At 67.2% G+C, this 44789-nt stretch carries 37 protein-coding genes and 1 tRNA gene (1 of these 38 only partly in view); 12 read left to right on the forward strand and 26 right to left on the reverse strand.

From position 1 onward, the window contains the following. Together ABD53_RS11500 and ABD53_RS11505 are read right to left on the reverse strand one after the other, a co-directional pair. Positions 1 to 110, reverse strand: the beginning of a protein-coding gene (locus ABD53_RS11500) for a metallophosphoesterase family protein (protein ID WP_047865934.1). Its footprint begins 367 nt before the window's first position; the window shows 110 of its 477 coding nt (coding positions 1–110); its start codon is at positions 108 to 110; its stop codon lies off the left edge, out of view. Then, positions 111 to 935 (reverse strand): DNA-methyltransferase, encoded by an 825-nt coding sequence (locus ABD53_RS11505; RefSeq protein WP_053057996.1) that lies wholly within the window; start codon positions 933 to 935, stop codon positions 111 to 113. It abuts the gene before it with no gap. A gap of 72 nt (positions 936 to 1007) precedes the next feature. On the opposite strand from ABD53_RS11505, the gene ABD53_RS11510 reads away from it, so the two are divergent. Then, complete coding sequence (locus ABD53_RS11510) at positions 1008 to 1931, forward strand: ribokinase (protein ID WP_047865935.1); 924 nt, start codon at positions 1008 to 1010, stop codon at positions 1929 to 1931. Between the two features lie 17 nt (positions 1932 to 1948). Here the strand turns inward: ABD53_RS11510 and ABD53_RS11515 are convergent, their stop codons facing one another. Then, positions 1949 to 2419: an acyl-CoA thioesterase gene (locus tag ABD53_RS11515; protein WP_047865936.1), complete on the reverse strand. Its 471-nt coding sequence runs from the start codon at positions 2417 to 2419 to the stop codon at positions 1949 to 1951. Between the two features lie 211 nt (positions 2420 to 2630). Here ABD53_RS11515 and ABD53_RS11520 point away from each other — a divergent pair, with 211 nt between their 5' ends. After that, positions 2631 to 3971, forward strand: a complete 1341-nt coding sequence (locus tag ABD53_RS11520; RefSeq protein ID WP_047865937.1) for a tetratricopeptide repeat protein — start codon at positions 2631 to 2633, stop codon at positions 3969 to 3971. Between the two features lie 14 nt (positions 3972 to 3985). Then, entirely contained in the window at positions 3986 to 4225 is a 240-nt protein-coding gene (locus ABD53_RS11525; RefSeq protein ID WP_047865938.1) for a hypothetical protein, read from the forward strand. A 20-nt stretch (positions 4226 to 4245) separates the two neighbouring features. On the opposite strand, the gene ABD53_RS11530 is transcribed toward ABD53_RS11525, so the two are convergent. From ABD53_RS11530 to ABD53_RS11545, 4 genes are read right to left on the reverse strand one after another with little or no spacing between them, the layout of a single operon-like run. Further along, a complete protein-coding gene (locus ABD53_RS11530; protein WP_047865939.1) occupies positions 4246 to 4545 on the reverse strand; it encodes a hypothetical protein in 300 nt (99 codons plus the stop codon). A gap of 17 nt (positions 4546 to 4562) precedes the next feature. Beyond that, positions 4563 to 5066, reverse strand: coding sequence for a GFA family protein (locus ABD53_RS11535; protein ID WP_047865940.1), 504 nt, complete (start codon positions 5064 to 5066; stop codon positions 4563 to 4565). Between the two features lie 35 nt (positions 5067 to 5101). Further along, entirely contained in the window at positions 5102 to 6073 is a 972-nt protein-coding gene (locus tag ABD53_RS11540; protein WP_047865941.1) for a cobalamin-binding protein, read from the reverse strand. A gap of 41 nt (positions 6074 to 6114) precedes the next feature. Further along, a complete protein-coding gene (locus ABD53_RS11545) occupies positions 6115 to 7215 on the reverse strand; it encodes a site-2 protease family protein (protein ID WP_047865942.1) in 1101 nt (366 codons plus the stop codon). Positions 7216 to 7301: 86 nt separating this feature from the next. Between ABD53_RS11545 and ABD53_RS11550 the strand changes: the two genes are divergently transcribed. Next, positions 7302 to 9092, forward strand: coding sequence for a bifunctional 3'-5' exonuclease/DNA polymerase (locus ABD53_RS11550; RefSeq protein ID WP_047865943.1), 1791 nt, complete (start codon positions 7302 to 7304; stop codon positions 9090 to 9092). Between the two features lie 24 nt (positions 9093 to 9116). Beyond that, positions 9117 to 9530: an ACT domain-containing protein gene (locus ABD53_RS11555; RefSeq protein ID WP_047865944.1), complete on the forward strand. Its 414-nt coding sequence runs from the start codon at positions 9117 to 9119 to the stop codon at positions 9528 to 9530. Here the strand turns inward: ABD53_RS11555 and ABD53_RS11560 are convergent. After that, the gene (locus ABD53_RS11560) at positions 9527 to 10693 is read right to left on the reverse strand and encodes an MFS transporter (RefSeq protein WP_047865945.1); all 1167 of its coding nucleotides are present in this window, start codon (positions 10691 to 10693) and stop codon (positions 9527 to 9529) included. The genes ABD53_RS11555 and ABD53_RS11560 overlap by 4 nt on opposite strands. A 41-nt stretch (positions 10694 to 10734) precedes the next feature. After that, the gene (locus tag ABD53_RS17325) at positions 10735 to 10905 is read right to left on the reverse strand and encodes a hypothetical protein (protein WP_160309682.1); all 171 of its coding nucleotides are present in this window, start codon (positions 10903 to 10905) and stop codon (positions 10735 to 10737) included. 130 nt (positions 10906 to 11035) lie between these two features. Between ABD53_RS17325 and ABD53_RS11570 the strand changes: the two genes are divergently transcribed. Then, entirely contained in the window at positions 11036 to 12136 is a 1101-nt protein-coding gene (locus ABD53_RS11570) for a LacI family DNA-binding transcriptional regulator (RefSeq protein WP_047865947.1), read from the forward strand. Between the two features lie 264 nt (positions 12137 to 12400). Next, positions 12401 to 14032 (forward strand): BCCT family transporter, encoded by a 1632-nt coding sequence (locus tag ABD53_RS11575; protein ID WP_053057997.1) that lies wholly within the window; start codon positions 12401 to 12403, stop codon positions 14030 to 14032. A 104-nt stretch (positions 14033 to 14136) separates the two neighbouring features. Here ABD53_RS11575 and treY read toward each other — a convergent pair whose 3' ends face one another. The 8 genes from treY to ABD53_RS11615 form a co-directional block, all read right to left on the reverse strand. After that, on the reverse strand, positions 14137 to 16986 hold the full coding sequence (treY, locus tag ABD53_RS11580; RefSeq protein ID WP_047865948.1) for a malto-oligosyltrehalose synthase: 2850 nt from the start codon (positions 16984 to 16986) through the stop codon (positions 14137 to 14139). Between the two features lie 2 nt (positions 16987 to 16988). Beyond that, positions 16989 to 18812, reverse strand: coding sequence for a malto-oligosyltrehalose trehalohydrolase (gene treZ, locus ABD53_RS11585; RefSeq protein ID WP_047865949.1), 1824 nt, complete (start codon positions 18810 to 18812; stop codon positions 16989 to 16991). Beyond that, entirely contained in the window at positions 18809 to 20959 is a 2151-nt protein-coding gene (glgX, locus tag ABD53_RS11590) for a glycogen debranching protein GlgX (protein ID WP_047865950.1), read from the reverse strand. Before glgX ends, treZ begins: the two co-directional genes overlap by 4 nt. Before the next feature lie 117 nt (positions 20960 to 21076). After that, positions 21077 to 23020 (reverse strand): 1,4-alpha-glucan branching protein GlgB, encoded by a 1944-nt coding sequence (gene glgB, locus ABD53_RS11595; protein WP_053057998.1) that lies wholly within the window; start codon positions 23018 to 23020, stop codon positions 21077 to 21079. Continuing rightward, positions 23017 to 26397, reverse strand: a complete 3381-nt coding sequence (gene treS, locus ABD53_RS11600) for a maltose alpha-D-glucosyltransferase (RefSeq protein ID WP_235401566.1) — start codon at positions 26395 to 26397, stop codon at positions 23017 to 23019. Before treS ends, glgB begins: the two co-directional genes overlap by 4 nt. Positions 26398 to 26467: 70 nt before the next feature. Beyond that, a complete protein-coding gene (locus tag ABD53_RS11605; protein WP_084709578.1) occupies positions 26468 to 28402 on the reverse strand; it encodes an alpha-1,4-glucan--maltose-1-phosphate maltosyltransferase in 1935 nt (644 codons plus the stop codon). Between the two features lie 109 nt (positions 28403 to 28511). Then, a complete protein-coding gene (locus tag ABD53_RS11610; protein WP_053057999.1) occupies positions 28512 to 29288 on the reverse strand; it encodes an alpha/beta fold hydrolase in 777 nt (258 codons plus the stop codon). Positions 29289 to 29446: 158 nt separating this feature from the next. Next, positions 29447 to 30604: an alpha-hydroxy-acid oxidizing protein gene (locus tag ABD53_RS11615; protein WP_047865952.1), complete on the reverse strand. Its 1158-nt coding sequence runs from the start codon at positions 30602 to 30604 to the stop codon at positions 29447 to 29449. A gap of 105 nt (positions 30605 to 30709) precedes the next feature. Here ABD53_RS11615 and ABD53_RS17010 point away from each other — a divergent pair, with 105 nt between their 5' ends. The 3 genes from ABD53_RS17010 to cydC all read left to right on the forward strand — a co-directional run bounded on the left by ABD53_RS17010 (position 30710) and on the right by cydC (position 35577). Next, positions 30710 to 32020: an HAD-IA family hydrolase gene (locus ABD53_RS17010; protein ID WP_152670746.1), complete on the forward strand. Its 1311-nt coding sequence runs from the start codon at positions 30710 to 30712 to the stop codon at positions 32018 to 32020. Positions 32021 to 32086: 66 nt separating this feature from the next. Beyond that, a complete protein-coding gene (cydD, locus tag ABD53_RS11625; RefSeq protein WP_047865953.1) occupies positions 32087 to 33814 on the forward strand; it encodes a thiol reductant ABC exporter subunit CydD in 1728 nt (575 codons plus the stop codon). Beyond that, positions 33811 to 35577: a thiol reductant ABC exporter subunit CydC gene (gene cydC, locus ABD53_RS11630; RefSeq protein ID WP_047865954.1), complete on the forward strand. Its 1767-nt coding sequence runs from the start codon at positions 33811 to 33813 to the stop codon at positions 35575 to 35577. The genes cydD and cydC overlap by 4 nt, the downstream gene beginning before the upstream one ends. 40 nt (positions 35578 to 35617) lie before the next feature. On the opposite strand, the gene ABD53_RS16060 is transcribed toward cydC, so the two are convergent. Genes ABD53_RS16060 through ABD53_RS11645 form a run of 3 tightly spaced genes read right to left on the reverse strand, consistent with a single transcriptional unit; the run spans position 35618 to position 38735 of the window. Beyond that, on the reverse strand, positions 35618 to 36283 hold the full coding sequence (locus tag ABD53_RS16060) for a hypothetical protein (protein ID WP_152670747.1): 666 nt from the start codon (positions 36281 to 36283) through the stop codon (positions 35618 to 35620). A 16-nt stretch (positions 36284 to 36299) separates the two neighbouring features. After that, positions 36300 to 37349, reverse strand: a complete 1050-nt coding sequence (locus tag ABD53_RS11640) for a cytochrome d ubiquinol oxidase subunit II (protein WP_047865955.1) — start codon at positions 37347 to 37349, stop codon at positions 36300 to 36302. Continuing rightward, positions 37350 to 38735, reverse strand: a complete 1386-nt coding sequence (locus tag ABD53_RS11645) for a cytochrome ubiquinol oxidase subunit I (RefSeq protein ID WP_053058001.1) — start codon at positions 38733 to 38735, stop codon at positions 37350 to 37352. It lies immediately after the preceding gene. A 519-nt stretch (positions 38736 to 39254) separates the two neighbouring features. On the opposite strand from ABD53_RS11645, the gene ABD53_RS17870 reads away from it, so the two are divergent. Then, entirely contained in the window at positions 39255 to 39665 is a 411-nt protein-coding gene (locus ABD53_RS17870; RefSeq protein ID WP_053058002.1) for a type II secretion system protein, read from the forward strand. 171 nt (positions 39666 to 39836) lie between these two features. Here the strand turns inward: ABD53_RS17870 and ABD53_RS11655 are convergent. The 3 genes from ABD53_RS11655 to ABD53_RS11665 all read right to left on the reverse strand — a co-directional run bounded on the left by ABD53_RS11655 (position 39837) and on the right by ABD53_RS11665 (position 41523). Beyond that, a tRNA-Gln gene (locus ABD53_RS11655) sits at positions 39837 to 39907 on the reverse strand. A gap of 55 nt (positions 39908 to 39962) precedes the next feature. Beyond that, positions 39963 to 40946, reverse strand: coding sequence for a M48 family metallopeptidase (locus ABD53_RS11660; protein WP_047865956.1), 984 nt, complete (start codon positions 40944 to 40946; stop codon positions 39963 to 39965). 16 nt (positions 40947 to 40962) lie between these two features. Further along, entirely contained in the window at positions 40963 to 41523 is a 561-nt protein-coding gene (locus ABD53_RS11665) for a LemA family protein (RefSeq protein WP_047865957.1), read from the reverse strand. A 78-nt stretch (positions 41524 to 41601) separates the two neighbouring features. Here ABD53_RS11665 and ABD53_RS16065 point away from each other — a divergent pair, with 78 nt between their 5' ends. Next, positions 41602 to 42345, forward strand: a complete 744-nt coding sequence (locus ABD53_RS16065) for a class I SAM-dependent methyltransferase (RefSeq protein ID WP_053058003.1) — start codon at positions 41602 to 41604, stop codon at positions 42343 to 42345. Between the two features lie 6 nt (positions 42346 to 42351). Here ABD53_RS16065 and ABD53_RS11675 read toward each other — a convergent pair whose 3' ends face one another. The 3 genes from ABD53_RS11675 to ABD53_RS11685 form a co-directional block, all read right to left on the reverse strand. After that, a complete protein-coding gene (locus ABD53_RS11675; RefSeq protein WP_053058004.1) occupies positions 42352 to 43098 on the reverse strand; it encodes a methyltransferase family protein in 747 nt (248 codons plus the stop codon). Between the two features lie 43 nt (positions 43099 to 43141). Further along, complete coding sequence (locus tag ABD53_RS11680; protein WP_200900372.1) at positions 43142 to 43717, reverse strand: Uma2 family endonuclease; 576 nt, start codon at positions 43715 to 43717, stop codon at positions 43142 to 43144. A 79-nt stretch (positions 43718 to 43796) separates the two neighbouring features. Beyond that, positions 43797 to 44789 (reverse strand): glutamate synthase subunit beta (locus ABD53_RS11685; RefSeq protein ID WP_047865991.1); only part of this gene is annotated, 993 nt, incomplete at its 5' end.

Genomic DNA, 44789 nt, shown 5'->3' on the forward strand with positions numbered 1-44789 from the left:
TCTCCGGCGTGCAGGATCGCGTCCGCCCGCTCCAGATAGGGCCGCAGCGCCTCCGGCAACGCTTTCGCCCGGCGTGGGATGTGGGTGTCGGCGAGCACGAGAGCGAGCATCTAACCGGTATCCGAGGGCCCGCGCAGGGCTTCCAGTCTCTCCAGTGTCGAGCCCCGGCGGGCGGCTGCGATGCGCCGGGCGGCGAGCTCCGCGAACTCCTCTTCTAGCTCCGCGCCGACGAAGGCCCGGCCGAGCTCCTTGGCGGCGACGGCGGTGGTGCCGGAGCCGGCGAAAGGGTCGAGCACGAGGTCTCCCTCGCGGGTGGAGGCCAGGAGCGCCCGGCGCACCAGGCGTAGCGGCTTCTGGGTCGGGTGGCCGCCGTGGCGTTTCTCGGCACGCGAGACCGGCCTCATGCGCCACACGCTGGAGAGCTGGTCAGAAGGGTCGGGGCTGTTCACGAGGTTCACGAGATCGTGGTTGAAGGTGTGGCGGGAGGCGCGGCTCTTTGAGGCCCAGATCAGGGACTCGTGCGCGTGTTTGAAGCTCGTGCGGGACGCGTTTGGCGGCGGGTCTGGCTTCTCCCACACCACGTGGTTAAGGACCCTGAAGCCGAGGCTTTGTAGCGCGTATCCGAGACTGAATATGATGTGATGCGTCCCCGTCACCCACAGCGTGCCGTCCGGTTTCAGTACCCGTTGCGCTTCGGAGAGCCACCGGACGTTGAAATCGTGATCCTCCGTGAAACCTCGGGGCCGGTCCCACTCGCCCTTGTCCACGGACCGGAGCCTCCCGCCCTTCACGGTGACGCCGCCGCCCGAAAGCCGGTACGGCGGGTCGGCGAAGACGGCGTCCACGCAGCCGGCGGGCATCATGCGCATCAGGCGCACGCAGTCGGCCCGGTACACGACCGCCCCCGGCTCGCCGTGGCTCGGTAGTTGGCTCAAGCTCTCCACGACGCCTCATTGTGTAGCATTCTGTAGAATGCCGCGAGGTTCGTATAAACGAGGAGGCACAGCGTGGCCGGAATCTTCGTAGTTGGCTCCATAAACCAGGACTACGTGTTGCGGCTGGATCGCCGCCCCGGGCCGGGCGAGACGGTTACGGACGCGGAGCTTGAGCTATTCCCCGGAGGCAAGGGGGCAAACCAGGCGGTCGCCGCCGCCCGGCTGCTCGAACCAGACGGCTCGAACAGGGTCTCGATGCTCGGTCGTGTCGGAGGAGACGCGGCCGGACCACGTCTGGTACAGAACCTCGCGGACAACGGCGTGGACACCGCCCACGTAGAGACCATCAGGGGAGAGACCTCGGGCTCGGCCTTCATAACCGTCACGCCGGATGGGGAGAACGCTATCGCGGTCTCCCCCGGGGCGAACCGCCGCTTCGGGCCGGATGAGATAGACGCCGCCAGCGGGGCCCTGCGGGAGGCGTCGGTGCTCGTGGCCCAGATGGAGGTCGAGGCCGGGGCCATACGGCGGGCGGCGGAGATAGTCACCGGGGCCGGAGGCCGGGTGATGCTGAACCTGGCCCCGGCGCGCGAGCTCCCCTCCTCCCTGCTGGCGCTGCTCGACCCGCTGGTGGTCAACGAGCACGAGGCCGCCTTTCTGCTAGGAGACGAGAATGCTCGTACCCCGGAAGGCACGGCGGAGGCACTGCTGGAGCTCGGGCCCCGCTCGGCCGTGATCACGCTCGGCGCGGTGGGCGCGGCGCTCACCTCACCGCACGGCACCGCTGTGTACGCCGCGTCCCGGACGAAACCCGTAGACACCACGGGCGCGGGCGACGCCTTCGCCGGGGCGCTGGCCGCCAGGCTGGCGCAAGGGTATGACCTTCCGGATGCGGTGCCCTACGCCGTAAAGGCCGGGACCGCGGCGGTCGCCAAACCGGGGGCACAGGGGGCGTTGCCCTACCCCGAGGAGCTAGAGGAGCTGGAGACGGGCTAACGGGAGGAAGCTAGCCCTCAACCCTTGCGGTTGAAGTCCTCTTCGGAGCGGCCCTCGAAATCCGCGACGGCGGAGAGGAACCAGTCGGGGCGGGGGCGTATCTCTTCCTCGTCGGGATCGTAGAAGACGAGGGCGGTCGAGGCCTGGGCTGCTACGCGCCCGGTCTCGTAGCTCTCTCCGACCCGGAGCTCGTACTCCATGCCGCACGAGCGGTTCGAGACGTAGGTGATCCGGGCCGCGCCGTGGACCGTGTCGTCCAGGAAGATCGGGGCCTTGTAACGGAGGCTCGCCTCGGCGACCAGGTAACGCACGCCGGGTATGTCGCCGGCTTCGAGGTCCCCGAGGCCCATACCACGTGCAAGCCCCCGCATGTATGCGACCCTGACCGACTCACACAGGGCCAGGTGGACCGCGTTGTTGACGTGACCGTAAGGGTCGAGATCCTGATAGCGAATCGCAAGCCTCTCGGTAATCGGCGGGTTCTCCAAATTCTCACCTGTCTCTAAACGTCTGTAAATGTCTCTGAATCTCGAATGGACCGGACGATTGTATCGTAGGCCTATTCTCGCCGCCTCGCTTCATTGCACTTCACTTCGTTGCGTTTCATTTCATTACGTTCACCGGCATACCGGGCGTGCGCTATGGGCGCAATGAGGCGGGGTGGGCGCGGGTTCCCCATCTGATTTAATCTATGGGGTGATGGAGTACGAGAACCTTCTGGAGCAGGGCGAGACGCTGGCCGGCGAGGGCCTCGTCGAGGATGCCCTCTCCCGCTTCGAGCAGGCTCTGGCGCTGGCCCCGGAGGAGCCGGAGGTCATAGAGGCGGTCGGTCGCGCCTTGCTGGAGCTCGGGCGGCTGGAGGAGGCCGAGGCGAGCTTCGTGGATGCTCTGGATCTCGACCCCGCCTGGCCCGCGCCCCGGCTCGGGCTGGCCGCGGTCTGTACCCGCCGGGAGGAGCCCTTCAAGGTCGTCCACCACCTGGAGCGCGCCATAGAGGCCGACCCGGATGCGGCGGAGACCTACGCCGAGCTCGGCCGCTACTACGGGAATCTGGGTGAGGTGGATCTCGCGCGGGCCACCTTCGAGCGTTGGACGGACTCCCACTCCGAGGACCCGGACATGTTCATAAACGCCGGCCTGACCCTCTTCGACGCCGGGGACTACCCGAACGCCCTGGGATTTTTCGAGGCGGCGCTGGAGACGGCGGCAGACCCGCAGCAGGTCAGCGGTGCCCGCACCTTCCGGGCCAACGCCCTGGACATGCTCGGTAGATACCCCGAGGCCGTCGAGGCCTACGAGGAGGTTATCGAGGCAACCCCGGACTGGTGGGAGGCCCACGCCAACCTCGGCATCTGTCACGCCCGCAACGCGCGCTCGGAGGCCGCCGAATCGGCTCTGAGACGCGGCCTCGCGGAGTGTCCGGGATCGCCCGAGATCCGGGACGAGCTCGCCGCGCATCTGCTATCAGAAAGCCGCAGCGGCGCGGCGCTCCAGGAGGCCCTCTCGCTGGCCGAAGAGGCGGTGGCGCTCGGTAGAGACGAGCCCCGGCACCTGCACACCCTGGCCGAGTCCCGGCTGGCAAACGGCGATACCGACGGGGCCGCCTCCTCCTACCAGAGTGTGCTGGAGCTGGATCCCGCCGACCCCGCAGCCCATCTGGAGCTCGGCCTGATCCAGGAGAGCCTGGGCGCGACGCCGGAGGCCGAGCGGCACTTCATGGAGTCGCTGAAGGGCGACCCGGCCAACCCGCGCGCCCTGTACTCCTACGCCAGCCTCTACTACGCCTCCGAGAACTTCGAGGCCGCCGAGGAGCTACTGATGCGCTCGCTCGCCGCCGAGCCCGGCTACTCGCCCGCCCTCTCCGCGCTCGCCAGCATCCGGGCCCGGGGCGGCGACTACGAGAGCGCCCTGGAGTACATCGAGCGCGCCGTCGAGGCCGGCGAACGCGACGTGGAGCACTTCAAGAGCTCCCAGGAGTTCCTCCCGCTACACGACGACCCCGAGTTCCGGGCGCTGCTGCTGCGCATGGTCGAGGACTAGAAAGGATACAGACGGTGGTTACCGGGGCTGCCATCCTGCTTGGCCTCGTAGGTCTCGCCGTGATCCTCTTCGGCGTGTACGCCATGATCCGGGGCGGCCGTGACGGCAACAACGACAGCGGCGGAGCCTCGGGAGACAGAGGCGGTCTCGGCCCGATCCCCGAGCGCGGCATCCACGTGCTGGCCGGCATCCGGCTCGTTATCTTCGGCCTGGTGTGTCTGGCAGCCGCGGCGTTCGCCCTGTTCCGGTTCTAGCAGAGGCAAACCCCGGCGCGTCAGGGAGCCAGGAAATACTCTATGGCCTGGATCGCCACCGTAGCGAAGGCCACGAAGATGAGCACGCCGGTCACCGCCCTGTCCCCGGAGCCGAGATAGCCCCGGATGGCGAGCAGCACGACGCCGAGGGCGAGGATTATGCTCCCGAAGAATATCTCGTATAGCGCGCCGACCGTGAGCCCGACCGCGAACAGGATCACGATAGCCACGTTCAAGACGAGCTTGGTACCGGGCTTCCCGGGGCTGCCGGGTTCTCTGGAATTCCTGGTGCGCTCGCCTCTGTCCTGGATGCGGCTCACGGCTCCACCCCGAGAACTTACGCGTCGTATAGCCCGTGGCGGCGGTGCCACTCCTCTAGGGACTCATCGGGGAAGCCCTGGAAGTGCCGCTCGCCGCGGGCGGCCTCGCCCTCCGGCACCTCGGCCCACGAGGCGCGGTTCGCGAGCATCATCCTGACCATCTCCGGCGGCTCGGGGAGCGGGGTATCCACCGCCGAGGCAAAGGGGTGCACGAGCTCGGGCCAGCGAGGATCATAGACCCACAGCGCGGTCGCGCACAGCGAGCAGAAGCTCCGGCGCCCCGGGCTAGCTTCGGCGTCACCAGGGTCATCCTCATCGCGCATCAGCGCGTTGTAGACGCCGATATTCTCCCCGCCTTCTACCTCTAGCGTCGAGGAGTCCGCGCCGAGGTTTATGGCGTAGCCGCCCCCTCCATCGGTCTTGCGACAGATGCTGCAGTAGCAGAGCAGATATGGATGGGGCATGGCGCTCTCGACGCTGAACCGAACCGCTCCGCAGTGACACGAGCCCTCTAACAGCATTTGCACCTCCGGCCTGTAAGACTGCTAGAGACTGCTTACCCGGTACGCACGCCGGAAAACCGGGTTACCTGGATCGCCGCCCGCTCGTTTGGCCCCTCGGGTCCTTCCGGGAAAGCCTCCGGGTGCAGGATGCGGGCCAGCGTCTCTACCCCGTCGACGAGCCGGGGCGCGGGCCGGGAGAAGTACGAGCTCGCGTCCACGGCCCACACCTTATTTTCCCTGACCGCCGGTACCCTGCTCCAGCCGGCCGCCTCCTCCAGAATGCGGGCCTCCGTGGCGGCGCGCCCGGCGTCGAAGCCGCAGGGCATCAGCACGACCACCCCCGGCTCGGTCTGCGCGAAGTGCTCCCACGAGATGCGCGCGGATGGCTCTCCGGGGGCCGCGAGCGCGTCCTCGCCACCGGCGGCGCGGACCATCTCCGGGACCCAGTGTCCGCCGGAGAACAGCGGGTCGAGCCACTCCAGGCAGGCCACGCGGGGCCGGGGGAGGCCACGGACACGGTCCTCGACGTCGGCGAGCCTCTGGCGCAGGGAGTCCCGCTCGCGGCGGGCATCGTCTCCGCGTCCGACCGCCTCACCGACGGTAACGACGTCGTCGAGCACCTCGGAGAGCGAGGAGGGGTTCAGGGATATCAGGCGCGGCACCGGGTCCAGGTCGGAGACGCCCCGCTCGACCACGCTCATGGAGACGGCGCACACGTCGCAGACGCCCTGGGTGAGCACGAGGTCCGGTGCGAGCTCGGCGAGCAGGTCGGTCTGCAGCCCGTAGATGCTGCCCTCGTCGGTAAGGGCGCCCGAAGCTCCGGCGGACGATCCGAGACTCGTTACGGCGGCGTCTATCTCGGCGCTCGTCATGCGGGAGGGGTCTATGGGGGTGGTGGTAAGCTTCGGCAGACGCTCCACGCCGGGCGGGTGGTCGCACTCGTGGGTGACCCCGACCAGGTCGTCCCCGGCCCCGACGAGGGCCGCGATCTCTGTGGCTCCGGGCAGAAGCGAAGCTATGCGCACGGCGCTCTCCTTTGTACCTCTACGGTACCTCTACTGTACTTCTACTTCGACGCCTCTCTCAGGAGGCTCGCCTGTCCGACGTCCTCGGTGGTCAGCATCCCGACGAGCTCGCCGTCCCGGAGCACCGGCAGGGCGCGCATCCCGCTCTCCTGTAGCAGGCGCTGGCCGTCCTGGAAGAGGTCGGCCTCGGGCGAGACGGTCGGGTACTCGGTCTTCATCAGGTCGCGGACGGTCAGGAACTTGTCCGAGGAGTGGGCGGCGGACATGATCTCGTTCCGGGTCACTATTCCGACCAGGTTCCCCGACTCGTCCACCACCGGGAAGTCCTCCTGGTAGCCGTGTATGACGGCGTCGAGCACCTGGCCGAAGTTGTGGTACGGCGTGATCGTCTCGGTGCGGCGCTTGGTGCCCATCACGTCGGCGACGGACAGGCCGCGCATCGTCTCGCGCTGGCGCACCATCTGGGCCTCGCCCGAGGCCCCGAAAAAGACGAAGACCGCGATCAGGATCAGCACCGGGTTGAAGAAGATTCCGAGCACGAAGCCGGCCGCGGCGAGCATCTGCCCTACGGTGGCCGAGATGTTCGTCGCCCGGACCGGCCCAAAGCGTATCGCCAGGATTCCCCGCAGCACGCGTCCGCCGTCCATCGGGAACGCCGGTAGCATATTGAAGACCGCGAGAAAGACGTTCAGGGCGCCGAGGTAGAAGAGGATGTGGGATACGGAGCCCACCTGCCCGAAGAGCGGGTTCACGAAGCTCGTGAGATCCAGCCCGAGCAGCACCGCGGGCACCAGAAACAGGGGCGCGAGCACGACGTTTACCAGGGGCCCCGCGACGGCTATCTTTATCTCGTCGCCCGGCTTCTCGGGTATGCTCTTCATGCGCGCCAGCCCGCCTATGGGCAGCAGCGTGATGTCCTGCACGTCTATGCCGAGCCGCTGCGCCACCACGGAGTGACCGAGCTCGTGCAGCAAGACGCACACGAACAGCGCGACGACGATGCCGATAGAGAGCGCGGTGGCCGCCAGGCTCTGTGTGCCCCGGTAGGCCAGGAAGCCTACTATGGCGGGCAGTAGAAAGAACGCCCAGTGGACCTTGAGGTCTATGCCGAAAGCCCGACCTATCTTGAAAGCGTTACCCATACGCCCTGAGTGTACCCCATGCGGCGGGGCCGAAAGTACGCCCGCTCACGCCGGCCACCAGCCCCGGCCCTGCTAGAATCCGGCCCGTGGAGAGCGACACTCAAAATACGCAAGATACACAAAGCGCGCGGGAGACCGGGCCCACGGCCTATACCCTCATAACCGACGCCGCGGGCCTCGAACGTGCGGCGGAAGCCCTGCGCGACGAGGAGTACGTCGGGCTCGACACGGAGACCACGGGCCTCTCACCGCGTGAGGGCCGCGTGCGGCTCCTGCAGCTCGCCTCTCCGCGGCAGACCTTCGTGGCGGATCTCTTCGAGATCGGGGACCTGTCTCCGCTCCGGGAGCTTCTGGAGGGCGGACCGACGAAGGTGTTGCAGAATGCCAAGTTCGACTACGCCTTTCTCTACGCCGAGCACGGCGTCAGGCTCGGCCCGATCTTCGACACCATGCTCGCCGCGCAGCTACTCGGCGGCGGCGACCAGTCGCCGGCGTACTCTCTGGGCGCGCTCGCGGAGCGGTACCTGGGGCGCCAAATCGGCAAGGCCGGACAGACCAGTAACTGGGAGGGTGCCCTCTCGGACGAGCAGCTGGAGTACGCCGCCGCGGACGCCGCCATCCTGCTGCCGCTCGCCGAGCGGCTACGCCGGGACCTCGCGTCCGAGAAGCTCGGCACCGTCTCGAAGATAGAGTTCCAGGCCGTGCCCGCAATCGCCGAGATGGAGCTGGCCGGTATAAAGCTCGATCTCGCCCGCTGGCGCGCCCTCGAAGAGACGGTCCGCGAGCGCCGCGACGAGGCCGCGCTGGCGCTGGACGCCCAGTTCCCCGAGCCGGAGGGCGTGCTGCCGCTGGAGGGGCTCGGCCCCCGGCTGAACCTGAACAGCCCGCAGCAGATCTCGGACGCCTTCAAGTCACTCGGTCTCGACCTGCCGGACACGAACCACTGGACGCTCCTGAAAGTGGATCATCCGGCGGCGAAGCTCCTGCTGGAGTACCGCGAGCTGCAGAAGAAGCTCGGCACCTACCTCCAGACCTACGCCGACTACATCCACCCCGCCACGGGCCGCATCCACCCGAGCTTCCTGCAGTGCCGGGTCCCCACGGGACGGCTGGCCTGCTCGAACCCGAACGTGCAGCAGATCCCGAACGAGGACGAGTTCCGCCGCTGCTTCGTCGCGGAAGACGGCTACACGCTGGTCATCGCGGACTACTCGCAGATAGAGCTCAGGATACTCGCAGAGGTCTCGGAGGACCCCGGCTTCGTAACGGCCTTCCAGAACGGAGACGACCTGCACGGCGTTACGGCGGCGACGATGTTCGGAGTGGATAAGGTAGAGGTTACCAAGGAGCAGCGCACGGCGGCGAAGAGGATCAACTTCGGCCTCGCCTACGGCCGCGGGGCCCGCAGCCTCTCGGCCCAGCTCGGCACGGATGAAGAGAGGGCCCGCACCCTGATAAACGAGTACTTCGCCACCTACGAGCGGGTTCAGCACTACCTCCAGGGCACGGCAAGCCGGGCGCTCAAGGAGCGCACGCTGCGCACGCTCTCCGGGAGGGTGCGAAAGTTCGGGGACGTGTCGAGCCTGGACCGGGAGCGCAAGTCGGCCCTGCGGCGGGAGGCGATGAACTTCCCGATTCAAGGGGCGAGCGCCGACATCGCGAAGCTGGCCCTGATCTACATCAGCCGCGAGCTCGAGGACCTGGACGCCCGCCTCATAAACTCCATCCACGACGAGTTCGTCGTCGAGTGCCGCGAGGACCTCGCCGAAGATGTCTCCCGGAGGATGCGCGACGCGATGACCCGCGCCGGGGCGGTGCTCCTCAAGAAGGTCCCCTCCGAGGTCGAGGTGACCGTCTCGTCCGAGTGGCGCAAGTAGAAGCAAGTAGAAGCGGGTAGGACGGTGAAATCCGGTCCGGGACTTACACTCTCCGCGCTGGATGAAGGCTTCGCGGTCTGCCGGCTGGACGGGGCGTCACGGGTGCCGGAGTGGGTACTCTCCCTGGACTTCTTCTCCGTTACCCGCACGCCGCAGGAGCTCTCCATCGTCGCGCCGGAGGAGGCTTTCGAGCGGGCTCGTCTGCCCGCCGGGGCGAAGGTCGAGGGTGGATGGGCCTGCCTGGCGGTCGCGGGGCCGCTGGACTTCTCGCTCGTCGGGGTCCTCGCCGGGCTCACGGACGCGCTGGCGGCGGCCGGTGTCTCGGTGTTCGCGATCTCGACCTACGACACGGATTATCTGCTGGTCAAAGAGCAAGAGTTGGCGCGGGCCATGGAGGCGCTTTCGGCGGTGGGACACCGCATCACGGCGGAGGGCTAGGTTTTCTTGCCGGTCCGGGCCGCGTTACCCGCGAGGAGGAATATGATAACTCCGGCGGCGACTATGAGGACCAGGGCCCCGCGCAGCCCGAGGAGCTCTGCGACGAAGCCTATGGTGGGCGGTCCGATGAGGAACCCGAAGTAGCCGGTCGAGGACATGGCGGCTATGCCGGCTCCGGCGGACATGCCCGGGGCGCGGGCGGCGGCGGAGAGGGTTATGGGAAAGAGCGTGGCGAGCCCGAGACCGATGCCCACGAAGCCAAAGAGAGCGGGTACCGTGCTGCCCACTAGCAGCACGACCGTGAGACCCGAGGCCGCGAGCGCCCCGCCCAGCCGGAGCATGTTGGAGGCTCCGAGAAGCTCTATGAACCGGTCGCCGGTGAGCCTGCCGACGGCCATCGCGAGCGAGAAGGCGGCGAACCCGGCCGCCGCGAGCCCCGGTCCGCTCCCGATCACGTCCTGCAGGTAGATGGCGCTCCAGTCAGCCATCGCGCCCTCGCTCACGAGTGCACAGAACGCCACCGCGCCGAGCGCCAGGAGCGCCCGGTCCGGCAGCGCGAAGGACGGCCCAGAGCCCTGGGCGTCCGCCCCGGCGGGCAGCAGCCAGCGGGAGGCGACCAGAGCCACTACCCCGAACACAGCCGTCGCTGAGAGAAAGTGCTGGGTCACCCCCACGCCGAGGGCGGCCAGCCCGCCGCCGAGGGCGGCCCCGGCGAGCCCGCCGAAGCTGAACAGGGCGTGGAAAGAGGCCATGATCGAACGCCCGTACCTCATCTCTATGGCGGCGGCCTGGGAGTTCATCGAGACGTCGGTGGAGCCGTTGAAGACGCCGAACAGGAACAGGCTCAGGCCCAGCATCACGGCCCCCGGCGCTATAGCCATCAAGGGCAGTATCAGACAGAACACGAGCGCCGAGAGGAGCGTGGGCGTGCGGCTGCCGTAGCGGGACACGGCCCAGCCGGTGGCCGGCATCGCCACCAGGGCCCCGATAGCCATCGCGAGCAGGGCGAGCCCCAGCACGCCTTCGCCGATGCCGAGCCGGTCCTGCACCTCCGGGATGCGCGAGACCCAGCTACCAAAGACCGCCCCGTTGACGAAGAAGATCGTGGCGACGGAGAGCCTGGCCGCGACGGGCGCCGGGTTTTCAGGTATCGAATAGCTCACTTCAGCCTACTTAGCTCGCTTTCCCGCCTCCTCGGCCCAGGCTACGTCAGATCGCTCCGGGCCGCGAGAGCCACCGAAAGCGCCACGGCCCTATCCCCGAAAAGAGATCCCCCGCCCCCGCCTCCCGGGCCGAGAGCACGATAGCCTCGTATCAGAACGTAGCTCGGTACCAACGCCACCACGGTCTCCACGAATACCGCGAATACCGCCATCACCCCACCTCCCGAACCGCCGTTCTCGTAGTTCCGCAATTCCGCAGCCCGCCCGCGCCTCGTACCCGGCCCCTCCGGGTTGACTGAATCGTTCTAGTCTGTAACGGTTCAGCAGTGTATCATTACGGACATGGGAGTCAATGGTGAGTCCGGCGGCGGGCGGGCGACATTAAAGAAGGTTGCGGGTGTTCTCGGGGTCTCGCCTTCGACGGTATCCAACGCCTATAACAGGCCGGATCAGCTTTCCCCGGAGCTCAGGGAGCGGGTCTTCGAGACGGCGCGGCGGCTGGGATATTCGGGTCCCGATCCGCTCGGCCGGAGTCTGAGGCGGCAGCGGGCGGGTACGATAGGGGTGCTGTACACGGACCGGCTCTCGTACGCGTTCCGGGATCCGGCGGCCGTATTGTTTCTCGAAGGGGTCTCCGAAGCGACCGAGGAGGCGGGGCTGGGACTCCTCCTGATACCCGGCGCGCCCCGGGAGAAGCGCGATACCGAGGCGGTGCGCGAGGCGGCGGTAGACGGCATGATCGTCTTCTGCATGGCAGAGGAGGACCCGCTGCTGGCCGCCGCGCTTGAGCGCCGGCTGCCGGTGGTGCTGGTGGAGCAGCCGCCGGTAGAAGGGCTGCCCGCCGTGGTAATAGACGACGAAGGCGCCTCGAGGGAGGCGGCGGAGCACCTGATCTCACTCGGCCACGAGCGGCTCGCCGTCGCCTCGATGGAGCTCTCCTACCAGCCCGAGGGCGGCCTTGCGGGCGTCGAGCGCCAGCGGGCCGCGACCTACCGGCCCTCCCTGGCGCGCCTGACCGGCTACGAGACGGCGGTAGCGGCGGCTGGGCTCTCCTGGGAGCAGACCCCCGTCTACGAGTGCGTCGGAAACAGCCCGGAGCAAGGCCGCGCCGCCGCGCGGGAGATCCTCGGCCAAACACCACGCCCGACCGCGGTGCTCTGCATGAGCGACCTTTTGGCCGCCGGGGTCATGCAAGAGGCCCGGTCTCAAGGGCTCTCGGTCCCGGAGGAGCTATCGGTGGTCGGCTTCGACGACGTGCCCGAGGCGGCGAGAGCGGAGCCGCCGCTCACGACCGTGAATCAGCCTCACGTCGAGAAAGGCCGTCAGGCCGGACGCGGGCTCGTCTCGCTCCTCGGAGGCGAGCCCGCACCCCGGACGGCCTCCTTGCCGACCCGGCTGGTGGTGCGCTCCTCCACGGCGTCCCCGCCGGGAGGCAACGGCTAGCCTGTAGAGGGCCTGCCCCCGCGATTCGCATAGAGTTACATGGCGGGCGCGGGCAGCATCCGCATTTGCCCCCGCATTTGACATGCGAGCATTAGCCTGTATATTTCTAAAAATGTTTGTGGGTTGCCAGGCTCGCCCCTCCAGGCTGTAGACCGTCCTGTAGAGGCGAAGTGGCCAAGGCGAGATCGCCGTATCCTGATACTGGGAGCATGATAGTCTTCGGCGTTTTCATCCGCAGCCCATGTCGGCTAGGAAAGGATTTTAGTGCGAGAACATTTCAGGCAACACACCAACCCGCCGGTGTTTTTCATCTCGGCGGCGATAGTTCTGGCCTTCGTCTTGTGGGGCGTGTTCGCCGCCGGTAGCCTGGGCTCGGTCGCGGACACCGTGTTCGCCTGGATCGGTGAGTACGCCGGCTGGTGGTACATACTCGCCGCGAGCTTCTTCGTTATCGTCGTATTTACCATAATGCTGAGCCGCTGGGGCAGGATCAAGCTCGGCCCCGACGACGCCCGGCCGGAGTTCGGTACGCTGGCGTGGTTCTCGATGCTGTTTACCGCCGGGATGGGCATAGGTCTCGTGTTCTACAGCGTCAACGAGCCCGCCACCCACTTCCAGTCGCCCTCGATCCTGCAGAGCCAGACCGGCAGCGCCGACGCCTCCATAGAGGCGCTCAAGTACACCTTCTTCCACTGGGGCATCCATCCCTGGGCGATCTACGTGATACTGGGAGCGGCGCTCGGCTACTTCGCCTTCAGACGAGGCCTGCCGCTTAGGCCCGCCTCGGCGCTGTATCCCCTGATCGGGGACAGGATCTACGGTCCCATAGGCAACGTCATAGACATCGTGGCCGTCTTCGGGACCCTGTTCGGCATCGCTACCTCGCTCGGGTTCGGCTCGGGCCAGATCGCCACCGGGCTCAACCTGACCTTCGGGACCCCGGACACCGCCTGGATGCAGATCCTGGTGATCGGGATACTGACCCTGATCGCCGTCACCTCCGTGATGCTCGGCATAGACAAGGGCATCCGCAGACTGAGCCTGTTCAACCTCGGCGGGGCGGTGCTCATGGCCCTCGTGGTCCTGGTGGTCGGCCCGACGCTGGTCATAATGCAGTACTTCGCCGGCGGTATCGGTAACTACCTCCAGACCCTGCCCCAGACCAGCTTCCAGATGTTCTTCGGCAACGAGGCGGCCCAGACCTGGCAGCAGGGCTGGACCATCTTCTACTGGGGCTGGTGGATCTCCTGGTCCCCGTTCGTCGGGATGTTCATGGCCCGCATCTCCTACGGCATCACTCTGCGCAAGTTCATTGGCGGCGCGATACTGGCCCCGACGCTGGCCTCGATGTTCTGGTTCTCCATCTTCGGTGGCGGCGGCCTGTACTACATCCTGCAGGGCAACGAGGCTATCGCAAACGCCGACAGCACCTCCGCGCTGTTCACGTTCATAGAGGCCCTGCCGATAGCCGGGGTCCTTGCGACCCTGCTCTCGCTGCTCTCTATCGTCGTCGTGGCCGTGTTCTTCGCGACCTCCTCGGACTCCGGCTCACTGGTCGTGGACATACTGACCAACGGCGGAGACCCGAACCCGGACTGGAAGCAGCGGCTGTTCTGGGCCGTTACCGAGGGCGCCATCGCCGCGATACTGCTCGTCGCCGGCAACGCCGCCGGGGGCGACCCGCTCGGCGCGCTACAGACCACCGCCGTGGCCGCGGGCCTGCCGTTCTCGTTCGTGCTCGTGTTCGTGTGCTGGGGACTGCTGAAGGCCCTCAGCGAGGAGCCCGCATCCGGCTCCGCCGCCCGGACGCCGGAGCCGAGCCAGCCCGCCACCCGCCCGAGCGACGGCTACGTAAGCCAGCCGGACTCCGCCTCCCCCCAGAAGGTATACAGATAAGGAAGATAGGGGCCGGAACCGGTTAGCCGGCTCTCACGTAGCGCACGCAGCTCACGTAGCGAGGGGTGATCCATCCACGGGTCGCCCCTCGCTGCTTATGTGGATCAGGCCTTACCGGAGTAGAGCAGGGCCACCGGGAAGCTCGCGAAGGTCTCCACCAGATCCAGACGCCCTTCTTCCGGGCTCCGGAGAGTCTCGTCCGTCAGCACGTTGCGGACCGGCGCGGGGAGGCCAGAGGGCATCTCGACGCCGGTTCCTCTCCACAGTGTCGGATCGGGCAGCAGTCCGGACTCCGGCGCGAGCGGCGCGTAGAGTCTCGGGACGACCGTGATCGCCGCCTCGTCGCCGAGTCTGCGGGCGTAGGCGAATACGTGATCCGCCATCGGTCCGGTAACCTCCAGCGGCAGGTACTCGCTGTCCTGGAAAAGCTCCTCCCGCTCCCGGCGCAGCGTAAGCGCGCAACGCGTCAGATGGAGCTTGGGCGAGCCGTCACGCCAGCCTCCGGTCCCGGCCAGCGAGCGCGCCGTGCCGGGTCCGTCCGCCGCGAATCGCTCCCGAAGGTCCTCCAGCATCCGGGCTCGCAGCGCGTAGTCCACCGGGCGGCGGTTGTCGGGATCAACGAGCGAGAGGTCCCAGAGGTCGTTGCCCTGGTACACGTCCGGCACGCCGGGCGCGGTTAGCTTGACGAGCGTCTGAGACAGGCTGTTTAGCGCGCCGACCCGCGACACCCTCCCGGCGAACGGCAGGAACTCGGACATGAAGGCGCTATCCGGCTGCAGCAGGGCGCCTACGAATCCGGAAAGAGCCTCTTCGTACTCCTCGTCCGCGTTGGTCCAGCTCGTGCGGACCCCGGCCTCGCGCACCGCCTTTAGCATGTAGCCCTCGATGCGCTCCCGGAACGACTCCAGATCCTCGCCCTCCGGGTTCTCGAACGGCCAGGCGCCGAGCAGGGTCTGGTACAGGAGGTACTCGTCGTTGCGACTCGGGGCGACGCCGCGCTCCGTCCGGCGGCGGTGGGCCCTGTTTGTCCGGCCCCACCGCCCCAGCATCCCGCGCCACTCCCCGGGCATCTCCGAGAGCGCGTCTATCCGTACCCGCACGTCCTCTCCGCGCTTGGTGTCGTGGGTGGACGTCGAGAGCATAGCGTGGGGCCACTCCCGCGCCCTGTAGGAGTTCTCCTGGTGCATCTCGCCTATCGACACCCCGAACCGCTCGGGCTCGCCGCCGACCTCGTTCAGGGACGAGAGCCGGTTGAAGACGTACAGAGCCGTGTCCTCCATGCCCTTTGCCATGACCGGCCCGGTATACTGCTGCAACCGCATCACGAAGCCCGGGGCCGCGGGAGACTCTTCCTCGCCCAGCAGCACGCCCCGGATAAAGCCGAAGGAGCTCTTGTCGGCGGCTTGGCTCCGTCTCTCGGCGGCCCCGACCGCCCACTCCACGTGCCGCCGGTCGTCCTCGGAGATCCTACCCTCCCGGATGTACGTCCGGTACACCGGGAAGGCCGCCACGACCTCTGCGAGCGCCTCGCGCAGCGCGTCTATGGTGAAGTCGTAGCGGCGGCCGGGCGTCTCAGAAGCCTCCTCCACCCCTTCGGAGATGGTAAGCAGCCGCCGGGAGAGGACGTTGAGCTCGCTGGCGAGCTCCGTGCGCATGGCCTCGCGCTTGCTCCGGTACAGCACCTCCTCGAAAGAGAGGCCGTCCGGGTAATCTTCCCCGAGGAAGCGGCGGTAGGCGCGGTCCAGCCCGTCCCCGCCCGCCGGGTCCACAAAGAGCCCGTTCAGCCGCTCGGCGAACTCGTAGCCCGTGGTGCCGGCCACCGTCCAGTCCTCCGGCAGCCGCTCGTGGCCGGCCAGGATCTTCTCCACCAAAAGGTAAACGGGCTGCTCTCCGCTTTCTCCCAGCGCCTCCCCCGCCGCTTTTTGCAGCCGCTCCAAATACCCTTCCGGATCGTAGAGCCCGTCTATGTGATCTATGCGCAGACCGTGTATCTCACCCCGGCGCACCAGATCCAGGGCGAGTTTGTGTATCGCGTCAAAGACACGCTCGTCCTCGACCCGGACGCCGGCGAGGTCGTCTATGCTGAAGAACCTCCGGTAGTTGATCTCATCCGACGAGACGCGCCAGTACGAGAGCCGATAGGCCTGCTCCTCCAGTAGCTCGTGTAGCGACTCTTTCTCCGTGTTCAGTAGCTCGACCCGATCCCGCACGTGGCGCGCCGCCTCGTGGGACTCCGCGTACAGGCGGGCCAGGCGCTCACGGTGGATGCGGGCGTCGCGGGCGCGCTCCTCTACGGCTTCGGGGCTCGTGTCCTCGCGGGGAGGCAGGTTTCCGAAGGCGGTCGCGAGGCTCGCGAGCTCGCCGCCGGCCTCACCCTCCATCTCCGAGACGTCTCCGAGCAAGAGCGGGTAGGTCCCCGGGTCGAGCGGGCAGCGGTGCTCGTAGTACCGGACGGAGAACGAGCCCGATTCGGGGTCGAGCTCCAGGACGAGCTCGCCGCCTTCCAGGATGCTCCGGTAGTGGTCCCCGAGCACCGGCAACAGCACCCGGCCGTACAGCCCTCGGCGGTTGGCCGGGTACCAGTCTATGTCGAAGAAGTGGGCGTAGGGCGAGGCCGGGCCGTTTTCGAGCACGTCGAGCCAGCGGTGATTGTCCGGGCCGATGCCCATGTGGTTCGGGACGAAGTCCAGGATCTGGCCCATCCCGCGCTCCGAAAGCGCGTCCACGAGCCGCGCATAGCCCTCCACGCCGCCGACCTCGGGGTCCAGCTCGTTGTGGTCCACCACGTCGTAGCCGTGGCTGCTGCCCTCCCGCGAGCGGGTGTACGGCGAGGAGTAGAGGTGGCTCACGCCCAAGGAGTCCAGATACGGCACGATCCCGGCCGCATCCGAGAAGGTGAAGTCGCCGTTTAGCTGTACTCGATAGGTGGCGCGCGGTATACGCAGACTCCGCAAGGCTAGCCCTCCTCCAGACGCCAGCCGGCGTACCAGGCGGGCAACTCATCCTCCGTCGCCTCCGGGTGCGTGGAGAACACGGCCCGCCCCAGGGACTCGGGCTCGGCCAGCCGCAGCGGCTCGTCCGAGAGGTTGGCGACGAGCGCGAGGCGGGAGCCATCACCCAGGGTCCGGCGCACCGCGAGGCCGCGCTCCCCGAGTAGCCGGTACTCTCCGCCGCCGGAGGTGCCCGCTAGCCGGGGGACTATGACCTCCTTGCGGAGCCTCAACAGACCCCGGTAGAGGTTCAGCCACCCTCGGTGCTTGTCCTCTTCTAGCTCGCTCCAGTCAAGCTTGGAGCGCAAGAAGGTCTCCTCTGCGGCCGGGTCGGGGATGCGCTCGCGGATGGCGGGGTCGGCGAACTCGGGGAAGGTAGAGAACTCCCCGCGGCGGCCCTCGGTAACCAGCGGGGCCAGGCCGGGCTCGAAGTCGCAGAAAAACAGGAACGGGGATGATGCGGCCCACTCCTCGCCCATGTACAACATGGGTATCTGGGGAGCGAGGAGGTAGATGGCCGCTACAGCCCGCGCCGCCTCAGGCTTCGCCAGGTGCGCCAGACGCTCGCCGAAGGCGCGGTTGCCGATCTGGTCGTGGTTCTGGGAGAAGGCGACGAACGAGGTCGGCGCGAGGCCGGCGCTCGGCTCTCCGCGAGGCGCTCCACCCCGGAACGAGGACGGCTCGCCCTGGAAGGCGAAGCCCTCGGCTAGACAACGCCCGAGGCTGTTTATCGGGTTCGGGTACTCGGCGTAGTAGCCGCCGCTCTCGCCGGTCGCGGCACGGTGCAGCGAGTGGTGCAGGTCGTCGTTCCACTGTGCGTCGTGGCCGGGGCCGCCGCCGTCCACCCCGTGGCCGCGCAGGAGGGAGGCGGCGTTGTCGTCGTTCTCCAATACGAGGTGCACGTGACGCCCGCGGCCCGGACCCTGCTTTACCCGCTCGGCCAGCTCGCGCGGGAAGTGTTTATCGGAGTCGTCGTGGATCTCCTGCACCGCATCCAGGCGCAGGCCGTCCAGATGATACTCCTCCAGCCAGTACAGCGCGTTGTGGACGAAGAGCTCGCGCACCCACCGCGATCCCTCGTCGTCGAAGTTTATGGCCGCGCCCCACGGCGTCTGGTGGCGGTCGGTGAAGAGCTGCGGCGCGTACAGCCCGATGTAGTTCCCCTCAGGCCCGAAGTGGTTGTACACCACGTCCATGAACACCATCAGCCCCCGCTCGTGCGCGGCCTGCACGAGACTTTTCAGGTCCTCGGGGCGTCCGTAGCCCGAGTCCGGGGCGAACGGCAGCACGCCGTCGTAGCCCCAGTTGCGGCCGCCGGGGAAGTCGGCGACGGGCATCAGCTCTATCCCGGTAATGCCGAGCTGCATAAGATAATCCAGCCGCCCCTCGACCCCGGCGAAGGTCCCCTCCGGCGAAAAGGTGCCGACGTGGAGCTCGTACAGCACGGCCTCCTCCCAGGGTTTGCCCTGCCAGCCCCCGTCTTCCCACTCGAAGCCCTCCGGGTCCACGACCTCGCTCGGGCCGTGGACGTCCCCGGGTTGGTAGCGGGAGGCCGGGTCGGGGACCTCGTGCCCGCCATCCGCGGACGCGACCCGGTAGTTGTACCGGTCGCCCGGGAGGGCGAGGCTCGTGGTTAGCGTGTACAGCCCGTCTTCTCCACGGCTCATGGGCAGCGTCTCACCGCCCTCCAGCGCGAGCTCCACGCCGTCGGCGGCGGGGGCCCAGAGCGCGAAGCGGACGCCTTCCTCCCCGACCTCGGCCCCGAACGGCATCTCGTGGCGGCGTCTCATTCGGCCTCCACGGGACCGGGGCTACAGAGCACGGCTAGGGAGCGGGCCCGTAGCGGATACTCCATCCCGGGCTTGAAGCGTTCCCCGTCGGGCCCGCCGCCGGGGAGGCTCGTGTCTATCAGGGTCTCCCAGCGTCCCTCCACCGAGAGCGGCGGCAGGCTGAAGGGGACCTCCTCGTGGTGGGCGTTGAACAGCAGCAGGAAGTCGTCGTCGGGCTCCGGGCGGCCATAGGCCGAGAGCTCCTCCCCGGCCGCGCCCGAGATCCGCAGGCCCAGCGAGCGCGCGTGGCCCGACTCCCACTCCTCAACGCTCATCTCCTCGCCGGCGGGGGTAAGCCAGATCACGTCCTTCACCCCGACGCCCTCCAGGATGCGGCCCCGGAAAAAGCGCCGCCGCCGGAATACAGGATGATCCTGGCGCAGCTTTATAATGCGGCGCACGAAGCCCAAAAGCTCCCGCTGCTCGTCGGAGAGGTCCCACTCCTGCCAGCTAATCTCGTTGTCCTGGCAGTAGGCGTTGTTGTTACCGTACTGGGTGCGGCCGACCTCGTCGCCGTGGAGCAACATCGGCACGCCCTGGGACAGCAGGAGCGTCGCCAGAAAGTTGCGCTGCTGCCGGGCGCGCAGCGCGAGCACCTCCGGGTCGTCGGTCGGGCCCTCGACGCCGCAGTTCCAGCTCCGGTTCTCGTCGTCGCCGTCTTCCCCGTTCTCGCCGTTCTCCTCGTTATGCTTCTCGTTGTAGGAGACCAGATCACGCAGGGTGAACCCGTCGTGGGCGGTTACGAAGTTGACACTGGCCCGCGGGCCGCGGCTCGCCGGGGCGTAGAGATCACTCGACCCGGTCAGACGCGAGGCGAGCTCCCCGACGAGGCCACCCTCGCCCTGCCAGTAGGCGCGAACCTCGTCGCGGTACTTGCCGTTCCACTCGGAGAACGGGAAGGGGAACCCGCCGACCCGGTAGCCGCCGGGGCCGACGTCCCAGGGCTCGGCGATCAGCTTGGTCCGGGCCAGGACCGGATCCTGCAATATGGCGTCGAAGAAGCCGCCGTGCGGGTCGAACTCGTCGTGTTCACGGCCCAGAGTAGTAGCCAGGTCGAAGCGGAAGCCGTCTACCCGCATCTCCTCGACCCAGTAACGCAGCGAATCCATCACCATTTGCAACACTCGCGGGTGGGTAGTGTCGAGGGTGTTTCCGGTGCCGGTGAAGTCCATGTAGTGGCGCGGGTCGCCGGGGACGAGCCGGTAGTAGGAGGCGTTATCCACACCCTTGAAGGAGAGGGTCGGGCCGAGGTGGTTGCCCTCGGCGGTGTGGTTGTAGACGACGTCCAGGATCACCTCCAGCCCAACCGAATGCAGCCTCCTCACCATGCGCTTGAACTCCCCGACAGCGCCCTCCGGAGTGGGGTCCGAGGCGTAGCGGGGCTCGGGGGCGAAGAACCCGAGGGTGTTGTAGCCCCAGTAGTTTCTAAGGCCGCTCTTCACCAGCCGCTCGTCCTGCACGAAGGCGTGGACGGGCAGCAGCTCCACGGCGGTGACGCCCAGAGACGTGAGATAGCCCAGGGAGGCGTCGGAGGCGAGCCCGGCGTAGGTGCCGCGCTGCTCCTCAGGCACGTCCGGGTGCAGGCGGGTGAAGCCCTTGACGTGGGCCTCGTAGATCACGGTCTCGTTCCACGGGGTCCGGGGCTTGCGGTCCCCGCCCCAGGTAAAGGCGTCGTCCACCACGACGCTCTTTGGCATTCCCCGGGCGTTGTCGCGGTTGTCTATGCGGGTATCGTCGCCGTCTTTGTAGCCGAAGTGGGGCCGGCTCCAGTCTATGCCGCCGGAGGTGGCCTTCGCATAGGGGTCTATGAGGAGCTTCTTGGGGTTGAAGCGGTGGCCGCTCCGGGGATCGTATGGGCCGTGTACCCGGTAGCCGTAGAGCTGGCCGGGCCGGACGCCCGGCAGGTAACGGTGCCACACGCCGTCGGTGCGCTCGGTGAGCGGGATGCCGTCGGTCCTCTTGCCGGAGGCGTCGTACAGGCAGAGCTCGACCCTCTCTGCGTTCCCGGAGAACAGGGCGAAGTTCACGCCTTCGCCGTCCCAGGTCGCGCCGAGGGGATAGGGCTCACCGGGGCGGGGGGCCGGTACACGCACGGGGCTCTCGGCCATCAGCCCTCTTCCAGCTTTTCGTTCACGGGAGACCCTTCTAACACGTACGACCTTTCTCTAATTTCTCTAATGGTTCTAAAGGTGATCCGGCCGCCAGCGCTTACCGGGGCTCCGGTCTTACGCCGGGCGCCGGTCCCCTGTACCCGACGGCTTGAGAAACAACGCCCCGAGCGGCGGCAGCGTCAGGGAGAGCGAGTAGGGCCGCCCGTGGGCGGGCTCCTCTTCGGCCTCTACGGAGCCGCCGTTACCCACGTCCGAGCCGCCGTAGAGGCGGGCGTCGGTGTTCAGCGTCTCGCGGTACGCCCCTGCGAGCGGTACCCCGATCCTGTACCCCTCTCTAACGACGGGGGTAAAGTTACAGACGGCTATTATGGAGTCTTCCGGTCTGCCGCTCCGGGCGTGGCGCAGGAAGGCTACCACGCTGCGCGCGCGGTCGTCGCCCTCGATCCACTCGAACCCGCCGGGCTCGTGGTCCACCTCGTGAAGCGCCCTCTCGCCCCGGTAGACGGTGTTCAGGTCGCGCACGAGACGCTGCATCCCGGCGTGGGCGGGATCTTCTTCGAGGATCCACTCGAGCTGGGCGTCGTGGTTCCACTCGGAGGGCTGGGCGAGCTCGTCGCCCATGAACAGGAGCTTCTTGCCCGGGTGGGAGTACATGAACCCGTAGTACACCCGCAGATTCGCCAGACGCTGCCACTGGTCGCCGGGCATCTTGTTTATGAGGGAGCCCTTGCCGTGGACGACCTCGTCGTGGGAGAGCGGCAACACGAAGTTCTCCGAGAATGCGTAGTGCAGGCTGAAGGTCAGCTCGTCGTGGTGGTGGGAGCGGTCTATGGGGTCCAGGCTCATGTACTGCAAGGTGTCGTGCATCCAGCCCATGTTCCACTTGTAGCCGAAGCCCAGACCCCCAGCGTAGACCGGGGCGGAGACCATCGGCCAGGAGGTTGACTCCTCGGCGATGGTGGTTACCCCGGGCTCCTCGGCGTGGACGAGCTCGTTCATCTTCTTGAGGAAGGCGACCGACTCCAGGTTCTCGTTGCCGCCGTACTCGTTGGGGAGCCACTGGCCCTCCTCGCGAGAGTAGTCCAGGTAAAGCATGGAGGCGACGGCGTCCACCCGCAGGGCGTCCACGTGGTACTCGCGCAGCCAGAACAGGGCGTTCGACAGGAGGTAGTTGGAGACCTCGTTGCGGCCCAGGTTGAAGATCAGGGTATTCCAGTCCGGGTGGTAGCCGCGCCGGGGGTCCTCGTGCTCGTACAGCGCGGTGCCGTCGAAGCGGGCCAGGCCGTGCTCGTCGGAGGGGAAGTGCGCGGGGACCCAGTCTATTACCACCGCGATCCCGGCCCGGTGGAGGCTGTCCACGAGATACTTGAAGTCGTCCGGGCCGCCGAAGCGGCTGGTCGGGGCGTAGAGCCCGAGCGGCTGGTATCCCCACGAGCCGCCAAAGGGATGCTCCGTCGGCGGCAGGAACTCCACGTGGGTGTAGCCCATGTCCGCGACGTAGGACACCAGCTCCTCGGCGAGCCTACGATAGTTGTACGGGTCGCCATTTTCGTCGTGGCGCCAGGAGCCGAGGTGTACCTCGTAGGTCGTCATAGGCCCCGTGTGGGAGTTCGCCTCACCACTAGCGCGCGGCCCCTGCATCCAGTCGGAGTCGGTCCACTCGTAGCGGTCGAGGTCGTGGACGGTGGAGGCGAAGCCGGGGTACTGCTCGGAGTAGAAGGAGAACGGGTCGGCCCTGAGACGGGTCGCGCCGTCGGCGCCGGTGATCTCGTACTTGTAGGTCTCACCCTCTCCGACTCCGGGGACGAAGGCCTCCCACACCCCGCCGTCGTGGCGGCGCATGGGGTGCGCGCTGCCGTCCCGATCGCCCCAGCCGTTGAAGCTCCCGATGACGGCAACCTCACGGGCATTCGGGGCCCAGACGGCAAAGCGGATACCGGGCGTGCCCCCTTCCTCCGCCGGATGCGCGCCGAGCAGGCGGTAGAGCTCCCGGTGCTCGCCTCTGTGGAAGAGTCGGAGATCCTGTCCTGAGAGCCGGGTCTGCGGGGTATCTTTCACTCGGTTTCCTCCAGTTGGTAAGCGTCGAGTAGCTCCAGTATCCCGCGTATGGGGAGGCCGACCCAGTCCGGGCGGTTGCCCATCTCGTAGCGGACCTCGTATAGCGCCTTCTCCAGGGTAAACAGCTCTATGAGGAGGCGGGCGGTCTCCGGGTCTTCGGGGTACGACGCGGAGCCGGAGGCCCTCTCGTCGTAGCCGGCGAGGAACTCCTCGCGCACCCGCCGCTCCCAGAGCGCGGCCCAGGAGGATAGCTCGTCGAAGTTGTCCATGCGCTCCAGGCTTACGTCGGTCAGTGCGGAGCGGGCGGCGTAGTTGAAGGAGCGCAGCATCCCGGCCACGTCGCGCAGGGGGGAGTGCTTGCGGCGACGCTCCTCCAGCGGACGGTCGGGCTCGCCCTCGAAGTCTATGATCTGAAAGTCGTTGTTGGAGACGAGCACCTGTCCGAGATGGTAGTCGCCGTGGTAGCGGGTCTTTACCAGATCCAGGCTGTCCAGCCGGACCCGGCGTATCCGTTCCTCAAGCTCCTCCCGCCTGTGTAGCAACCGGTCTGCGTCGGGGAGCACGGCGTCGGGGAGCCGCGGGCGGCTCTTCTGTAAGAGGTCCACGGTGTCTCCGAGCTCCCCTATGACGGACTCCACCCAGCCTGCGGCCTCGCCGGGCGCGAGCGGCTCCGGCGAGAAGGCCGGGTCGTCGGTCGGGGAGGCGAAGGCGGCGTGCAGCTCGCCGGTTCGCCGACCCAGGGTGCGCATCAGCCCGAGGAAAAAGGTGTCCAGGGTCTCCGTCTCGGGCCCGATGGCGACTTCTCCGGCGGCTTCGTCCGGGCTCCAGGTGGTTACGAGGGCGTCCTCCAGGTAGCGCGAGAGGAAGTCCAGGGCGTAGGTCCAGCCGTCGCCCTGGTTGAGGGCGAAGCCCTGGAGTACGGCGAGCGTGGCGGTCTCGCCGTCTGGAGCCGCGTACTCCACGGCCCCGGCTATCGGGGGGGTGTTCTCAAAGCCGGTCTCCTCGGTGAGGTAGCGTCCTATCTCGAGGTCCGGGTTTACGCCCCACTGTAGCCTCCGGTACGCCTTGAGGACGGCCTTCTCGTCCAGGATCACGGAGGTGTTGGTCTGCTCGCCGACGCGCCGGACGCCGAGCTCGCGCCCCTCGTCCTCCGCCAGCTCGGGCAGCACGTCCTCGAAGGAGCCGGTGCGGGTGAAGCTGACGACACCGTCTCCCAGCTCTCCCTCTGACTCCCGGCCAATAGTCTGGACCATGCCGTGACAGAAGCGGTCGTCGGCCATCGCGTCATAAAGCACGCCGACGCTCGACCTGCGGCGGAGCTTGGCCAGCGTGTAGGGCCTGAGCGTGGAGAGCGCGTCGTCGCCGTCCTCCCAGACGGCGGAGAGTGGAACGAAGTAGTGCTGCGCCACGCCTCCGGACCTTACCTCCAGCAACATGAGCGCCCACCGGCCCGAACCCTCGGGGCCCGGCATCCCGGCGCGGGCCAGGACTTTTACGGACTCGATCTCCCGCGCCTTCTCCGCGAACCAGCGCCGGGCTCCGAGAAACCCTGGCAACGCCTCTCTTTCGAACTGCTCTACGTGGCGGCCCTGAAGGCGCAGAGCCGGACGATCTCCTCCGGTCCCGGCGTCGGCCGAGAGCACCAGCACCGGGGGCTCGGGGATGTCGGGCATCTCCAGGTGCCAGGGAGGGGCCTCGGCATCCTTGTCCAGGGCGAACCAGTAGAAGCTGCGCCCCGGCAGGGTGAGCATGTAAGGTATCGTCCCGAGATTCGGGAAGTTGGCCCCACCGATCAGCTCCACCGGCACCCGGCCCGCGAAACGCGAGAGATCGAGCTCCACCGGCTGAGCCGACCGCGAGAGGTTAGCCACGCAAAGAATCGCCTCGCCGTCGTACTCGCGCAGGTAGGCGAGCACCTTGCGGTTGCCCGGGTGCAGGAACTCCAGCGTGCCCCGCCCGAAGGCTTTGTGAGCTTTACGCACGGCAATGATACGCCGCATCCAGTTAAGGAGGGAGTTGGGGCTCTTTGACTGGGACTCGACGTTTACGGACTGGTAGCCGTAGACCGGGTCCATGACGGGCGGCAGGTACATGCGGGCGGGCTCGGCGCGGGAGAACCCGGCGTTGCGGTCGGAGGTCCACTGCATGGGGGTGCGGACGGCGTCGCGGTCGCCAAGGAAGACGTTGTCGCCCATCCCGATCTCGTCGCCGTAGTAGATGATCGGGGTTCCGGGCATGGAGAAGAGGATGCTGTTCAGTAGCTCCATGCTCGGGCGGTCATTCTGCATCAGGGTCGCGAGGCGGCGGCGGATGCCGAGGTTTATGCGCATCTGGGGATCTGAGGCGTAGGTCTCGTACATGTAGTCCCGCTCGCGGTCGGTGACCATCTCCAGGGTGAGCTCGTCGTGGTTGCGGAGGAAGATCGCCCACTGCGACTCCTCCGGTATGGCGGGGGTCTGGGACATGATCTCGACTATGGGATGCCGGTCCTCCTGGGCCACGGCCATGTAGATTCGGGGCATGAGCGGGAAGTGGAACGCCATGTGGCACTCGTCTCCGCCCTTCTCGAAGTCCCCAAAATACGGCAGCACGTCCTCGGGCCACTGGTTGGCCTCCGCGAGGAAGAAGCGGTCCTCGTACTGGGCGTCCATCTCGGCCCGCATCTTCTTGAGCACCTCGTGGGTCTCGGGCAGGTTCTCGCCCTCCGTACCCTCGCGCTCGATGAGATAGGGGATGGCGTCGAGGCGTAGCCCGTCCACCCCGGCGTCGAGCCAGAAGCGCATCACGTTCATTATGGACTTGAAGACCTGCGGGTTATCGTGATTGAGGTCCGGCTGGTGACTGAAGAACCGGTGCCAGTAGTACTGCTGGGCCACCGGGTCCCAGGTCCAGTTGGAGTTCTCGGTGTCGGTGAAGATGATGCGGGCGTCCTGGTACTTGTCGGGCGTGTCGGACCACACGTAGTAGTTGCGCCGGGCGGAGCCTTTCGGGGCGTTGCGGGCCTTCTGGAACCAGGGGTGCTGGTCGGAGGTGTGGTTGATGACCAGCTCGGTTATGACCTTCAGGCCGAGCTCGTGCGCCTTGCGGACGAACTGCCGGAAGTCTCGCTTGGTGCCGTAGTCGGCGTGGACGTTCTTGTACTCGGCGATGTCGTAGCCGTCGTCGCGCAAAGGCGAGGGGTAGTACGGCATGATCCAGATCGCCGTCGCCCCGAGGTCCTTTATGTACTCCAGGCGCTGGGTAAGGCCCTTGAAGTCGCCTATACCGTTGTTATCCGAGTCGAAGAACGCCTTGACGTGCAGATGGTAGATAATGGCGTCCTTGTACCATTGCGGGTCCCCCTCGTGGCCCGCTCCCCGGCTCACCTCTTGGCTCACCAGCTCACCTCGTTTCCGATACTCGTTACGATCCACGATGTTTCTAGAACCTTCAGAGCCTCCGGGATACTCAAAGCTTTCTGAGCCGGAGTATTTCCGCGACGTTGCTCTCTGGCTGCAGATAAACGTGCTTGACGCGGCCCCTGCCACCTATCTCCGTGCCCGAGATCAGCTCCTCGACCACGTAGTCCTCGTCCTCGGCGATCCCGAACAACTCCAGCGGCAGCTCGAGATCCACCTCCTTAGCCTCGTATGGATCCAGGTTTACCGCCACCGCCACCGCGTTTCCTTCCATCTCTTTGGCGTAAAACAATACGTCATCATTCCAGGCGGTGTGGAAGGTTAGGTTTTTAAGGTACCGGAGCGCCGGGTTCTCACGGCGTATCAGGTTTATGCGCCGGACGTAGTCCTTTATGTTGCCGGGCGCGTCCCAGTCGCGGACCTTGTACTCGTAGACCTCCGAGTCCTGGTAGTACAGGGTGCTGCCACGCTCGCCGCGCGGGGTATTCTCGCACAGCTCGTAGCCGTTGTAGATGCCGTAGGTGCTCGAAAGTGTGGCGGCGAGTACGAGGCGCTGCTTGAAGGCCGGGCGTCCGGCGAACTGCAGTATCGGGGGCAGGATGTCGTGGGTGTTTGCGAAGAAGTTGGGCCGCATGTACTCCGAGGGCCACTCCCGGGTAAGCTCGGTGAGGTAGTCGGTTAGCTCCTGCTTGCCGTGACGCCAGGTGAAGTAGGTGTAGGACTGGGTGAAGCCCAGCTTGGCCAGGTGGCGCATCACCTTCGGGCGGGTAAAGGCTTCGGAGAGGAAGATCACCTCCGGGTGCTCATCCTGGACCGAGCGTATCAACCACTCCCAGAACGCGAACGGCTTCGTGTGGGGGTTGTCCACCCGGAAGATCTTGACCCCCTGCTCTACCCAGAACAGCGTCACGTCCAGCCACTCCCGCCACAGCCCTTCCCAGTCCGAGGAGTGGAAGTCCACGTTTACGATGTCCTGATACTTCTTCGGCGGGTTCTCGGCGTACTTTATGGAGCCATCGGGGCGGTGCTTGAACCACTCGGGGTGCTCTTTTAGGTACGGGTGATCCGGCGAGCACTGGATGGCGAAGTCCAGCGCGACCTCCATGCCGTGGTTCTCGACCGATCCCAGAAAGCGCCGGAAATCCTCCAGGGTGCCGAGCTCTGGCTCTACCGCCTTGTGACCGCCCTGCTCGCTGCCGATGGCGTAGGGGCTGCCGGGATCGCCTGGCGCGGCGGTCAGGGCGTTGTTCTTGCCCTTGCGGTTGGTGTGGCCGATGGGGTGGATGGGTACCAGGTACACCACGTCGAAGCCCATACTTGCGATGTCTGGCAGGCGCTCCTCCATCTCGGCGAACGTGGCGCTCCGGCCCTCAACCGTGCCCTGCGAGCGGTGGAACATCTCGTACCAGGCCCCGTAGCGCGCCCGCTCGCGGTCCGCCACGACCTCGAAGGTCCGGGTCCGGGTCGCATGGCTCCGGTCCGGATGCTCGGACATCATGGCCGCGACGGTATCCGAGAGCATCAGGTCCAGGCGGTCCTCGTAGCCTTCGCGGTCGTACTCCTCGACGACGGCGGCGAGCTTTGGGTCTCCCGAACGCTCGCGGGCGGCCTCGACGAGATCCCGGCCCTCGGTAAGCTCTAGCTCTATCCTCTGCCCGTCGGCGACCTTCTTCCGGGCCTCGTCCAGCCACGTGGCGAACGTGTCCGCCCACGCCTCGACGGCGTACTCGTAGCGGGCGTTCTCGGGCAGGACGACGCCCCCGCCCCAGCGATCGTTGTCCACGAAGTGCATCGGCTCCTCAGACCATTCCGCCTCTCCGTGCCTGCGGTAGAGCACGGCGGCGGCGAGCTTGTCGTGGCCCTCCTTGAAGACGTCGGCGGTCACCCGCAGCTCGTCTCCGGCCTCGCGCTTGACCGGGTAGCGCCCGCACTCGAGCTCCGGGTACACGTTCTCTATGACTACGGTGCTGTACGCCTGTTGCAACCGGCTTCCTCCAGAGCGCCGCGACCCGCGGCCAACGATACGGGGATACTCTCCGCCGCATAGAATACTCGCCTGGAGCCGGGTTTCAAACTCCCGCAGGGCTTGTTTTCTACGTCTCTCCGTCCAGAAAGGGCAGCAGGATGCGGGAGAGGGCGCGGGGGGTCTTGTAGTTGACGTTGTGCGGCGCGCCGGGCATCACGGCGAGCCGGCCGTTTGGGAGGAGGCTCGCGGTCTTCTCGGCCCAGGAGTGGCCGACTATCGTGTCGAGATCCCCGCGCACCACCAGCGTGGGGGTCTCTATGCTGGACAGCCGGACCTCCATCTCGTCCCGCGTGGAGTGCCGTAGCGTACCAATGGCCCGGCGCGGGCCGAAGCGCAAGAAGCCTCCCGCGTAGCTCCCCCACACGCTCAGGGGCTCTCTGCGGCAGTCGCGCACCCAGCGCCAGACGTGATCCGGGAGGCTGCGGTTGTCCGGGTCCCCTATCGGTGAGAGCAGCGCCAGGCGCCCGACACGCCCGGGCCACCGGGCGGCGACCCCGGAGACGGTCTGGCAGCCGAACGAGTGGCCGACCAGATCCGCCTTTTCCAGGCCGGCCGCGGTCATCCAGCCGGCGAGAGCGCCTGCCAGCTCGGGTATGTCTAGCGGTTTCTTGGGGCCTCTGCTGCGGCCGAACCCCGGTAGATCCGGCACGTACACGGGCCGGTGCCGCGCCAGCACGCGGGCGGTCGGCATCATGTACCGTCCGGCTACCACGACCCCGTGTACCAGTACCACGGGCCTGCCCTCCCCCTGCCCGTTAAAGCTCCGGGCGTACATCGACCACGGTCCAACCAGGCTCCGGAAGCCCTCGAACTCCTCGAAACCCCCGAAGCCTCCCCGGCTCAAGCGCCCCCCGTATAGACTCGGTTCGCCACCGGCAGGCCGGAGGCCCCGATAACCGCGATGGCCGTATTGTGGTCGGGCTGCGAGGCCCCCTCCTTTCTCGTCCGGGTTACGCCATGAGACGCCGAGTGAGTTTTCGCCCGCGTAAACGTAGATCCAGCTTACCCGCTGGAGACGAGCGCCGAACGTCCCACCTCGGAGACCGAGCGGTGGCCCGAGAGGGCGAGCTCGAGGTCGAGGTCCGCGGTGAGGTTCTGGATCACCTGCTCGACCCCGGCCGCCCCGCCTACCGCGAGCCCGTAAGCGTAGGGCCGCCCGACCATCACGCAGTCCGCGCCGAGGGCGAGCGCCTTTATAACGTCTGCCCCGCGCCGCACGCCGCTGTCGAAGAGGATGGGCAGCCTATCCCCGACCGCCTCTCGCACGTGTATCAGGGCGTCCAGCGCGGCCACCGCTCCGTCTACCTGCCGCCCACCGTGGTTGGAGACCACGAGGCCCTGCACGCCGCTTTCGAGCGCCTCGCGCGCGTCGTCGGGGTGGACGACGCCCTTCAGGATCACGGGCAGGCTCGTACTCTCCCGGATAAACCGGATATCTTCCCACGAGAGCGCGGGGTTGCCGAAGATGGAGAGGAAGTACCGCGCCGTGGCGGCCGGGTCCTCCTCCGGCGGCCTGCCCAGCCCGGCGCGGAAAGCCGGGTCGGTGAGGTAGTTCGCGAGTCCCTCGCCCTGCAGGAACGGGAGATAGGCATTCTCAAGGTCGCGCTCGCGGAAGCCCAGGATCGTGGTGTCCAGCGTGACGACCACGGCGGAGTACCCGGCGGCCTCCGCGCGGGAGAGCAGGCTCTTCACGATCTCCGGGTCGCTCGACGGGTAGAGCTGAAAAAGGCGCGGCGTATCCCCGAGACCGGCCGCGACCTCCTCCATCGTGTTGGACGAGACGGTGGAGAGGACCGGGACGGCTCCGGTCGCGGCGCAGGCCCGGGCCACGGCGAGCTCGGCCTCCGGGTGGATTATCGAGAGCACCCCGACGGGTGCGAGCATGAACGGCACCGGCAGTTCCAGACCGAGGAGCTCGGTGGTGAGGTCCCGGTCGGCCGCTCCCCGCAGCATCCGGGGCCTTATGCGCCAGCGGTCGAAGGCCTCACGGTTCGCCTTCATGGTCTCCTCCGCGCCCGCGCCGCCCGCCACGTAGTCGAAAGGCCCGTCATCCAGCGTCTGCCGGGCGCGGCTCTCCCAGCCCTCGTACGAGACCGGAAACTCCGGCGCGTGGCCCGCGCCGTACACCCGCGCCTGATAATCCTGTCCGTGGGTCGTCATCCTCGCGATCCTTTCCCGTACATCTCCGCACGTCCCCGTACATACTCCTACCCGCAGAGCATTCTGCCACGCCGCGCCGGGCCCGGCAGGATATACAATGGCCGGATGCAGCGAAGAGAAACGCCAGAGACGTCGCGAGCGCCGGAGCCCCCGCAGCACATACAGGCCGTGGTCTTTGACTGCGACGGTCTGCTGCTGGACACCGAGAAGCTCTGGATGCGGGGGGAGGCCGAGCTGGTCGGGCGGTACGGGGCCGAGTACACGCCCGAGGTCCGCGAAAGGCTTTTCGGGGTGAGCGCGGCCGGGCTGGGACCGGCCCTGGAGGAGATACTGGGACGTCCCGGCGAAGGCGAGGCGCTGGTACGGGAGCTGGTCTCCTACTGCTGGGAGGAGATCTCCCGCAACGCCGAGCCGCGTCCCGGGGCCGTGGGGCTCGTCGAGGCCCTGCTAGATCAAGACGGACGGACGCCGCTCGGCGTCGCCTCGAACTCGCCTAGAGGGCTGGTGGAGGAGGCGCTGCAGACGGCCGGCCTGTACGAGGCTTTCGACGTTGTCGTCGGCTACGAGGACGTCCGGCAGCCGAAGCCGGGTCCGGAGCCGTATCTGCTGTGCTGCGAGCGGCTGGACGCGGATCCGGCACACAGCGTCGCGCTCGAAGACTCCCCCACGGGCGCAGCCTCCGCCCGGGCGGCGGGGCTGTACGTGATCGGGGTCCCCTCCGAGCCCGGCATCCCGCTCGAAGCCCACCAGACCGCGGTCTCCCTGCATGACCCCGCCGTCCACGCCGCGCTCGGGCTCCCGGGCCCCGAAGCCGGAATCCGGGCGGGAGGCCCACACACGCCCCACAAGTTCGACCCCGCGCGGGCCTCCCGCCTGGAGGACCCGGACCGGCAACGCTTTCTCCCGAACGCCCGGATACTGGAGCTTCTGGATCTCTCGGGTTCTGAAACCGTGGTGGACTACGGCGCCGGTAGCGGCGTGCTGACGGCCGAGCTCGGGCGCGCCCTACCGCACGGCACGGTCCACGCCGTCGAGGAGAACCCGGAGATGTACCGGCTGCTCGAGGAACGCATCTCGGACTCCGGCCTCGTAAACGTCGGCCTGCACGAGATCCGGGAGAACCGCGTCCCCCTGCCAGACGGCTGCGCAGGCCGCGTGCTCGCCGTGAACCTCCTGCACGAGGTGGTCGGAGAAAGCGCGCCCGGGGAGATGCGACGCCTGCTAAAGCCGGACGGCGCGCTGCTCGTGGTGGACTGGCGCTCGGACGTGGACCGCGACGAAGGGCCGCCCCGGCACGTAACCTTCGACCCGGAAGGGGCGCGCCGAGTGCTCGAAGACTCCGGCTTTCTGGCAGAGCCCGTCGCAGAAGGCGAGTTCCCCTACCATCTGGCCCTGCTGGCCCGCAAACGGAGCTGAAAAGCAAAGGGGCAGAGGAACTTTCTCACCCCCGGAGGCAGCTTTCTCTGGTATCAAAGGGTCGGGATGGATCGTGATCTCCTAAAGCGAGCAGGCGGCTTTCGCGCGCCCCTGATCGGGGCCGTGGTCCTCGGCGTGCTCGGCGCGGCCGCTACCGTGGTCCAGATGACTTTCCTGGCCGTAATCATAGGCCGCGTCTTCCTATCGGGGGCCGGTCTCGGGGAGCTGAGAGCGCCGCTGGCGCTATTGTTCGGGGCCGTGATCCTGCGCCCCGTAATCCTGTGGTTCAAGGAGATAGTCGCCCGGCGCGGCGCGGCGCGGGCCAAGCTCGGGCTGCGTAACGGCCTGTTCGCCCACGCCATAAGGCTCGGCCCCGCCTACGCGGTGGGCGAACGCACCGGGGAGCTCACGACGACCGCCACCGAGGGCGTGGAGCGGCTGGATGACTACTTCGCCAGCTACCTGCCGCAGATATTCCTGAGCGTGCTCGTCCCACTCCTCGTAGCCGGCTACGTGCTGTTCCTGGACCCGGCGAGCGGGGCGGTGCTGCTCGCCACCGGCCCCGCCATCCCGGTGCTCATGATCCTGATAGGCCGCCACACCGAGGAGCACACCCGGGGCCAGTGGGAGGCTCTTTCCAATATGGGGGCCCACTTCCTGGACGCGCTGCGGGGGCTTACCACGCTAAAGGTGTTCGGCCGCTCCGGCGCCGAGCGCGAGCGGGTGGGCCGGGTGAGCGAGGAGTTCCGGGGGCGGACCATGAGCGTTCTGCGCTACGCCTTTATCTCTGGGCTCGCCCTGGAGTTCATCGCCACGGTATCCATAGCCCTGGTGGCCGTTCTGCTCGCCGTGAGGCTTTTGTATGGCGGGATGCCCTTCCAGACGGCGTTTCTGGTGCTGCTGCTCGCGCCGGAGTTCTACAAGCCCCTGAGAGACCTCGGCACGAGCCGCCACGCCGGGATGGAGGGCAAGACCGCGGCGGGCAGGATCATGGAGGTCCTGAACACCCCGGCGCGCGGCGGAGACGGAGAGCCCGGCGCGGCGCTGTCCAGAGGCGCGCCGGAGATCACGCTCCAGGGCCTCGGCTATACATATCCCGGAAGCGGGCGTCCCGCCGTGTCCGGCATAGACCTCACCCTCCCCGCCGGGGGCACCACGGCGCTCGTGGGGCCGAGCGGCTCGGGCAAGAGCACGCTGGCCGGATTGCTGCTGCGCTTTCTGGAGCCAGACGAGGGTAGTATCCGGGCCGGCGGCACGCCCATCGCGGCGCTCTCGCCGGAGCGGTGGCGCGAGAACGTGGCCTACGTCCCCCAGAGCCCTTACCTCTTCTACGGCACCGTCGCCGAGAACATCCGGCTCGCCCGCCCGGAGGCCGAACAGGGGGAGGTGGAGCGGGCCGCCGGTCTGGCCGGGGCGGCTGAGTTCATAGAGAGCCTGCCGCAGGGCTATGACACCCCGCTCGGCGAGCGCGGGGCCCGGCTGAGCGCCGGTCAGGCCCAGAGGATAGCCATCGCCCGGGCATTCCTCAAAGACGCGCCGCTGCTAATCCTGGACGAGCCCGCCTCCAGCCTCGATCCGGAGAGCGAGCGGCGCATAGAGGAGGCCGTCGGGTACCTGGCCCGGGAGAGGACCGTGCTGGTCGTGGCCCACCGCCTGAACACCGCCCGGGCCGCCGACCGCGTGGTGGTGCTGGAGGATGGCCGCGTCGCGGAGACCGGCACCCACGAGGAGCTGCTCGGCCACGGCGGGGCGTACGCGAGGCTGGTCGGGGCCCCGGGGGAGGTGAGAGCGTGAACGGGCGGGGGCCGGGAGCCTCTGTCCAGACCCTGCGCAGGCTGCTCGCGGCGCTCTTCTCCCGCCGCCGGGCGGTGGCGCTCGCGGCGGCGCTGGCGACGTGGACCACGGCGGCGAACGTCGGGCTGCTGGCCATCGCGGCGTACCTGATCTCGCTCTCCGCCCTGAAGCCGCCCCTGAGCGCCCTGATCCCGGCCGCCGTCGTCGTCCAGATCCTCGGCGGCTCCCGGGGCTTCGCGCGCTACGCGGACCGCATAGTCTCCCACGACCTGACGTTCGGGCTGCTAAAAGACATGCGGGTCTGGCTCTACGGGCGTCTGGAACCCCTGGCTCCGGGCTTCCTCTCCCGCGCCCGCAGCGGCGACCTCCTCTCCCGGATGGTCGGCGACGTCGAGGAGCTCCAGAACCTGTACCTGCGGGCCGTCTCGCCCGTGGTCGTGGCAACGGCGGTCTGCGGCATGACCCTGGCCGTGCTCTACGCCTTCTACCCGCCAGCCGCCCTCGTGGTGTTGGGCTTTTTCGCTCTGGCCGGGCTGGGCGCGCCGGTCTTGGTAGGAGCCCTGGAACGCGGCGCGGCGCGGCGGCGGGCGGAGCTGCGGGCCGAGCTGGACGCCCGGCTCGTGGATGGGCTGTGGGGCGTGGCCGACCTCCTGGCCTCGGGCCGGGAAGGGCGGGCCCAGAGAGAGGTCGCCGACGTCGGAGACGGCCTCAGACGCCAGCAGAACCGCGAGTCCCTGGCGGGCGGGCTGCGCGAGGCGCTGCACGATCTGCTCGCCGGGCTCGCCACACTCTCCGTACTCGTGCTGGCGATACCGCAGGTTGCTGAAGCGGCGGAGGCCACCGGCGGCGGAGCCATAAGCGGGGTGTACCTGGCGCTGCTCGCCCTGCTCACCCTGGGCAGCTTCGAGGCGGTGCTGCCGCTCGGGGAGGCCTTCCAGTCGCTCGGGGGATCTGTGGCGGCCGGGGAGCGGCTGTTCGAGGTCGCCGACGAGGAGCCGGAGATCTCCGACCCACCGCTTCCGCTGCCCGCCCCAGAGGGCCGGGAGGTCGGCCTGCAACGTCTCTCCTTCCGCTACGCCCCGGAGGAGCCGCCGGTGCTCTCGGATATATCCTTCAGGCTCGCTGCAGGGCAGAAGGTGGCGGTGGTCGGTCCCTCGGGCTCCGGCAAGAGCACGCTGGCGAGCCTCCTGATGAGGTTCCACGACCCCTCCGGGGGGCGCATCCTCCTCGACGGTGAGGATCTCCGGGGCTACACCGCGGAAGAGGCGCGCGCAGCGTTCGCGGTGGCCGAGCAGGAGGGCCACCTGTTCAGCGGCTCGGTGCGGGAGAACCTGCTCTTGGCAGGACCCGAGGCGGCGGACGCGGAGCTGGCGGCGGCTCTGCGGCGGGCGCAGCTCTCGTTGCCAGACGGTCTGGAGGCCCAGGTCGGCGAGGGGGGCTCCCGGCTCTCGGGCGGCGAGAGGCGGCGGCTCGTGGTCGCACGGGCCCTCCTGAGAGAGGCCCCCCTGATGGTGCTCGACGAGCCGACGGCCGGTCTAGACACCGCCACGGAGCGGCGGCTGATAGACGCCGTCCACGAGGCCGCACAGGACCGGAGCCTGCTGCTTATCACGCACCGGCTCGTAGGTCTGGAGAGGATGGACGAGATACTGGTGCTCGATGGGGGCCGGGTGGCGGAGCGCGGCACCCACCACGAGCTGCTGGCGGCCGGCGGGATGTACCGGCGCATGGTCGAGGTACAGAACCGGATGATCGCGGCTTAACCTCGACTCCCCGGCGGCGGAGTGCCGCGCCCCGGCTACGCTACCTCTTTCTCGAACTTCCGGGACCTGCCTTCCCGAGCAGGCCGAGCAGTCCGCCCAGGCGTGCTCTCGCGCCTCGACCAACCCGGTTCTTTATCAATCGGGGGTCTGCATGGGCCCGGAGGTCCCGGAGGTCCGGCTCCATGCGGCTGCGGGCCTCGACCATCGCCCGTTCGAGGCGTTCGGGTGAGCGGGCGGCTTCGAGATCCAGCTTCTCCTGCTCGGCCTCGACGGTCCGGTGGCCTTTGCGGGTCAGCGCGAGCGGCGAGAGGGCCAGAAAGGAGAGCTCCAGCACCAGCGCGGTCGCGGCGGGCAGGTTGAACCACTGGCCCACGGCCTCAGGGTAGCCGGGCAGTCCGGCCGTACGGCTCACCAGCAGGCCGATAACGGCCAGTACGCAGAGCGCGGCCGAGAGAATCCAGGCCCACCGGCTGCCGTTGCGGGCGATCACGACCGCCAGGAACGAGGCGGCGAGAAAGTATGCGACGAACGAGAGCCCGAGGTAGGCCTCGGAGGCGAACATCTCGTCCGCCTGCAGCAGATGCACGAGCCCGACGAAGGAGAGCAGGTACGCCCCGGCCCACCACAGCATGGTGTCCGCGAAGACGCCTCCTCCATGCCGCTCTCCGCGGCTCTCATCGCGGCTCCGGTGGCCTTCCGCGGTCACGTCCGGCCTCTCCACGCTACCCCGCCCTACGGCCCGCCGGGTGGCGTTTGAAGATGTAGATCAAGAGCGCCAGCGAGGGGCCGAGTATGGCCGCGTAGAAGAACGAGAGCACCAGGAGCGCCACGAGTATGGAGGCGGGAGAGGCCGCGGACTGCAGGGTGATGTCCGGCACTATGAGATAGGGGTACTGCGACCAGCCCCAGGCTGCGAAGACCGCCGCAACCTCCAGTATCGCCGTGGTCCGCGCCCACCAGTACCGGCGCAGGTACAGCAGGGTTATGGAGCCCAGCAGGGCCAGCGCGGCGAGGACCATGAACTCGAGCCCGGGCGACTGCGTAACCCCGCGCCACAGATACGGGGCGTCGAGGCGGGCGATGGGGAACGCCGCCGCCCCCGCCACGATAAGCGCGAGGCCGGTGGCCATGCCCCTGCGCCTGAAGAGCTCCTGCAAGTGAGAACCCGCTTCCGCCTCCATCGTGAGGTATACGGCGGCGAGATAGGCGCAGGTGAGGACCGCGAGCACCCCCATAATAAGCGGGAACGGCCCCAGCCACGCCTGCACGTATCCGTCCGCCGGGGTTCCGGTGGCGAACCTGCCCGCCTCCGGCGGCGCGCTGTCGAACCGCAGCCTGCCGGAGGCGATGGTCCCGGCGGCCATGCCGAAAAAGAAGGGCGAGACGAGGCTGACGGAGCCGTAGATCTTGCCGAACAGCTGGAAGGCTCTCTGGCTGGGCAGGTACTCCGACTCGTGCTGGAAGGCGAAGAACGCGCCCCGGATCAGGATGCCCGCGAGGACCAGCACTAGCGGGACGAACAGCGCGATGCCCACGACGACGAAGGCGTCGGTAAACCCCACCCACAGGATCACGGTCGCGACCACGATCCACAGCTCGTTGGCCTCCCACATCGGGCCTATGGCCCTGTCCACGAGCCGCGCCTGCTCTTCGCCGCTCTCGCCGCGGGCGAGCATCGTCCAGATGCCGCCCCCGAAGTCCGCTCCCCCGGCCAGGGCGAACAGCAGCAGAGCTATCATGAGCGCCCCCGCCACCCACAGCTCCAGGGTCATCTACAGACTCCCTTCCCGCAGCGTCTCCCGCTCTTCTTGCGGGCTCCCGGGCTCTCCGCCCTCTTGCTCTTCGAGCTCCGGCGGGGCCCCGGTAGCCATGTTCAGCAGCAGCCGGATGCAGATGGTCGCGAGCACCACGTACAGCGACATGAACCCGACGAGGGCGTACCCGATGCCCGGAGCCGGGGTCACACCCTCTGCGGTCCGCATAACCCCCTTGATAACCCACGGCTGGCGGCCTAGCTCGGTCGTGATCCAGCCAAGCTCTATGGCGAGAAAGCCCAGGAAACCGCTGAGGCCCACGGACCCGAGAACCAGCTTGTTTGTCGGGACGCCGCGCCCGCGCCAGTAGGCGAGCCAGAACCCGGCGACCACCGCGACCAGGGCGAACCCGATGCCGACCATCGCATCAAAAGCCCACCACACGGCGCGCGGGTCGGGGCGCTCGTCCGCCGGAAAGTCGTCCAGACCCTGCACCGGGGCGTTCGGGTCGTCGAAGGCGAGGATGGAGATCATGTACGGTATCTCGAGGTCGTACTTCACCTCTCCGGCCTCTACGTCCGGGTAGCCCCCGATGGAGAGCGGCGCGCCCCTTTCCGTCTCGAACTGCGGCTCCATGGCGGCGAGCTTCGCGGGCTCCTCGTGGGCCACGCCCTTGGCGGTCAGGTCGCCGCTTATGATCATGACCGGCGTGGCGATGGTGGCGACGATCATGGAGATCATGAGCCCCCGCCGGTGGTAGGCGTCGCGCCTGCCGCGCAGCATCCCGACCGCGTACACAGCGGCGAAGGCGAACGCGACGGCCTCGAAGGCGGCTATCGTCATGTGGCTCGCCTCGTAGAACCACGCCGGCGAGAACATGGCCCGCACGAGGTCTATGCTCACGACCTCTCCGGCGCCGTTCAGCGTGAACCCGGCGGGAGTATTCATCCACGAGTTGGCGAGCACGACCACGATCATGGACATGAACCCGCCGATAAAGATGGGAAGGCCGCTTATCCAGTGCAGCCACGGCGAGAGCTGGTCGCGGCCGAAGACGTAGATCCCGAGGAATATCGCCTCCACCAGAAAGAACAACACCTCGATGGCGAGCGGGTAGCCCATCACCGGTCCGGCCACGTTCATGAAGTTCGGCCACAACAGCCCGAACCCGAAGGTCAGCACGGTCCCCGAGACCGCCCCTATAGCGTAGGTAACGGCGAAGGCGCTGGTCCACTTCTTGTTGAGCGCCAGGTAGACCCTGTCCCCCCGGCGCAGGTACAGCCACTGTGAGACCAGCATCATGAAAGGCATCACCACGCCCAGGGAGGCGAAGATGATGTGGAACATCAGCGTGCCGCCGAAGGTGGCCCGGGCGGCCAGGAAGTTGGTTAGTAGATCTCCCACAGTTCGTCTCCTGTTCGGCGCTATAGACCGTCTGGCGGCCGGCTACGCTCGTGATACCCGAAACCGCCCCGCTGCAAAATCTATATCTCGTGTTCTAACACCGCTTACCACAAAGCTTTGTGATCCACTTTATCCACAGAATCTCGCCCGTGGCAACGAACCCTGGCTTACCCTTCCCTGGAGTTCCGAAACTCGTGAGAACGGTAGACAAACCCCCGCAGCGAGAGCCAGCGGAGCCATGATCGAGCGGTGCGCCGCGTAGCCGCGTTCGAGACCGGACCGGATACTCGCGAAAGCACCTGCCGGGTAAAGACGCCTGCCGAAGCCTGATAAATAGCTTGGTAACCCCGGAAAGCCCGCGCCGCGGCCCTCTTGAGCAACCCCCTGGTAAGACTCTCGGAAAACTTCGGAAATTTTTTGTCCGCCCCCGCTAGAAACAGAGAAAGCGGGATTAACAACCTATAAGACGGAATTTAGTGACCGTCGGCCGTTGGTAAACGTCAGAAAGGAAACGGCTTTATGCTGAACTGGTTTGCGAGGAGGCTTGCCGAAACCGGCAAGGATGTAAGAAGGGATCAGCGCGGCTTCACCCTCATTGAGCTGCTGGTCGTCGTGATCATCATCGGGATTCTCGCTGCGATAGCGATCCCGACGTTCCTCACGCAGAGGGAAGGCGCGCAAGACGCTACCGTTGAGAGCGACTTACGGAGCGCTGCCACTGCTGCAGAGAGCTATGCAGCAGATAACAATGGTACTTATAACGGCCTTAGCTCTACTGAACTTGAGAGCAATGGTGCTTCTCTTTCTAGCGGCAACTCGTGGGGCACGGTAACCGGCAACGCAGATGACTTCGTAGTCTCGATATCTAATAGTAACGGTACTGGTACTTGGGATTCCGACGCTGATCCACAATTAACCCCAGTGACGTAGCTTAGTAACTACGCTTCATCATATAGCGCCTCTCCGGGGGCGCTACTTCTTGCCAGCAGGACTCGAAATGTGCCATCTGGCTGCTGCGTAGCTGCAGCAAAGAGGCCCGGCATTCGTGCCGGGCCTCTTCTGTGTCCACTATATTCCGTTTGTGCGTCGAGCTTCTCTAAGCTGCCGGACCAGGATTCGAACCTGGACTAAGTGATTCAGAGTCACTCGTGCTGCCGTTACACCATCCGGCAATGCGAACAATCGGCGAGGATTGTAACGTCTCCGGGGCCGTTTGTCCATTCCCGTCTAATCCGCGCCTCCGGTCTCGGCCTCGGGCTCCGCGGGAGCGCCCTGCATGGCGCGCAGGCGACGTATCCGCTCCTCGGGGGGCGGGTGGGTGGAGAAGAGGCGTTTGGCGCTCTCCCGTTTTTTCAGGGGGTTTGCGATGTACAGGTGGGCGGTCGCGCGGTTCGCGGTCTTCAGGGGTTTTGAGGAGGCCGTGATCTTCTCCAGCGCGTCGGCGAGCCCGCCGGGGTTTCGGGTGAAGCGTATCGCGGTCGCGTCGGCGAGATACTCGCGCTGACGGCTGATGGACATCTGCAGGAGCCGGGCGAAGATCGGGGCCAGTATCGCGAACAGCAGGGCCACGGCCATCATTATGAGCTGGGCCTGTCCGTTCCCGTCGCCCCCGCGCCGCCGGCCGCCGCCGAGCCACAGGCTGCGCAGGAAGAAGTCCGAGATCAGGACCGTCGTGCCCACGAGCACCCCGACGAGCATGGCGTAGCGGATGTCCAGATTGCCGACGTGGGCCATCTCGTGGGCCATCACGCCCTGCAGCTCGTCGCGGTCGAGGCGTTCGATCAGGCCGCTCGTCGCGGCGACGGCGGCGTGCTCGGGGTCTCGTCCGGTGGCGAAGGCGTTGGGAGAAGCGTCCTCGATAACGTACACCTTCGGCATCGAGAGGCCCCCGGCGAGCGCCATCTCCTCGATCACGTTGTGGAGGACCGGGGCCTCCTCGCGCGAGACCTCCTTCGCCCCGGAGGTGGCGAGCACCATGCGCGCCCCGCCGAAGTAGGTGATGAGCCCGGAGACCGTCCCGGCCACTATCGCCAGCGCGAGGCCGAACAGCGCGCCAGCCGGGTCTCCGGTCCACGCGAACCCTATTATGTACCCGAGCACGACCACGAGGGCCAGGAAAGAGACGATCAAGAGCAGGCTGTTGCGCCGGTTCTGCGCTATACGATCCCGGAAAGTACCCTCGGGTACGCGTCCTGTCGTTGCCTCGGACATCGCTCTCCCGGTCTATCTAGTCGTAGGAGACGGTCACGGACTCGCGCTCGGGTCCCTGGGCCTCGAAGTACTCGGCCTCCGAAAAGCCCATCGCACGAGAGAAGATCACGGCCGGGAAGCTCTGGATCCTGGTGTTGTAGGTACCCACGGAGTCGTTGTAGTGCTGGCGGGCGAAGGAGATCTTGTTCTCCGTCGAGGTTAGCTCCTCCTGAAAGTCCCGTAGCACCCGGTCGGATTTGAGGTCCGGGTAGTTCTCGGCGACGGCGAAGAGGTTGCCTATCGCGCCGGAGAGTTGGGCCTCGGAGTCGGCCTGCTGGCGCGGGGACTGGGGCTGCATCGCCCGCGAGCGGGCGTTGGTCACCTCCGAAAGCACCTCCTGCTCCTGCTGGAAATACTTCTTCACGCCTTCGAGGAGGTTCGGGATCAGGTCGTACCGGCGCTTTAGCTGCACGTCTATCTGCCGCCACGACTCCTCCAGCTGGTTGCGCCGCTTCACCAGCCCGTTGTACGAGGAGATGGCGTACCCGACGACGAGCGCCACCACGACCACCACGACGATAGTAGCGACTATACCCACCGCGAAACCTCCAACGCTCGCCAGACTCAGCGTAGACTACAGATACTCCATTATACCCCTCCCGGAAACGGAGAACCCTTGCCCGAGTACGACGCGCTGGCGGACCTCTACAACGTCGAGTACGACCACGACTACGACCTCCCGCTCTGGCTGGACCTCGCCGCCCGCGAGCCCGGACCCATCATAGAGTGGGGCGCGGGCACGGGCCGTGTGGCGGAGCCTCTAGCCCGTGCCGGTCACGACGTTACCGCCGTCGAGATCTCGGAGGATATGGCCGCCCGGGGCCGGGAGAAAGGCGGCGCGGAGTGGATCACGGCCGACATGCGCCACGCGGACCCCGGGCACGATTTCGGGCTCGCCGTCTGCGCCTTCAACTCCTTTCTGTGCCTTACCACCCCGGACGACGCGCTGGCCTTCCTCGGCAACGCGGCGGCGCACCTGAAGCCCGGCGGCCTGCTCGGTATCGAGGTATCCGCCTTCCGTCCCGAGGAACTCGCCGCCCCGCCCGGCGGCCCCGCGCTGCAGCACGACCTGACGCGGGACCTCCCGGACGGCGGCACACTCGAACGCTTCAGCGTCTCCTCCTACGACGCCGCCGAGCAGCTACTCACGATGCGGCTCTTCTACGAGCTTTACGACTCGGGTAACGTAATGTACGAGCGGAGATCCGGCACACTGGAGATACGCCCCACCACCCGCGACGAGCTGTCTCTGATGCTGCGGCTCGCAGACTTCACGGTCGAGGCGGTGTACGGCGGCTTCGACGGCGAGCCATTCACCGCCGAGAGCGATCACCTCGTAGTGCTCGCCCGGCGCGGCTAGCCTCGGCTAGCCGTCCGAGGTGAGGTCCCGCCGCCCCACGGGCCTGCGGCGCGGCACGAACCTCGGAACCAGCTCGCAGTAGCGCCGGTAGGATTCCCCGAACCTCTGGCGCAGCTCCCGTTCCTCCAGGGGTAGCTGAAGCGCGAGCTGCGCCAGATACAACACCGCGAGCAGCACGAGACCCAGGTTCCGCGTCAACAACGCGGTCCCGGCGATGAGCAGGAAGTCCGTCACGTACAGCGGATTGCGGACGTAGCGGTAAGGCCCTTCGAGCACGAGCCGCTGGGGCACGTTGTTCTCCTCCGCCCCCGCGCCCGGCGGAAACAGAGCCCCGGCGAAGAGTAGCCGCGCCCACCCCATCTTCGCCACAGCCCACGTCCCGACCCCGACGGAGACAATCAGCACTAGCCCACCAAGAAGCTGCAGCGGAAAAGCTCCCTGCCAGCTCCATCCGAGCCAGATCGGGGCGAGCAGGATCAGGGCCAGCGTCGTCCCGCCCCAGAGTATCCCAACCTCGACCACGTACCAGGCGACGATCCCCCGCCGCCTCAGCCAGCTCCGCCACAACGAGAGCACCGGATACGTAACCAGGTCTATGACCACCATCCCGCCGTAGAAGGCCGCCACGAACAGCGGGGTAAGTATCCACCGTCCGAGTAGCAGGTCTCCCACACCACAGATTACGAAAGCGGCGACCCAGGCGACGGCGGGCACCAAGTGCATCTCGCCCCGCGCTCCGACCCGGCTCGCCATGAAGCGTATTCTAAAGCAACAGGCCCTACGGGTTCAGCGTAAGCTACTTTCCGCCGAGTATCCCGCCTACGCCCAGCTTCAACCCGGAAACGCCCTCCGAAGCAATCTCGTCGCCGCGATGGTAGCGGCGGGTGAGACCGTAAGCACCGTGCTGTGGAGCGGAGTGCGACTCTACCTCATTGGCGGCGAGGTCCACGATCCACACCTCTGGAACGCCCGCCCCAGCATACAGGGGCAGCTTCACACTCCGGTCGTACTCCAGCGAGCTCTCCGACACCTCGACCAGTAGCAGCGCGTCCCCGGGACCGGGATGCTCCCGCTCGTAGAAGTCCTCCCGGAACCTGAGCAGCGCGAGGTCCGGCTGTGGCTCATTGTGCTCGTCCAGCCTTACGGGGCCTTGCGGACTTACTATGTAATCTCCGACGGCGAAGCTCATGAGCAATCTGTTGAGCCGGTTTACAACAGCCTGATGCCTGCTGCCGATAGGCGACATCTCCACGACCTCCCCGTCCACGAGCTCGACCCGAGCCTCCTCGGATAGAATGCCGGCCTCGGCCATGCGATGGTACTCCGTGGTGTCGAAGCGGTGTCTGCGTACCGTAGCGCCCAACGTATCCACTCGGCTCCTCCTGCTAAGGGCGTGCCTCCACACCCGGATTCTAGCCCAACCACCGGCTGAAAGCTGACGGCTGACCGCTCTACGGCAGCAGCGTCTCGCCCATCAGGTACTCGTCGGCCTCGCGGGCGGCCTTGCGGCCTTCGGCTATTGCCCACACTATGAGGGAGGCTCCGCGCTTTGCGTCTCCGGCGACGAACATTCCGGGCTCGTGGGTGGCATATCCGCCGTTCCTGGTGGCGATCGCGCCGCCGCGCTCTCCGGTGCCCAGATCCAGATCCTGCATGAAGCGGTCCTGTACCGGGCCGGTGAAGCCGATGGCGAGCAGCACGAGATCGGCTTCCATGTCGAACTCCGTGCCCTCTTTGTAGACGGTCTTGCCTTCGGAGGTGCGCTCGGTCTCGACGGCGTTCATCTTCGTGACGTGGCCGTCCTCGCCCTCGAAGCCCTTTACGCCGACCTGCCACTGACGCTCGCCGCCCTCCTCGTGGGCCGCGTAGGTCTGGAGGATGAACGGCCAGTCGGGCCAGGTGTAATGGTCCGGGTTCTCCGGCGGCTTCGGGCCGTGGGTCAGGACCCGGACGCTCTTCGCGCCCTCCCGGTTCGCGTTGCCCAGGCAGTCGGCGCTCGTGTCGCCGCCGCCGAGGATTATTACGTTCTTTCCTTCGGCCGTGATCTCCTCTTCCTCCACCGGCAGCCCGGCCACGCGCCGGTTCTGCTGCGCCAGGTAATCCATCGCCAGGTGGATACCCCCAAGCTCCCGGCCCGGAACCTCTGTGTCCCGGCCCTGCAGCGCGCCAACGGCGAGTACCACGGCGTCATGCTCGCTCTTGAGCTGTTCCGTGGTCGGGTCCTCGCCGACGTGGCAGTTCGTGCGGAACTCGATGCCCTCCTCGGCCATGAGGTCTATGCGGCGGTCCACGACCCACTTCTCTATCTTGTAGTCCGGGATGCCGTAGCGCAGCAGGCCCCCGATCTTGTCGTCCCGCTCGTACACGATCACGTGATGTCCGGCCCGGTTAAGCTGCTGCGCTACGGCATCCCGGACTACAAGATAGAGAAGTGGGTCTGCGGG

This window comes from Rubrobacter aplysinae (assembly GCF_001029505.1).
Classification (GTDB): Bacteria; Actinomycetota; Rubrobacteria; order Rubrobacterales; family Rubrobacteraceae; genus Rubrobacter_A; species Rubrobacter_A aplysinae.

Bases quoted from the DNA above. Each gene is read 5' to 3' on its own strand.
- ABD53_RS11520 (WP_047865937.1), top strand. From the start codon at position 2,631: ATGGAGTACGAGAACCTTCTGGAGCAGGGCGAGACGCTGGCCGGCGAG.
- ABD53_RS11535 (WP_047865940.1), bottom strand. From the start codon at position 5,066: ATGCTGTTAGAGGGCTCGTGTCACTGCGGAGCGGTTCGGTTCAGCGTC.
- ABD53_RS11545 (WP_047865942.1), bottom strand. From the start codon at position 7,215: ATGGGTAACGCTTTCAAGATAGGTCGGGCTTTCGGCATAGACCTCAAG.
- ABD53_RS17325 (WP_160309682.1), bottom strand. From the start codon at position 10,905: ATGGCGGTATTCGCGGTATTCGTGGAGACCGTGGTGGCGTTGGTACCG.
- ABD53_RS11570 (WP_047865947.1), top strand. From the start codon at position 11,036: ATGGGAGTCAATGGTGAGTCCGGCGGCGGGCGGGCGACATTAAAGAAG.
- treZ (WP_047865949.1), bottom strand. From the start codon at position 18,812: ATGAGACGCCGCCACGAGATGCCGTTCGGGGCCGAGGTCGGGGAGGAA.
- glgX (WP_047865950.1), bottom strand. From the start codon at position 20,959: ATGGCCGAGAGCCCCGTGCGTGTACCGGCCCCCCGCCCCGGTGAGCCC.
- ABD53_RS11615 (WP_047865952.1), bottom strand. From the start codon at position 30,604: ATGACGACCCACGGACAGGATTATCAGGCGCGGGTGTACGGCGCGGGC.
- ABD53_RS17010 (WP_152670746.1), top strand. From the start codon at position 30,710: ATGCAGCGAAGAGAAACGCCAGAGACGTCGCGAGCGCCGGAGCCCCCG.
- cydD (WP_047865953.1), top strand. From the start codon at position 32,087: ATGGATCGTGATCTCCTAAAGCGAGCAGGCGGCTTTCGCGCGCCCCTG.
- ABD53_RS11640 (WP_047865955.1), bottom strand. From the start codon at position 37,349: ATGACCCTGGAGCTGTGGGTGGCGGGGGCGCTCATGATAGCTCTGCTG.
- ABD53_RS17870 (WP_053058002.1), top strand. From the start codon at position 39,255: ATGCTGAACTGGTTTGCGAGGAGGCTTGCCGAAACCGGCAAGGATGTA.
- ABD53_RS11660 (WP_047865956.1), bottom strand. From the start codon at position 40,946: ATGTCCGAGGCAACGACAGGACGCGTACCCGAGGGTACTTTCCGGGAT.
- ABD53_RS11675 (WP_053058004.1), bottom strand. From the start codon at position 43,098: ATGGCGAGCCGGGTCGGAGCGCGGGGCGAGATGCACTTGGTGCCCGCC.